This window comes from Tenacibaculum aquaeponti, assembly GCF_052084715.1.
GTDB lineage: Bacteria > Bacteroidota > Bacteroidia > Flavobacteriales > Flavobacteriaceae > Polaribacter.
Map to the genome: position 1 here is coordinate 2439631 of NZ_CP197288.1, position 57671 is coordinate 2497301.

At 28.9% G+C, this 57671-nt stretch carries 61 protein-coding genes (1 of these 61 running past the window's edge); 37 read left to right on the top strand and 24 right to left on the bottom strand.

Annotated elements, in window-relative coordinates; translation table 11 throughout:
• Nucleotides 1–741: 741 nt before the first annotated feature.
• From rpiB to ACSIGC_RS10930, 3 genes are all read left to right on the top strand, one after another.
• Nucleotides 742–1173 carry a ribose 5-phosphate isomerase B gene (rpiB, locus tag ACSIGC_RS10920; protein ID WP_442264855.1) on the top strand — a complete coding sequence of 144 codons (432 nt, stop codon included), beginning with the start codon at nt 742–744 and terminating at the stop codon, nt 1171–1173.
• A 14-nt stretch (nt 1174–1187) separates the two neighbouring features.
• Complete coding sequence (locus tag ACSIGC_RS10925) at nt 1188–1628, top strand: GNAT family N-acetyltransferase (protein WP_442264856.1); 441 nt, start codon at nt 1188–1190, stop codon at nt 1626–1628.
• Nucleotides 1629–1847: 219 nt separating this feature from the next.
• Nucleotides 1848–2216: a hypothetical protein gene (locus tag ACSIGC_RS10930; RefSeq protein WP_442264857.1), complete on the top strand. Its 369-nt coding sequence runs from the start codon at nt 1848–1850 to the stop codon at nt 2214–2216.
• Here ACSIGC_RS10930 and ACSIGC_RS10935 read toward each other — a convergent pair.
• Nucleotides 2213–2794, bottom strand: a complete 582-nt coding sequence (locus tag ACSIGC_RS10935; RefSeq protein WP_442264858.1) for a pseudouridine synthase — start codon at nt 2792–2794, stop codon at nt 2213–2215. The two genes, ACSIGC_RS10930 and ACSIGC_RS10935, sit on opposite strands and share 4 nt — an antisense overlap.
• Before the next feature lie 91 nt (nt 2795–2885).
• On the opposite strand from ACSIGC_RS10935, the gene recA reads away from it, so the two are divergent.
• Entirely contained in the window at nt 2886–3893 is a 1008-nt protein-coding gene (gene recA / locus ACSIGC_RS10940) for a recombinase RecA (protein ID WP_095074962.1), read from the top strand.
• 296 nt (nt 3894–4189) lie between these two features.
• A complete protein-coding gene (locus tag ACSIGC_RS10945) occupies nt 4190–4405 on the top strand; it encodes an amidohydrolase family protein (RefSeq protein ID WP_442264859.1) in 216 nt (71 codons plus the stop codon).
• Nucleotides 4406–4517: 112 nt separating this feature from the next.
• Here ACSIGC_RS10945 and ACSIGC_RS10950 read toward each other — a convergent pair whose 3' ends face one another.
• Nucleotides 4518–4853 carry a winged helix-turn-helix transcriptional regulator gene (locus tag ACSIGC_RS10950; protein WP_442264860.1) on the bottom strand — a complete coding sequence of 112 codons (336 nt, stop codon included), beginning with the start codon at nt 4851–4853 and terminating at the stop codon, nt 4518–4520.
• Nucleotides 4854–5009: 156 nt separating this feature from the next.
• On the opposite strand from ACSIGC_RS10950, the gene ACSIGC_RS10955 reads away from it, so the two are divergent.
• The 3 genes from ACSIGC_RS10955 (at nt 5010) to ACSIGC_RS10965 (ending at nt 6792) form a co-directional block, all read left to right on the top strand.
• Entirely contained in the window at nt 5010–5591 is a 582-nt protein-coding gene (locus ACSIGC_RS10955) for an NAD(P)H-dependent oxidoreductase (protein ID WP_442264861.1), read from the top strand.
• A 10-nt stretch (nt 5592–5601) separates the two neighbouring features.
• Nucleotides 5602–6120 (top strand): peroxiredoxin-like family protein, encoded by a 519-nt coding sequence (locus ACSIGC_RS10960; protein ID WP_442264862.1) that lies wholly within the window; start codon nt 5602–5604, stop codon nt 6118–6120.
• Nucleotides 6121–6249: 129 nt separating this feature from the next.
• A complete protein-coding gene (locus tag ACSIGC_RS10965) occupies nt 6250–6792 on the top strand; it encodes a GNAT family N-acetyltransferase (RefSeq protein ID WP_442264863.1) in 543 nt (180 codons plus the stop codon).
• On the opposite strand, the gene dut is transcribed toward ACSIGC_RS10965, so the two are convergent.
• A complete protein-coding gene (dut, locus tag ACSIGC_RS10970; protein WP_442264864.1) occupies nt 6789–7220 on the bottom strand; it encodes a dUTP diphosphatase in 432 nt (143 codons plus the stop codon). The two genes, ACSIGC_RS10965 and dut, sit on opposite strands and share 4 nt — an antisense overlap.
• A gap of 95 nt (nt 7221–7315) precedes the next feature.
• Between dut and ACSIGC_RS10975 the strand changes: the two genes are divergently transcribed.
• From ACSIGC_RS10975 to ACSIGC_RS10985, 3 genes are all read left to right on the top strand, one after another.
• Complete coding sequence (locus tag ACSIGC_RS10975; RefSeq protein WP_442264865.1) at nt 7316–8311, top strand: NAD(P)H-dependent glycerol-3-phosphate dehydrogenase; 996 nt, start codon at nt 7316–7318, stop codon at nt 8309–8311.
• Nucleotides 8312–8520: 209 nt separating this feature from the next.
• Nucleotides 8521–9180, top strand: a complete 660-nt coding sequence (locus ACSIGC_RS10980) for a hypothetical protein (RefSeq protein ID WP_442264866.1) — start codon at nt 8521–8523, stop codon at nt 9178–9180.
• A gap of 6 nt (nt 9181–9186) precedes the next feature.
• Nucleotides 9187–10458 (top strand): MFS transporter, encoded by a 1272-nt coding sequence (locus ACSIGC_RS10985; protein ID WP_442264867.1) that lies wholly within the window; start codon nt 9187–9189, stop codon nt 10456–10458.
• Here the strand turns inward: ACSIGC_RS10985 and ACSIGC_RS10990 are convergent.
• The 3 genes from ACSIGC_RS10990 to ACSIGC_RS11000 are packed head-to-tail and all read right to left on the bottom strand — an operon-like array spanning nt 10451 to nt 12368.
• Nucleotides 10451–10894, bottom strand: a complete 444-nt coding sequence (locus tag ACSIGC_RS10990) for a YHS domain-containing (seleno)protein (protein ID WP_442264868.1) — start codon at nt 10892–10894, stop codon at nt 10451–10453. The two genes, ACSIGC_RS10985 and ACSIGC_RS10990, sit on opposite strands and share 8 nt — an antisense overlap.
• A gap of 2 nt (nt 10895–10896) precedes the next feature.
• The gene (locus ACSIGC_RS10995; RefSeq protein ID WP_442264869.1) at nt 10897–11349 is read right to left on the bottom strand and encodes a YHS domain-containing (seleno)protein; all 453 of its coding nucleotides are present in this window, start codon (nt 11347–11349) and stop codon (nt 10897–10899) included.
• Between the two features lie 44 nt (nt 11350–11393).
• Nucleotides 11394–12368: a LuxE/PaaK family acyltransferase gene (locus ACSIGC_RS11000; RefSeq protein ID WP_442264870.1), complete on the bottom strand. Its 975-nt coding sequence runs from the start codon at nt 12366–12368 to the stop codon at nt 11394–11396.
• Nucleotides 12369–12468: 100 nt separating this feature from the next.
• Between ACSIGC_RS11000 and ACSIGC_RS11005 the strand changes: the two genes are divergently transcribed.
• Genes ACSIGC_RS11005 through ACSIGC_RS11045 form a run of 9 tightly spaced genes read left to right on the top strand, consistent with a single transcriptional unit; the run spans nt 12469 to nt 17996 of the window.
• Entirely contained in the window at nt 12469–13164 is a 696-nt protein-coding gene (locus ACSIGC_RS11005) for a DUF6970 domain-containing protein (protein WP_442264871.1), read from the top strand.
• Nucleotides 13165–13173: 9 nt separating this feature from the next.
• Nucleotides 13174–13599 carry a hypothetical protein gene (locus ACSIGC_RS11010; RefSeq protein ID WP_442264872.1) on the top strand — a complete coding sequence of 142 codons (426 nt, stop codon included), beginning with the start codon at nt 13174–13176 and terminating at the stop codon, nt 13597–13599.
• Nucleotides 13600–13601: 2 nt separating this feature from the next.
• Complete coding sequence (locus ACSIGC_RS11015; protein ID WP_442264873.1) at nt 13602–13994, top strand: hypothetical protein; 393 nt, start codon at nt 13602–13604, stop codon at nt 13992–13994.
• An 11-nt stretch (nt 13995–14005) separates the two neighbouring features.
• Entirely contained in the window at nt 14006–14416 is a 411-nt protein-coding gene (locus ACSIGC_RS11020) for a hypothetical protein (protein ID WP_442264874.1), read from the top strand.
• Between the two features lie 5 nt (nt 14417–14421).
• The gene (locus ACSIGC_RS11025) at nt 14422–15144 is read left to right on the top strand and encodes a hypothetical protein (RefSeq protein WP_442264875.1); all 723 of its coding nucleotides are present in this window, start codon (nt 14422–14424) and stop codon (nt 15142–15144) included.
• A gap of 31 nt (nt 15145–15175) precedes the next feature.
• Entirely contained in the window at nt 15176–15709 is a 534-nt protein-coding gene (locus tag ACSIGC_RS11030) for an RNA polymerase sigma factor (RefSeq protein ID WP_442267760.1), read from the top strand.
• The gene (locus ACSIGC_RS11035; RefSeq protein WP_442264876.1) at nt 15709–17076 is read left to right on the top strand and encodes a hypothetical protein; all 1368 of its coding nucleotides are present in this window, start codon (nt 15709–15711) and stop codon (nt 17074–17076) included. The genes ACSIGC_RS11030 and ACSIGC_RS11035 overlap by 1 nt, the downstream gene beginning before the upstream one ends.
• A 27-nt stretch (nt 17077–17103) precedes the next feature.
• The gene (locus ACSIGC_RS11040; protein ID WP_442264877.1) at nt 17104–17463 is read left to right on the top strand and encodes a DUF6970 domain-containing protein; all 360 of its coding nucleotides are present in this window, start codon (nt 17104–17106) and stop codon (nt 17461–17463) included.
• Between the two features lie 2 nt (nt 17464–17465).
• Nucleotides 17466–17996 (top strand): GNAT family N-acetyltransferase, encoded by a 531-nt coding sequence (locus ACSIGC_RS11045; RefSeq protein ID WP_442264878.1) that lies wholly within the window; start codon nt 17466–17468, stop codon nt 17994–17996.
• Nucleotides 17997–17999: 3 nt separating this feature from the next.
• On the opposite strand, the gene ACSIGC_RS11050 is transcribed toward ACSIGC_RS11045, so the two are convergent.
• Nucleotides 18000–19046 (bottom strand): isoaspartyl peptidase/L-asparaginase family protein, encoded by a 1047-nt coding sequence (locus ACSIGC_RS11050; RefSeq protein WP_442264879.1) that lies wholly within the window; start codon nt 19044–19046, stop codon nt 18000–18002.
• A gap of 108 nt (nt 19047–19154) precedes the next feature.
• On the opposite strand from ACSIGC_RS11050, the gene amaB reads away from it, so the two are divergent.
• Together amaB and pth are read left to right on the top strand one after the other, a co-directional pair.
• On the top strand, nt 19155–20696 hold the full coding sequence (amaB, locus tag ACSIGC_RS11055; protein WP_442264880.1) for an L-piperidine-6-carboxylate dehydrogenase: 1542 nt from the start codon (nt 19155–19157) through the stop codon (nt 20694–20696).
• A 717-nt stretch (nt 20697–21413) separates the two neighbouring features.
• On the top strand, nt 21414–22046 hold the full coding sequence (pth, locus tag ACSIGC_RS11060; protein WP_442264881.1) for an aminoacyl-tRNA hydrolase: 633 nt from the start codon (nt 21414–21416) through the stop codon (nt 22044–22046).
• Between the two features lie 75 nt (nt 22047–22121).
• Here pth and ACSIGC_RS11065 read toward each other — a convergent pair whose 3' ends face one another.
• The 5 genes from ACSIGC_RS11065 to ACSIGC_RS11085 all read right to left on the bottom strand — a co-directional run bounded on the left by ACSIGC_RS11065 (nt 22122) and on the right by ACSIGC_RS11085 (nt 25336).
• Nucleotides 22122–22655, bottom strand: a complete 534-nt coding sequence (locus ACSIGC_RS11065) for a hypothetical protein (RefSeq protein ID WP_442264882.1) — start codon at nt 22653–22655, stop codon at nt 22122–22124.
• A 61-nt stretch (nt 22656–22716) separates the two neighbouring features.
• Complete coding sequence (locus tag ACSIGC_RS11070; protein WP_442264883.1) at nt 22717–23169, bottom strand: 6-pyruvoyl trahydropterin synthase family protein; 453 nt, start codon at nt 23167–23169, stop codon at nt 22717–22719.
• A gap of 201 nt (nt 23170–23370) precedes the next feature.
• A complete protein-coding gene (locus ACSIGC_RS11075; protein WP_442264884.1) occupies nt 23371–23820 on the bottom strand; it encodes a GNAT family N-acetyltransferase in 450 nt (149 codons plus the stop codon).
• A gap of 13 nt (nt 23821–23833) precedes the next feature.
• Nucleotides 23834–24553: a suppressor of fused domain protein gene (locus ACSIGC_RS11080; protein ID WP_442264885.1), complete on the bottom strand. Its 720-nt coding sequence runs from the start codon at nt 24551–24553 to the stop codon at nt 23834–23836.
• Between the two features lie 15 nt (nt 24554–24568).
• Nucleotides 24569–25336 carry an enoyl-CoA hydratase/isomerase family protein gene (locus ACSIGC_RS11085; RefSeq protein ID WP_442264886.1) on the bottom strand — a complete coding sequence of 256 codons (768 nt, stop codon included), beginning with the start codon at nt 25334–25336 and terminating at the stop codon, nt 24569–24571.
• Nucleotides 25337–25394: 58 nt separating this feature from the next.
• On the opposite strand from ACSIGC_RS11085, the gene ACSIGC_RS11090 reads away from it, so the two are divergent.
• Nucleotides 25395–25844 (top strand): GNAT family N-acetyltransferase, encoded by a 450-nt coding sequence (locus ACSIGC_RS11090; protein WP_442264887.1) that lies wholly within the window; start codon nt 25395–25397, stop codon nt 25842–25844.
• Here ACSIGC_RS11090 and ACSIGC_RS11095 read toward each other — a convergent pair.
• Complete coding sequence (locus ACSIGC_RS11095; RefSeq protein ID WP_442264888.1) at nt 25839–27176, bottom strand: MATE family efflux transporter; 1338 nt, start codon at nt 27174–27176, stop codon at nt 25839–25841. The two genes, ACSIGC_RS11090 and ACSIGC_RS11095, sit on opposite strands and share 6 nt — an antisense overlap.
• 61 nt (nt 27177–27237) lie before the next feature.
• On the opposite strand from ACSIGC_RS11095, the gene ACSIGC_RS11100 reads away from it, so the two are divergent.
• Complete coding sequence (locus tag ACSIGC_RS11100; protein ID WP_442264889.1) at nt 27238–27633, top strand: hypothetical protein; 396 nt, start codon at nt 27238–27240, stop codon at nt 27631–27633.
• Between the two features lie 77 nt (nt 27634–27710).
• Here ACSIGC_RS11100 and ACSIGC_RS11105 read toward each other — a convergent pair whose 3' ends face one another.
• Nucleotides 27711–28094, bottom strand: coding sequence for a Fur family transcriptional regulator (locus tag ACSIGC_RS11105; protein WP_442264890.1), 384 nt, complete (start codon nt 28092–28094; stop codon nt 27711–27713).
• An 82-nt stretch (nt 28095–28176) separates the two neighbouring features.
• Here ACSIGC_RS11105 and ACSIGC_RS11110 point away from each other — a divergent pair, with 82 nt between their 5' ends.
• Nucleotides 28177–28578: a MerC domain-containing protein gene (locus tag ACSIGC_RS11110; RefSeq protein ID WP_442264891.1), complete on the top strand. Its 402-nt coding sequence runs from the start codon at nt 28177–28179 to the stop codon at nt 28576–28578.
• A gap of 12 nt (nt 28579–28590) precedes the next feature.
• On the top strand, nt 28591–29250 hold the full coding sequence (folE, locus tag ACSIGC_RS11115) for a GTP cyclohydrolase I FolE (protein ID WP_442264892.1): 660 nt from the start codon (nt 28591–28593) through the stop codon (nt 29248–29250).
• Between the two features lie 211 nt (nt 29251–29461).
• Here folE and ACSIGC_RS11120 read toward each other — a convergent pair whose 3' ends face one another.
• Entirely contained in the window at nt 29462–29863 is a 402-nt protein-coding gene (locus ACSIGC_RS11120; RefSeq protein WP_442264893.1) for a hypothetical protein, read from the bottom strand.
• 90 nt (nt 29864–29953) lie between these two features.
• Nucleotides 29954–32563, bottom strand: a complete 2610-nt coding sequence (mutS, locus tag ACSIGC_RS11125; RefSeq protein WP_442264894.1) for a DNA mismatch repair protein MutS — start codon at nt 32561–32563, stop codon at nt 29954–29956.
• 98 nt (nt 32564–32661) lie between these two features.
• On the opposite strand from mutS, the gene ACSIGC_RS11130 reads away from it, so the two are divergent.
• The 5 genes from ACSIGC_RS11130 (at nt 32662) to ACSIGC_RS11150 (ending at nt 39475) form a co-directional block, all read left to right on the top strand.
• Complete coding sequence (locus ACSIGC_RS11130) at nt 32662–34935, top strand: CocE/NonD family hydrolase (protein WP_442264895.1); 2274 nt, start codon at nt 32662–32664, stop codon at nt 34933–34935.
• 21 nt (nt 34936–34956) lie between these two features.
• On the top strand, nt 34957–35496 hold the full coding sequence (locus ACSIGC_RS11135) for an RNA methyltransferase (protein ID WP_442264896.1): 540 nt from the start codon (nt 34957–34959) through the stop codon (nt 35494–35496).
• 170 nt (nt 35497–35666) lie between these two features.
• Nucleotides 35667–36068 (top strand): hypothetical protein, encoded by a 402-nt coding sequence (locus tag ACSIGC_RS11140; RefSeq protein ID WP_442264897.1) that lies wholly within the window; start codon nt 35667–35669, stop codon nt 36066–36068.
• Nucleotides 36069–36948: 880 nt separating this feature from the next.
• Nucleotides 36949–38805 carry a tetratricopeptide repeat protein gene (locus ACSIGC_RS11145; protein ID WP_442264898.1) on the top strand — a complete coding sequence of 619 codons (1857 nt, stop codon included), beginning with the start codon at nt 36949–36951 and terminating at the stop codon, nt 38803–38805.
• Nucleotides 38798–39475, top strand: coding sequence for a hypothetical protein (locus ACSIGC_RS11150; protein ID WP_442264899.1), 678 nt, complete (start codon nt 38798–38800; stop codon nt 39473–39475). Before ACSIGC_RS11145 ends, ACSIGC_RS11150 begins: the two co-directional genes overlap by 8 nt.
• Before the next feature lie 801 nt (nt 39476–40276).
• Here ACSIGC_RS11150 and ACSIGC_RS11155 read toward each other — a convergent pair.
• The 3 genes from ACSIGC_RS11155 to ACSIGC_RS11165 form a co-directional block, all read right to left on the bottom strand.
• Nucleotides 40277–40609, bottom strand: coding sequence for a hypothetical protein (locus ACSIGC_RS11155; protein ID WP_442264900.1), 333 nt, complete (start codon nt 40607–40609; stop codon nt 40277–40279).
• A 346-nt stretch (nt 40610–40955) separates the two neighbouring features.
• The gene (locus ACSIGC_RS11160; RefSeq protein ID WP_442264901.1) at nt 40956–41642 is read right to left on the bottom strand and encodes a LytR/AlgR family response regulator transcription factor; all 687 of its coding nucleotides are present in this window, start codon (nt 41640–41642) and stop codon (nt 40956–40958) included.
• Complete coding sequence (locus tag ACSIGC_RS11165; RefSeq protein ID WP_442264902.1) at nt 41639–42319, bottom strand: sensor histidine kinase; 681 nt, start codon at nt 42317–42319, stop codon at nt 41639–41641. The genes ACSIGC_RS11160 and ACSIGC_RS11165 overlap by 4 nt, the downstream gene beginning before the upstream one ends.
• A gap of 475 nt (nt 42320–42794) precedes the next feature.
• Here ACSIGC_RS11165 and ACSIGC_RS11170 point away from each other — a divergent pair, with 475 nt between their 5' ends.
• Entirely contained in the window at nt 42795–43685 is an 891-nt protein-coding gene (locus ACSIGC_RS11170) for a thioredoxin family protein (RefSeq protein WP_442264903.1), read from the top strand.
• A gap of 6 nt (nt 43686–43691) precedes the next feature.
• Nucleotides 43692–44072 carry a DUF1573 domain-containing protein gene (locus ACSIGC_RS11175; protein ID WP_442264904.1) on the top strand — a complete coding sequence of 127 codons (381 nt, stop codon included), beginning with the start codon at nt 43692–43694 and terminating at the stop codon, nt 44070–44072.
• A gap of 26 nt (nt 44073–44098) precedes the next feature.
• Here ACSIGC_RS11175 and ACSIGC_RS11180 read toward each other — a convergent pair whose 3' ends face one another.
• The 5 genes from ACSIGC_RS11180 to ACSIGC_RS11200 form a co-directional block, all read right to left on the bottom strand.
• A complete protein-coding gene (locus ACSIGC_RS11180; RefSeq protein ID WP_442264905.1) occupies nt 44099–45868 on the bottom strand; it encodes a MutS-related protein in 1770 nt (589 codons plus the stop codon).
• 76 nt (nt 45869–45944) lie between these two features.
• Nucleotides 45945–46691 carry a succinate dehydrogenase/fumarate reductase iron-sulfur subunit gene (locus ACSIGC_RS11185; protein WP_442264906.1) on the bottom strand — a complete coding sequence of 249 codons (747 nt, stop codon included), beginning with the start codon at nt 46689–46691 and terminating at the stop codon, nt 45945–45947.
• Between the two features lie 10 nt (nt 46692–46701).
• Nucleotides 46702–48717 carry a fumarate reductase/succinate dehydrogenase flavoprotein subunit gene (locus ACSIGC_RS11190; RefSeq protein WP_442264907.1) on the bottom strand — a complete coding sequence of 672 codons (2016 nt, stop codon included), beginning with the start codon at nt 48715–48717 and terminating at the stop codon, nt 46702–46704.
• Between the two features lie 12 nt (nt 48718–48729).
• Nucleotides 48730–49392: a succinate dehydrogenase cytochrome b subunit gene (locus ACSIGC_RS11195; RefSeq protein ID WP_442264908.1), complete on the bottom strand. Its 663-nt coding sequence runs from the start codon at nt 49390–49392 to the stop codon at nt 48730–48732.
• 201 nt (nt 49393–49593) lie between these two features.
• On the bottom strand, nt 49594–50391 hold the full coding sequence (locus tag ACSIGC_RS11200) for an XRE family transcriptional regulator (RefSeq protein ID WP_442264909.1): 798 nt from the start codon (nt 50389–50391) through the stop codon (nt 49594–49596).
• A gap of 305 nt (nt 50392–50696) precedes the next feature.
• On the opposite strand from ACSIGC_RS11200, the gene ACSIGC_RS11205 reads away from it, so the two are divergent.
• The 4 genes from ACSIGC_RS11205 to ACSIGC_RS11220 form a co-directional block, all read left to right on the top strand.
• A complete protein-coding gene (locus ACSIGC_RS11205) occupies nt 50697–54470 on the top strand; it encodes a hypothetical protein (protein WP_442264910.1) in 3774 nt (1257 codons plus the stop codon).
• Between the two features lie 89 nt (nt 54471–54559).
• Nucleotides 54560–56800: an HNH endonuclease gene (locus tag ACSIGC_RS11210; protein ID WP_442264911.1), complete on the top strand. Its 2241-nt coding sequence runs from the start codon at nt 54560–54562 to the stop codon at nt 56798–56800.
• An 8-nt stretch (nt 56801–56808) separates the two neighbouring features.
• On the top strand, nt 56809–57228 hold the full coding sequence (locus tag ACSIGC_RS11215) for an SMI1/KNR4 family protein (RefSeq protein WP_442264912.1): 420 nt from the start codon (nt 56809–56811) through the stop codon (nt 57226–57228).
• Nucleotides 57229–57399: 171 nt separating this feature from the next.
• A protein-coding gene (locus ACSIGC_RS11220; protein ID WP_442264913.1) for an SMI1/KNR4 family protein crosses the window boundary here: on the top strand, nt 57400–57671 show its 5' portion. It continues 148 nt past the right edge of the window; the window shows 272 of its 420 coding nt (coding positions 1–272); it begins with the start codon at nt 57400–57402; its stop codon lies off the right edge, out of view.

Genomic DNA, 57671 nt, shown 5'->3' on the forward strand with positions numbered 1-57671 from the left:
ACATTTCTTAAATTTTCTCGTCTTTATATAAACTAACTACTACAAAGTGAAAAACTTACGTAAAATAATTATCTTCTTTCTTGTAATATTTATTACAGGCATTATTGTTGCAGCAGTAAGTATCAATACATCACTTAGTAAAAAAGACTCATCTAAAGTTATTTCTTCTAAAAAAGACATTCTTTACCTAATCAAAATGTCTTAACTCTTTTTCCTTATTAACAACTTATATTATTATTAATTGTTTTTATTTAAAATTTTAAAAAAAGAAAACTGATTATAATAGTCTGTTAATTTGTGGAATTGTTTTATGAATTTAAATTTGGTTTTGTCACTTATTAAATGAAGTTAACAATTTATGAGTATAAAAATAGATTGAAAATCAACTATAAAACATAGTTATTAACAATCATCTTAAACAGAAATACACTATTTATTATGAATAGTTAATTTCTTATTCACTGTAAATAAATTGTAAATTTTATGTTGATAAATTCAGATTAAAAAACTAAAAAAAAAAGTTGCATAATTCATGTAGACCGCTGTATTGTAAAAAAAACTCAGAAAGACAAAAAATCTTTTGATAAACTTCTTAGTAGTTCTTAACAATTTAGAAATATTGGTAAATCGTTTATTTTAAGTTGTTTATTACTCTTTTCAAAAAAAGCATTGTTAATTACTGTTGATAACCGTTAATAACACTATTTTTGTGACCAACAACACAATTAAAATCAAGAAATTATGACTATTGCTATTGGTAATGATCACGCAGGTACAGAATATAAGTTTGAAATCATCAAATTATTAGAAGAATTAGGTCATACTGTAGTTAATTTTGGAACAGATGATAATGGTAGTATGGATTATCCAGACACAATTCATCCAACAGCTAATGCAGTTGAAAATAATGAAGCCGATTTAGGTATTATTTTATGTGGAAGTGGTAATGGAGCACAAATGACTGCAAACAAACATCAAGGAATTAGAGCTGCCTTATGTTGGAATAATGAATTAGTTGCTTTATCAAGACAGCATAATAATGCGAATATATTAACAATTCCAGCTCGTTTTGTTTCATTACAACAAGCGTTGGGTTTTGTAAAAATTTTCCTTGATACAGAATTTGAAGGTGGTCGTCACCAAAATAGAGTATCTAAAATCGCTTGTAGTTAATAACTAGTTAATAAATGGAATTTTTAGTAAAATCTTTTAATGAGCTCTCTTTAAGGGAGCTTTATAATATATTACAATTTCGTTCGGAAGTATTTATTGTTGAACAAGATTGTGTGTATCAAGATATTGATGGTAAAGATGATAAAGCTTTACATGTTTTAGGTATGAAAAACGGGAATTTAGTAGCATATACTAGATTATTTAAACCAAATGATTACTATGAACATGCAAGTATAGGTAGAGTTATTGTTAAACAAGAAGAACGTAAATATGGTTATGGCCACGATTTAATGAAATTCTCTATAAACACTGTTATCAACAAATTTTCTACAGAAACTATAAAAATAGGAGCGCAAACTTATTTACAAAAGTTTTACGAATCCCATGGTTTTCAACAAGTTGGTGAAGGTTACATAGAAGATGGGATTCCTCATATTCATATGATTAGAAAATAGTTTATGTTAACAGGAATTTCTTTTCAATTTAAAGATAGAAGGATTGATAAATATTTAAAGGTTCATAATTATTCTAATTATACAATTTATTATAGTCCTGTAAAGTCTTGGTTGTTTAGTTTATCTCTACTTTTTTTAATATTATTACCTTTTTCTATTTTTTTAAATTATGATTTTTTTAAATTTATTGTATCAAATTTGATAGTATTAATACCTATAATGTCATACTTATTCTTAGGTTATTTACTTACAGCATACTATAGTAATTCATTTGTAATATTAGAAGACAAAATTATAATTATTAATAGAAATTTTCCTTTTACACGATTTGAAAAATATAATTTTAAAGATTTGAGAGATATAGAAATTAATAAAGGAAAAAGTTTTCCAATGAATTTAATTTCTTGGTTATTTTTAGATTTAGGAAGTAATTATATAAAATTAAAATTGCAAAATACAATCACTAGAAAGTTTTATTGCTCTAATTTAGATGTAGATTGTTACGATGAAAACTGGACAGAAAAAAACTTAGATGATTTTTATAATGATTTGAAGGGTAGAAATGTGAGAGTTAATATGAAAATTTAGTTAACAAGTTCCATTAAATCATCAACTTCCTTAACACCACCTGAAGGTAAATTATTTAACCATATATTTCCTATTCGAACACGAATCAAACGTAGTGTTGGAAAACCAACAGCTGAAGTCATTTTACGAACCTGACGATATTTTCCTTCTTGTAATATAATTGAAATCCAAGATGTTGGTCCGTGTCTATCGTCTCTAATTTTCATAGATCGTTCCGGAAAATTAGGAGTATCAATAACACTAACTTTACAAGGTTTTGTCAGATACTTTTCACCTTTAATACCAATTTTAACACCAGTTTTTAACAATTCAATTTCTTTGTTAGTAATTGCACCATCTACTTGTACATAGTATTCTTTCTCTACTTTACCGCGTGTCGTAATAAAATCACTTACTTTTCCATCTGTTGTTAACAATAATAAACCTTCAGATTTTACATCTAAACGTCCAATAGCCATTGTTCCTTCAGGAAAATCGTGTAATTCTCCTAACATTTTTTTCTGTCTCTTAGTTTGATTGTTGATAAACTGAGAAAGAAATCCGAAAGGTTTATGAATAATAAAATGACGATGTTCCATAATAAATAGTTAATCTGAAAAAGGAATCAAAATTACACTACTTTTTTCATAACTTAGCATATCTTATTTTATAATAATTTTTACCAATTTTATGGCAACAGATAAAGAAAAAGAAGCGAAATTAAAAGCGCTTCAACTCACTCTAGATAAATTAGATAAGTCTTACGGAAAAGGAACTGTAATGAAATTAGGAGATAAAGTAATCGACGATGTAGATGCGATTTCTTCTGGTTCTTTAGGTTTAGATTTAGCGTTAGGTGTAGGTGGATATCCTAGAGGAAGAATTATTGAAATATACGGACCAGAATCTTCTGGTAAAACAACCTTAACTATACATGCCATTGCTGAAGCTCAAAAAGCTGGTGGAATTGCAGCATTTATTGATGCAGAACATGCTTTCGATCGTTTTTATGCTGAAAGTTTAGGTGTAGATGTTGATAACTTAATTATATCTCAACCAGATCATGGTGAACAAGCACTAGAAATTGCGGATAACTTAATTCGTTCTGGAGCTATTGATATTGTTGTTGTCGATTCTGTAGCAGCTTTAACTCCAAAATCTGAGATTGAAGGTGAAATGGGTGATTCTAAAATGGGATTACATGCACGTTTAATGTCTCAAGCATTGCGTAAATTAACTGCTACTATTAGTAAAACAAACTGTACAGTAATATTTATTAACCAGTTACGTGAAAAGATTGGTGTAATGTTTGGTAATCCAGAAACTACAACAGGTGGTAACGCATTAAAATTCTATGCTTCTGTTCGTTTAGATATCCGTAGAAGAACACAAATTAAAGATGGAGATCGTGTTATTGGTAACAGTACTAAGGTAAAAATTGTTAAAAACAAAGTAGCACCACCTTTCCAAACTGCAGAATTTGATATTATGTATGGATTAGGAATTTCTAAAGTTGGTGAAATTTTAGATATCGGTGTAGAACTTGGTATTGTTAAAAAGAGTGGATCTTGGTTTAGTTACGGAGATACAAAATTAGGTCAGGGTAGAGATGCTGTAAAAGGTATTATTAAAGATAATCCTGAATTAATGGAAGAGCTTGAAAACAAAATTAAAGAAGCTATAGAAAATCAAGAATAAATAGATTTTCTAATAATATGTAAAAAAGCAATTGAATAACTCAATTGCTTTTTTTGTATCTTAAAAAGTCAATTGTCAATTTAGGACAAAAATACTGATTATCTTCAATATTACATTTGTGGTATGGAAACAAAAGAATTCTATAAACAACGTTTGCAACAAGTAGTTTCCTATTTAAGAACTCAATACAATCAGAAAATTTCTATTACAGAATTAGAATAATTATCGAGTTTTTCATACAGAAATTTACAAAACCAGAATTCTGGCAAGAAAATGCTGAATTAGTAGGAACAAAATTGGCGAATAATTTAGTTCCGATTAAATCTCTTACAGATGCTAATGTACGACTAACATTAAGTAGTGATTGGAATGTAAGTACATTAAATCCATTTGTAGGAATTCAAAATGCAGTAACACGTAATCCGCAAAATATTTCATTAAAAGAAGCTATAAAATCTTATACAATTAATCGTGCTTATGTTATGCGACAAGAAAATGAAGTTGGTTCTTAAGAGGTAGGGAAATTAGCAGATTTATTGTTGTAGATCAGAATATTTTTACGATTAGCAATGTACTTATTTTTAGTAAAATAAAGTTCAAGTTAAGTGCTTAAATCACTATTGCTTATTCATGTTGTTGTACGCTGGTTTTTCCATTTTCTATTATTCTACATTGTTCAAATTCCACTTCAGGATAAGCTTCATTTGCCCAATCACTTAACATTCTTAAAACGGGCAAAAGTCCAACAGCTTTTTCTGTTAATGAATATTCAACTCTTGGTGGAATTTCGGCAAAAGACTGTCTTAAAAGTAATCCATCGTTTTCTAATTCTTTCAGCTGATTAGTCAGCACCTTTTTTGAGATTGTAGGTATTAGAGTGTTCAGCATTCCAAATCGCATAGAACCATTTGATAGTAAATATAAAATAATCGGTTTCCATTTATTGCCAATTATGTTCATTGTATGTACAAGTGAACAAGCATTCGGGTTGTCTATATATTTTCTTGCCATTAGTTACTTTTTGGTTACCACTATTTGTTCAAATGAAAACTTAATAGTTTCATTTTTAAACTAATATTAGTTTCTTTGTGATACAAATGTAATTAAAAATTTAAAATGAAAAATATTTTTATAATCAACGGTCATCAGAAATACCCATTTTCTGAAGGAAAGTTAAACAAAACTTTAACTGAAAAAGCAGAAAGCTACTTTAAGAGCAATGGTTATAATATAAAGAAGACTACAATGGAAGATAATTATGATGTTAATGAAGAAATCGAAAAATTCAAATGGGCAGATGTGGTCTTTTTTCAAACACCATTGAACTGGATGGGCGTAAGTTGGTCGTTTAAAAAATACATTGATGAAGTTTTTTCGATGGGTATGATGGGCGAAATGTCCGATGGTGATGGAAGAAGTAAAGAAGCACCGAAGAAGAATTACGGATTAGGTGGAAAGTTAAACGGAAAGTATATGATGTCAGTAACTGCTAATGCACCTAAAGAGGCATTTAACAATCCAGAAGAAACATTTTTTAATGGAATAAGCGAAGATGAACTTTTAAAACCAATGCATCTTAATTTTAAATGGTTTGGTTTTGAATCATTACCAACATTTATGGCATATGATGTAATGAAAAACCCAGAAATCGAGAATGATTTTAATCGTTTTGAAAATCATTTAAAAGCAAACTTTTAAAGTATTCATTATGGATAGACCAACACCAAAACATATAGCACCAGATTTACAATTTCCATTATTAGATGGAAATCAATGGATTTTAGAAGAACAAAATCCAGAAAATTTTACTTTGGTTGTTTTTTATAGAGGATTGCATTGTCCACTATGCAAAAAGTACTTACAACAACTACAAGAGTTGTTGCCTGAATTTGAGCAAAGAGGCGTTAATGTCGTAGCTGTGAGTATGGATACAGAAAAGAGAGCAAGACTTTCTCGTCAAAAGTGGGAATTGTCTAATCTTACTTTGGGTTATGGTTTATCTGAAAAATTAGCCAGAGATTGGGCTTTGTATTTAAGTGCAGGAGTAAAAGATAGTGAACCAAGTGAGTTTAGTGAACCAGGATTATTTTTAATAGATAATAGTAATCAAATTTATTATTCAGCTATAAACAGTAGTCCTTGGGGAAGACCATATCTTCCTTCTTTTGTAAAAGCGGTAGATTATATTGTTCAGTCAGGTTATCCTGCAAGAGGTGAAATGCTTTAGTTTAGCTTGCGTACAACTGTTTTTAATGGAAATGAAATTTATAAAAAATAAACATTGAATAGATTTCTGTGAAATTCAAGAACAGTTGTAGTTAAACTACAGCTGTTTTTTTATTTTTAAAAGAAAAAAGTGATTACAGTAAGTAAGCAAATAAGTTTAATTCCAATAACTTCAAATGACACTTCAGTTTTGTTTGTTTTAATGAACGAAATATATTCTCAAGCATATCATTATTTCTGGGAAGACGCTGGTAATTGGTATATAAATAGCCAGTATTCTAAAGAAAATATAGAAAAAGAGTTAGCTGAAACAAATTCAGATTATTATTTTGTAGTTGTTGATGGAGAAAAAGTTGGTAATTTTAAAGTAAACTGGAATAGTGAATTAGAAAATTTTACTGAGAAAAGAAAAGCAGTAAAACTACATCGAATTTACTTACATACTAAAACACAAGGTAAAGGTGTTGGAAAGCAATTATTATTATGGTTGGAAAATGAAGCAAAGAAAAAACAATATGAAATGATTTGGTTAGATGCTATGGATGAAAAACCACAAGCTTTTGAGTTTTATAAAAAACTAGGTTACCAATACCATTCACATTGCTTTTTACCTTTTGATTTATTATTTGATAAATACAGAAAAATGAGTCAAGTGTATAAAATACTGAATTAAACTCCAGTACTTCCAAATCCACCATCACCTCTTTCAGTTTCATCTAATACAGAAACTTCTTGCCAGTTTACACGTTCGTGTTTAGCTATTACTAATTGTGCAATTCGCTCACCATCGTTTACGGTAAATTCATCATTAGAAAGATTTACTAAAATCACTCCAATTTCACCTCTATAATCTGCATCTACAGTACCAGGAGAATTCAAAACAGTAATTCCTTTTTTAGCAGCCAAACCACTTCTTGGTCTTACTTGTGCTTCAAAACCTTGAGGTAAAGCAATAAATAATCCTGTTTTAATAATAGCTCTTTCTAAAGGCTTTAAAACAACAGGTTCGTTTAAATTAGCTCTTAAGTCCATTCCTGCAGAACCTTCAGTTTCATAAGTAGGAATTTGATGCTTCGATTTGTTAATTATTTCAACGTTCATTTCACATTTTTTAGCGTTTCAAAGATAAATAATACTAACAATTACGCACTAGATTATAGTTTTATTAATTTAGCATCATAAAACAAACGATATAAATGAGCGAATTTGAAAAAATAGCCGTTATTGGTGGAGGAAGTTGGGCTACTGCAATTGTTAAAATGTTATCAGAAAATAAAACCAAAATAGGTTGGTATATGAGAAGCATTTATGCGATAGAACATATTAAAAGAAATAAGCATAATCCGAATTATTTAAGTTCTGCAGAATTACATCCAGAACAATTAGATTTAACAAATGATATTAATTCTTTAGTAGAAAACTATGATGTATTAATTTTTGCTATTCCTTCAGCTTTTTTAAATTCAGAATTAGAAAAATTAAATGTATCATTAGATAATAAAATCATTTTTTCTGCGATTAAAGGTATAGTTCCTGAAACAGGATTAATTGTAGGTGAACATTTTCATAAACACTATAATGTATCTTATGAAAATATAGGAGTAATTGCAGGACCTTGTCATGCAGAGGAAGTTGCTATGGAGCGTTTATCGTATTTAACAATTGCTTCTCAAGATGAAAAGAAAGCAGAGGAGCTTAGTAAATGTATTAAAGGAAGATATATAAAAACAAAAGTATCTGACGATATTTTTGGAACAGAATATTCTGCCATGTTGAAAAATATTTATGCAATTGCTGCAGGTATAGCACATGGATTAGGATATGGTGATAATTTTCAGTCGGTGTTAATGAGTAATGCTATTCGTGAAATGAAACGATACATTAAAAAAGTACACCGAATGAAACGAAATATTAATAACTCTGCCTATTTAGGAGATTTACTAGTAACAGGTTACTCTGTATTCAGTAGAAATAGAATGTTTGGAAACATGATTGGTAAAGGATATACAGTAAAATCTGCAATGTTAGAAATGAATATGGTAGCTGAAGGATATTATGCAACAAAAAGTGCCTATAAGATTAATGAAGAAAATGGTGCAAAAACGCCTATTATAGATGCTATTTACAGCATTTTATATGGAAAAAAAGAGGCGAAAGAAGTGTTTGAGAAACTAACAAATATGTTAGATTAATTTTTCAAATTAAAAGTATAAAAACCCTTCAAATAATACCTACAAAATGAAATCAAACATCATCTAACGCCTAAAATTTTTACGCCACAAAAGTAAATTAAAAAAAAATTTTAGAGGCATAAATAGGTTATTAAATATTTTAGAAAAAGTTAAATAAAAATTAACAAATTTTAATATTTTTACAACAACTAGTATATTTTTAAACAACGATGAAAACAATTCAAGAAGCTGTTGAAATTACTATAAGAAAAACTCCCTTTATAGAAGAAGCCCTAAACGAAAAGTTAATCAACGTTTCCTCATTAGCCAGGTTAATTTTACCTGAAGTAGCTCAACAATTAAAAAAAGAAGTAAAAGTTGGAGCTGTAATGATGGCAATAAACAGATTATCACCTGCTAATGAACTTCGTATTCGAAAGAATATTAAGAAATTAGCTTTAGATTTAGGAGATGTAATTGTGCGTTCGGATTTATGTGATTTTACCTTTAAAAATTCTCCCACATTATTTAAAAAAATAGCCACTATTTTAGGTAAGTCTGCAGAGAATAACGATTTATTTTTAACCATATCTCAAGGTATTTTTGAAACAAATATTGTAGCCAGTAAAAGTTTACAACCATTAATACAGGAAACTTTTTTAAAAGAGGTTTTAATTAATAACGTAGATAACTTAGCCTCTATTACTATAAAATTACCAAAAGAAAACTTAGAGCAATCAGGAATTTACTATTTCATTTTAAAACAATTTGCTTGGGCAAACATTGCTGTTCAAGAAGTAATTTCAACAACACATGAAATGACAATTGTTGTAAAAGAGAATGATGTAAATGAAACATTTTCAATCCTTATGGATTTAAAATTAAGCTAACACTTTATGCAAAAACAAGATCCCTACGCGTCCTTACGAATTAAAGAGTTTAATATTTTTTTATTGGTAAGGTTTTTACTTGTATTTGCTTGGTCTATGCAATTTATAATAATCGAGTGGCAAGTATATTCGATAACTAAAGATCCATGGAGTTTAGGTTTAATAGGAGCATTTGAATTCTTACCAGCTTTTTCTATGGCTTTATTTGCTGGTCATATTGTAGATCAGAAAGAGAAGAGGAATCTTTTTGCGTTATGTATTGGTTTATTTTCATTAATAAGTTTTGGACTATATTTTTTAACTAATCCAGATTTTATTTTTGGATGGAGTTCTAATACAGTTTTATATTCAATTTATGCATTAGTGTTTTTTGGAGGTTTATTACGATCTTTCTTTGGACCAACTATTTTTTCTTTAATAGCTTTAATTGTACCTAAGAAATTATATCCAAATGCAGCAACATGGAGTAGTTCTACTTGGCAAATGGCGAGTGTTTTAGGACCAGCTTTTGCAGGATATACTATATATCTAATTGGTGTAAATTTATCTTTATGTATTGTTTTTAGTTTAGTTTTACTTTCTTCTTTTTTAGTATTTCTTATAAAAAGAAAACCAATTATGAATCCTAAAAAAGGTGAACCTGTTTCTAAAAGTTTAAAAGAAGGTATTTCATTTGTTTTTAAAACTAAAGCTATATTAGGTGCTATAACTTTAGATATGATTTCTGTTCTTTTTGGAGGTGCAATAGCTTTATTACCAGTTTTTGCTCAAGACATTTTACAAGTAGGTTCCAAAGGATTTGGTTTTTTAAGAGCTGCACCTGCAGTAGGAGCTTTTCTAACGATGTTAACTACCGCGTATATACCAATTAGTAAAAATGCAGGAATGAAATTATTAGCTGCGATTTTTGGATTTGGTTTGTGTATTATAATTTTTGGTTTATCAACAAGTTTTTGGATATCACTTATTGCTTTATTTTTTAGTGGTGTTACTGATGGAGTTTCTATGGTTATTAGGCAAACTATTTTACAGTTAAAAACACCAGATCATATGAGAGGTAGAGTCGCTTCAGTAAACTCAATGTTTGTTGGCTCTTCAAATGAATTAGGAGCTTTAGAAAGTGGATTAACAGCCAAATTAATGGGAACAGTAACTGCTGTAGTTTTTGGAGGTACAATGACTTTATTAACTGTGATTAGTACAGGAATATTAAATCCAACCTTAAGAAGGCTGGATTTAACTAAAGATATGCAAGAACAAGAAGAAAAAACTAATTAGTAATTTTCGACCAGTTCTTATCTGCTTGTTCTTTTAATTTTTTTGGATCTTCTTTTAACCATAATTTTAAGGTATTGGTACCCCAAGAATTATAGAAAAGATATAATTTTCCGTCTCTTATTTCAAAAGTCTTAGGATTTATATCTACTTTTTCGCCATTAACACCAATTGCATAAGCACAATATCCACCATATTGAGGTACATATTTCTCAGGATTCTCTTTAAAAATTTTTAAGTTTTCTTCTGAAGAAAAACGATATGTAGCACCGTTATGATTTGTACTTAATTTCTTTTTTCCTTTAATGGCAGCAGTATTATTAAAATAAGCCACAACATCGTAACCTTTAGCTACAATTCCTTTTTTTGTATTAAAATGTTCTGTTTGACTAAAAACAGTTGTTGTTATAAATAGTAAAGCGAATAAAAAACGACCCATAATTATTTATCTGAATTTTTCATTTCTTCCCAATTTTTATCTCCTTTAGCTTGTAAAGCTTTTGTATCTCCTTCTTGCCAATCATTTAATTTATTAGCAAAAAATGAATTATAGAAAAGGTATAATTTACCATCTCTTATTTCATAAACTTCCGGATCTACACCCATTTTAATCTTTTTTTCAGCCACAGCATAGGCACAATATCCACCATATTGAGGAATATATTTATCTGGATTACTCGTAAATTCGTTTAAACTTTCTTTGTTAGAAAAGTAATAGGTTTTTCCATTAACATCTGTGGTAAATGTTTCGTTTCCTTTTACAGGTCCATCAGTTGAATAGTAAGAAACTACATCGTAACCACCAACAGCTAGTTTATCATCTGTTTTTGGTCCGCATTGATAAAATGTAATTGATGCGAAAATTGTAGATAGAAGAAAGATTGCTTTTTTCATTGGTAAACTATTTTAAATCAGTTTATAAATATATTATTTGTCTCTTAAAATACCATTAAATTACAACCACGAATGTCAGAATTATCGAAACGACCAATAATTTCAAAAGAATTATCATCGTAAATTTTTCCTAAATCTTGAGTTGCAATAAAAGAACAAGAATTATAATTAGCTAAATCAATAATGTTAATTCCACCTGTTTTTTTTGTTTTTGTGATAGTTAGTGGATCTTCTGTGTCTCTGGTAAGAATTTTCATCCAAGGAGGGCAATTAAAAATTCCATCTCCTGTAGAATATCCTTGACTTAAAAGCTCTGTCATACCATATTCTGAATGAATTTTATTAACGCCAAACCCACTTTTTAAAATATGGTGAAGTTCTGTTCTAATCAATTCTTTTCTTCTACCTTTCATACCACCAGTTTCCATAATAATGGTATTTTTTAAACTGAATTGATGTATTTCAACTAAATCTAAAAGAGCAAATGAAACACCAATTAAAAGCACTTTTTTATGTCCATTATCTAAAGAAGTTAGTTTATTAGCAAGTTCATTTAAGTTGTTTAAATAAAACCCACTATCCGCGTTTTTAGATCTTTTTATAAGGTCGTTAACCATATATATTAGAGATGAACCTTTTCTTTCTAAATAGTTTGGTAAAAGCGCTAAAACAACATAATCTTCTATGTTTCCATAAAAATGTTTAAAACCTTCTAAATAACTCTTTTCATATAAAGAAATATCAGAAACATAATGTTTGCTAGTAATACTTCCAGTGGTTCCAGAACTACTAAAAGTTTCTTGAATAGAAGCTGTTCCACTTACTACTTTATGTGATTTAAAAAATTGGATTGGTAAGAAAGGAATTTCATGTATTTCTTTTATATCACTAGGGTGAATGTATAATAAATCACAAAAAGATCGATATACACGATTATTTTCGAATTGATGTGCAAAAGTTTGTAATGCTTTTGCTTCAAATTCATCATTAGAATTAATATGTGTGAAACAATTTTCCATAATACAGACAAAAATACAAGTTACTCACGCAACCTTTGTAAAAAAAGCTAATCTATTAGATAAATAAAATAGTTAAAAAATTAAAGTTAATAGTTAAATTATGAGAAGGGTATTTTACAGTCTAATCATTAGTCTTTCATTTATATCTTGTTTAAAGGATGAAAATATTACAAATTTTAATGCTTTAAATCCTTTAGAAAATTTTGAATGGTTAAAAGAGAAAAAGGAAAATTTTGAAAGACTAATGAATTCTGTAAAAGTAGAAATACATCAATACAAGTACGAAGGTCATGATGTGTTTTTAATTAACGATTGTGTAGGTTGTACAGATGCGCTAACAAAAGTATATAATTGTGATGGTGAAGTAATTTGTGAGTTTGGCGGAATTACTGGATTAAATACTTGTCCAGATTTTCAAGACAAAGCTAAATTCTTAGGAGTTCTATGGAGAAATTATAATCAGTTAATTATTGATGAAGGAAGATATAATGCTACAAATACAGATAGTTATTCAATAACATTAGTTTCTATTCAAAATAATATTTTAACACTTGAAGTTACCTCTTCAGGTTGTAGTGGTGATAGTTGGGTTATGAATTTAATTGATTCTGATGAAATCTCTGAATCTTTTCCTCCACAAAGAAATTTAAAACTAGAACTGATAAACAATGAAGCTTGTACATCTGTTGTAACAAAAGAAGTAAAGTTTAATATTTCTCAATTACAAGTAACACGAATCAATCAAGTTATTTTAAACTTAAATGGTTGGAATTCACCAATAAATTATAATTATTAATAGGTTGTTATGAAGAATTATAAATTACTAAAAGTTATTTTTTTACTAGGTTTATTTTATTTAATGTCTTGTGATTCAAAAGAAAATGAGTGCGATGATTTAGCATTTAGGACATCGGAAGTTCCTCTTTCATTTGATTTTAAATTTAATCCACCAATTACAGATTTATCAATAATTGAAGTCTTTTGTCATGTCAATGATGAAATAAACGAATGTAAAAATAGATTAGAATTACATGAAGAACTTAATTCATTGTTTTTAGATCCTAATATTACAAAATACACATTGAAAACACCAGCAAAAACTTTTGATTTAGAATTTACATATAAAACTATAGAAGGAAAGTGTTTTACAACTGTTAAAATAGATAGTATCGTAGTAAATGGAACTATATTTTGTGAAGATTGTGATTCATCTACTAAAATTTTAAATTAATTATGAGAAGAATAGTAAACACTATTTTAAGCATTGTTGCTCTTTTTATACTATTTAATTGTAGTGATAAAGAAATAGAAAATAATATAAATTTAGTTTGTTCGGTTGAAAAACCAATAGAAGATTTAAGTTGGTTAAAGTCTAAAATAGAAATAATTAATAATTCTACAGAGCTCTCTAAATACAATTATATCGTTCAGATAAAACATAATAATGAAATGAAGTTTGTTTTAGCTAATTGTAATCCTGCGATAAACTCAGTATTTGAAGTAAAAAATTGTTCCGGAATAACAACTAATATTGTTGGCAGTAGAGTAGAAGATGTACCATTTGAAACTTTTGAACAAGGAACAATTATTTGGAAATCAAATCAAATCGAATGTCAATTTCAATAAAAAAGATAAAAATGTATAAAAGATTAGTAATTGTTTGTCTTGCAACTATTTTAAGTTTTTTTAGTTGTAGTAAAAGTGAAAATGATGTATTACAAGATTCATTGGTTGGAACTTGGAGTTTAGTAACTATTGAAGGAGGTTTAGCTCAAGCTGTAACGTATGATAAAGGAGAAATAGTATGGTTTGTTAATTTTGATAATAACACAATTACTATAAAAAACTCAGTAGAACATAACGTAGGAATTCAGCAAAATTTTAGTCTAAATCATACTGGAGTTTATGATTTTTCTATAACAACAGAAAATGACAATGAAGTTTTAGTTGTAGGTGAAAGAAAAGGAACCATAAAAAAAGAAGAAGGAAAATTAATCATAGATTATGGAGTAGCTTTCGATGATGTTCGATATACATTAATTAGATAAAAAACATGAAAAATTTAAAATTTATAGTAATACTGTTTTTAGTATTTATTTCTTGTAGTGAGAATGAAGAAATTGAAATAATAGAAAGTAATTTATTACTAGGAAATTGGTCTGAAGTAGTTTATGACAATGAAAAACTAATTTTTAAAAGAGTAAAAGAGTTACCACAAGAAGCTTACGGATTTTCGTTTAAAGAAGAATTTCCAGAGTTTTTAGAAAGAACTTCAGGTTTTTGCGGAACACCTCCACTTAGTTTTTTTGATATAAAGGGAAGCTGGCAAATTGAAGATGGACATATATTAAAGATTTATGATTTAAATATAACTAATCAATACAGACCAGATAATGGACTTTTATATAACTTTAAAATAGTTTCTTTAACTAAAGATGTTTTAATTTTAAAAAGAGAATTAACGGAACAAGAAAAAGATCAACAAGAACTAATGGATCTTTATAATGAGTTTTATGAAATGGCAAATAATAAAAGTTGTACAGATGAAAATAATTGGTCTTTTGTAGGATATGGATCTAAAGCTTGTGGAGGTTTTCAAGGGTATATAGCTTATTCAACATTAATAGATGTAACAGCCTTTTTACAAAAGGTAGAAAAGTATACACAATTAGAAGATGAGTATAATAGAAAATGGGGAATTTATTCAACTTGTGATTTGGTAGCTCAACCCCAAAAAGTAATTTGCTTAAACGGACAACCAACGTTAAAATATTAGATCAACAATTTAAATCAAACGGAGTATCAAAATAGAACAACTCATAGAAGAGTGTAAGCAAAATAACTTACAAGCTCAGTCTCAGATTTACCAAATCTTTGCTGCGAAACTCTTTGCGTTGAGTTTAAAATATTGTAGAAATTATCAAGATGCAGAAGATGTACTTCAAGATAGTTTTTTAAAAGCTTTCGATAAAATACATCAATACAAAAACAAAGGATCTTTTGAAGGATGGTTACGAAGAGTTGTAATTACTACTGCGCTTCAAAAATATAAAGACAAAACGCAATTATACATTGTAAAAGAAGAGATAGACGTTAAAGAAGAGGAGGTAAGTTTAGATGAAAGTAATATCGATATTGATGTGTTACTAAGCTTAATTCAAGAACTTCCAGATCGTTATCGTTTAGTTTTTAATCTCTATGTTTTAGATAATTTTTCACATAAAGAAATAGCAGATTTATTAAGTATTTCTGAAGGAACTTCTAAATCAAATTTATCTAGAGCAAAGAAAATTTTGAAGAGTAAGTTAGAAGCATATCAGTTAAAATTAGAAAAGGCATAATGATGGAAGATAAAAATATAGACAGATTATTTCAAGAAAAGTTAAAGGATTTAGAGGTAATGCCTAATCCTGAATTATGGCAGAATATTGAAGATAAACTTTCAAAGAAGAAAAAGAAGCGAATTATACCTTTTTGGTGGTTTTCTTCTGGAATAGCTGCAGTTTTATTAATCTCTTTATTAATTACAAATCCTTTTAAAAATGATGCTACCATTAATTCTTCTACACCAGTAAATGAAGATTTTCCTGTTGTTGAAACACAGCAAATAAAGGTTGACACAACAACTTCAAAATTTAAGGAAACAATATCAAAAGAAGAGGTTATAACGGAGCTAGTAGATAATAAATTGAATCAAAAGAAAACTGATAAAACAACAAAAAATACAATTGAAATAGCTAAAACAGAAACGAATAAAAGTTTCAAAGAGAAATTAAAAACTAAAACAAATTCATCTAAAAAAGAGATAAATAAAATCTTAAAAAAGAAGGAAGTACATAGTTTTAAAAACGATGTTTTAATAGCAGATAATCAATTAGAAAACACAAAAAATAAAGAAGATAAAATCACTAAGAAAACAAAAGAAAAAAAACAAGCATTGGTAGCTTTTGTCGATGAAAATCCAATTGAAAAAGAGAAAATAAAAACTTTCAAAAAATGGAGTGTCACACCAATTGTTGGTATTATTGGTTCTAGTTCGTTTTCAGAAGGTTCTTCAATTGATAAAAGTTTAAAATCTAATTCTATTTCAACAAATGGAACTTTAGCTTATGGAGTAAAAGTAGGTTATCAATTAAACAAAAAATGGTCTTTAAGATCAGGAGTACAGTTTCAAAAGAATGTCATAAATACAGAAAATGTTGGTTTATTTTCAAGCGCAACATCAGAAAATAATTTAGATGCTGTTAATTTTTCTATTAATGATGCTTTCACCTTTGTAAGTTTAGAACCTACAGAAGAAAGTATGTCTTTAGAACCCGATAATGCTAGTGGAAACTCAGCAGAACGAGCGAGTATAGCACAAACTTATAGTTATTTTGAAATACCTGTTGAAGTTCAATATTTATTTTATAAGAATAAGACATTTAAAACACAAATTGTAACAGGATTTAGCACATTATTTTTAACTGAAAATACTATAGCTTTAAATTCAAATATTTTAAACCAACCTATAGGAGAAGCAAATAATTTAAATACATTAAATTTCAGTGGAAACTTAGGAATTAACATTGATGTTCAATTATCAAAAAAATTGAACTTAAATTTTAATCCAATGTTAAAAGCGCAGTTAAATACATTTTCAGAAAACTCTAATGGATTTAGTCCTTTTATTTTCGGAATATATTCTGGAATAACATTTGATTTTTAAATTGTAAATTTGATAAAAATCAATTAAATGAAATTTCCAATAATTATTCTTTTGTTACTATTCGTTTCATGTGGAACATCAAAAAAAGAGAAAAAAAATAGTAATAAAAATCAAATAGAATCAATTAGTTGGATTAAAGAGTACATAGAAAAAACAAAAGAAAATCCTTTTCCAACTAAAGCTATAATTACGCAATATTTGTACAAAAATGAAATTGTTTTTTTAGTAGAAGGATGTTATCAATGTCCAGATTCACCTAAAGTTTTGTATAATAAAAAGAAAGAACAGTTGTGTGTGTTTGGAGGCATGTTGGCTCACACTAATAATTGCCCTGATTTTTTTAAAAACGCAACAGATAAAAAAATTATTTGGAAAAACTTCAATTAATAATGAATTTAAATGTTAGAGAAATAGAATTAAGAGATATAGATTTTCTTATTAATTACTGGTATAACTTAAGTAATGAACATTTGTTAAAGATGGGAGCAGATGCTACTAAACTTCCATTAAAAGATGATTTTTATTCTATGTTGGTAAATCAAATAAATTCTCCAATTAAAGAAAAAAAATCATATGCATTAATTTGGGAAGAAAATGGAGAGCAAATAGGTCACTCTAATGTAAACAATATTGTTTTTGGTAAAGAAGCGTTCATGCACTTACATGTTTGGAATACTAATCAAAGAAAAAAAGGTTTTGGAGCAGTTTTAGTTAAAAAATCACTTCCTTTTTATTTTGAAAAACTACAATTAAAATCTTTATACTGTCAACCATATGCATTAAATACTGCTCCAAATAAAACATTAGAAAAAACAGGTTTTAAATTTGTTAAGAAATATACTACTGTTCCAGGATCATTAAATTTTGAGCAAGAAGTTAATTTATGGGAAATGCAAAGAGAATGTTTTTTAAAGTTGTAATTTTTATTCTTTATAAATTTTAACTTCAGTTTCTCCTTTAGCGTTTATAGAAGCTCTGTACATTCCGGTTGTATTAAATTCAAAAACCATATTTCCATTTTTATCAACAGCAATAATTCCACCTGTACCACCTAATTTAGTAAGTTTGTTTTGAATAACTTCTCTTGCAGCTTCTTTAAGTGATAAACCTTTATAATCCATTAAAGCAGAAATATCATGAGCTACTTGAGCTCTAATAAAATATTCTCCCCAACCTGTAGAAGAAACACCACAAGTAGCATTATTAGCATAAGTCCCAGAACCAATTATTGGTGCATCACCAATTCTATTCCAACGTTTGTTAGTCATTCCACCAGTAGAGGTTCCAGCAGTAATATTTCCATTTTTATCTAAAGCAACACAACCCACAGTTCCAAATTTAGAGTCTTTAATAATAGGATCGTAAAAAGCAGTTTTAGCATCATGATCTAATTCAGCTTTCATTTTTTCTTTTACTCGTTGTAAAGATTTAAATCTACTTTCTGTATAAAAATAACTAGAATCTACAATCTCAATTCCTTGAGATTTAGCAAAAATAGAAGCTCCTTTACCAGAAAGCATTACATGTTCAGAGTTTTCCATGACTTTTCTAGCTAAAGAAATAGGATTTTTAATATCAGTAACACCTGCAATTGCTCCCGCATTTAAATCATTTCCTGTCATTATTGAGGCATCTAACTCATTAGTTTCTTCATGTGTAAAAACAGCTCCTTTTCCAGCATTAAATAGTGGAGAGTTTTCTAATACATGAATTGTTTGTTCTACAGCATCAATACTTGTTCCACCCTTATTAAGAATATTAAACCCAACTCTAACGGCTTCTTCTAATTTATCTTTATAAGCTTTTTCTTTTTCTGGAGTCATATTTTTCTTTAAAATAGTTCCTGCTCCACCATGTATTACAATAGCAAATTCATTAATTTTTTCATTTTTGGTTTCTTTCTTTTCTGGTGTAGTTTTACAACCAATTAAAAGAAATACTATAGATAAGCTAGTTAAAAAGGTTTTCATTTTAAGTTGTATTTTAAACAAAAAATATAGTTTTTGTTTAATTTTATTAATGGTGATTTATTTGTAAATTTGACCTTTCAATTTAAACAACTAAAACGTAACTACAAAATGGCAGATTTTGGTATACAAGAGGCATTACAAACTCTAGGGTTAAAAGAAATAAATGAAGGAACTTCTACAGGTTCTATTAACTTTTCAAATGGAGAAATTATTGAATCATATTCTCCAGTTGATGGTAAATTAATAGGAAAAGTAAAAGGAACAACTAAAGAAGACTACGAAAAAGTAATGAAAGCAGCTACAGATGCATTCAAAACTTTTAGAACAATGCCAGCTCCACAAAGAGGAGAAATAGTACGTCAATTTGGTGAGAAATTACGTGAAAAGAAAGAAGCTCTTGGTAAATTAGTTTCTTATGAAATGGGGAAATCTTACCAAGAAGGATTAGGAGAAGTGCAAGAAATGATTGATATCTGTGATTTTGCTGTTGGTTTATCACGTCAATTACATGGTTTAACAATGCACTCAGAAAGACCTGGACACAGAATGTACGAACAATATCATCCATTAGGAGTTGTAGGTATTATTTCTGCGTTTAACTTTCCAGTAGCTGTTTGGTCTTGGAACACAGCTTTAGCATGGATTTGTGGTGATGTTTGTGTTTGGAAACCATCAGAAAAAACTCCATTATGTGGTGTAGCTTGTCAGAATATTATAGCTGAAGTTTTACAAGAAAATAACTTACCAGAAGGTATTTCTTGTTTAGTAAATGGTGATTATGTAGTTGGAGAGTATATCTCTAAAGATACTAGAATTCCATTAGTTTCTGCTACTGGTTCTACACGAATGGGTAAAATTGTTGCTAGTGAGGTAGCTGGTCGTTTAGGTAAAAGTTTATTAGAATTAGGAGGTAATAATGCAATTATTGTTACTCCAGATGCTGATATTAAAATGACAGTTATAGGAGCTGTATTTGGAGCTGTAGGAACTGCAGGTCAACGTTGTACTTCTACACGTAGATTAATTATTCACGATTCTATTTACGATAAAGTAAAAAATGCAATTGTAGATGCTTATAAACAATTACGCATTGGAAATCCTTTAGATGAAAATAATCATGTAGGTCCATTAATTGATAAAGACGCAGTAGCAATGTATAATAAAGCTTTAGAAAAAGTAGTTGCTGAAGGTGGAAATATTATTGTAGAAGGTGGAGTTTTAGAAGGCGAAGGATATGAAAGTGGGTGTTATGTAAAACCTGCAATAGCAGAAGCTACAAATGATTATGAAATTGTTCAACATGAAACTTTTGCTCCAGTATTATATTTATTAAAGTACTCTGGTGATGTTGAAAACGCAATTAACATACAAAATGGTGTAGCACAAGGGTTATCTTCTGCTATAATGACAAATAATTTACGTGAAGCAGAACGTTTCTTATCTCATGCTGGATCTGATTGCGGAATTGCAAATGTAAACATAGGAACTTCTGGTGCTGAAATTGGTGGAGCTTTTGGTGGTGAAAAAGAAACAGGTGGAGGAAGAGAGTCTGGTTCAGATGCTTGGAAAATTTATATGAGACGTCAAACAAATACAATTAACTATACAACGGAATTACCTTTAGCTCAAGGTATTAAATTCGATTTATAGTAAAAAAACATATAATAATGTTAAAAAGCCGTCTCCAGGAGACGGCTTTGTGTGTCTAAATAACTATAGTCCCCCCGAACTATAAACCTTAAATTTTGTTATTCAGAAACTCATTTAATACTTTCTTTCCACTTAAATTTACTACTAAATTCATTTTTTAAAGTTTAAGTATCGACGAATGGTAATTTTATTGAGTTAATAAAAGTTTACTTATAGATTAATGAGTATAGCTATTATTTTAAATGTTTTTGAAGGATAAAAAGAGCTAGTCGCCAAGTTATGACGACTAGAAACTGTAAGTAATATTCAACTCCCTTTAAGTCAAATTATTAAGCGTGTCAAAAATAGAATTAAGTTTTTTTAAAAACACTTAAAATCGATGTCTGATATTAAATAACGTTTAAAAGGGAGAGAAATGAAGATAAATGGCAGCAAATTCATATCAAAAGGGTGTTTATAAATAAAAAAATCGACTTTATAAGCCGACTTTTTTATTTATAAACCATATAGCCCCCCCGAGCCATAATATCTATATATTATCTTTTTTATCAAATTATTTACTTACATAAATTTAGGAAAAAGAAAAGCTAGGTATTTTTAATTATCGATGAATGGAACTTAATATCGGTTGATATAGGTTTGACTATAGATAAATATTAAAAAATTCCTTATAAACGATGCTTCTTTTATAGATTTGCACTTTATAAATTAATGTTTATGATGAATTTTCTTTCCTTAGTCGGTAGAATTTTTGGACAAAGACAAGAATCTGAAGAAGATATTATGAAGAAATTTTTAATTGTAGGTTTAGGAAATGTTGGTGAAAAATACGATAATACTAGGCACAACATAGGATTTAAAGTTGTAGATGCTTTTGTAAAAGATAATGAAGCTTCTTTTTCTACTGAAAAATTAGGAGACGTAGCTAAATTAAAAGTAAAAGGGAAAACGGTTTTTGTATTAAAACCTAATACTTATATGAATTTAAGTGGAAAAGCTGTTTTGTATTGGATGAAAAAAGAAAATATTCAAATTGAAAATGTATTAATTATTACGGATGATTTGAATATAGATTTTGGAAAACTAAGAATAAAAAGTAGAGGAAGTGCGGGTGGACATAATGGTTTAAAAGATATTCAAGATAAATTAAACACAGGTTCTTATCCTAGATTTCGTTTTGGTGTAGGTTCTGAATATAGAAAAGGAAAACAAGTAGATTTTGTTTTAGGACAATGGAGCGATGAAGAAGAGAGCCAACTTATAGAGAGAATACCAACAAGTGTAAATGCGATTACATCGTTTATAAATGCTGGAATTTCTAATACTATGAATGAGTTTAACGGTAAGTAAAAATAGAAGAGTTTATAAATAAGAAAAGCAGACATTAATGTCTGCTTTTCTTATTTATATTTTTTTAATTAAATCTTACTTCCTCTCAAAAGTAATAGTAATTTCTTCTGTTGTTGTAATTTGATTGTCTGTAGTTTCAGATTCTTTTCTAATCACTAAAGTATTTGCACTAAAAGAAGTAATTTCAAAAATTCCATGAATAACTCCAGTATTAGTATCTGAAAAAGTAACTCTTTTATTTAAAACATCTAAAGTATATGTTCCAGAACTATTTTCTGTTTCAATAGAAGTTTCTTGTACAGGAGCAGAACCATTATTTAAAGTAGTAACAGCTACTTCTCTATATTCACCCGAATATGTGAATGTTCCGTTAGTAGAAAGTATTAAATCTACTTGAAAAGTATCTCCTTCATAAGATTCAGTAGAAATATCTACAACTTGACCAGAAGCAGTTGTAGAGGTTTTATTAGTTCCTCTTAATTTAGTTACTGCGTATGTTCCAGTAAAATTTTCAGAAGTTAACTCAAAAACAGGTGTATTATCATCACTACCACAACTAATTAATGTTGCAAAAGCAAAAAATAAAAAAAATGACTTTAATAATTTCATGGCTTATATCTTTTTTAATTTTTATTGAATAAATGTATTATATATGTAAAGTAAAAAAGAACTAAATATTGTCTGAGGCAAACCACTCAGCATAACTAGTATCTGTTTCTTGTAATTTAATAGAGTGAAGTTTTATGTTTTCTGGCAATCTATTTTTTATTTTTTGTGCAAAATCTATAACCATCATTTCACTTGTAGGTTGATAATCAACTAAAATAACATCGTGTCCTCTATCTTTTAATTCTTTAGCTAATTCAACATGTGGTGTGTTTTTATTAAAAACTGTGGCATGATCGAAAACATCAACAATTTCTTCTTTTACTATGACTTTTAAATCACCAAAATCTATAACCATTCCGTACTTTACATTACTGCTGTCATTAATAGGTTGTCCTATTACAGTAACAGATAATTTATAGCTGTGGCCATGTACATTTTTACATTTTCCATCATAACCATATAAAGCATGACCAGTTTCGAAGTTAAACTGTTTTGTTATTCTTATGTTGTTCACTATCTTTTAAACTTTTTGTTATTTCTAAATTTGTTAACAAAGTATACAACACCAACAGCTAAAGCTAATCCAAGAAATAAAATATTATCACCCATAATTGTAATTAAATTATATAGCAAAAATACAACTTTAATTTACTCGTATTATAAACGAAAAATTAAAAGTTGAAATGAGATTTAAACAGATAAGAAAGAGTTTATTTTAAATTTGTTTTTCAAAGCAAATACTTTCTTCTAAACCAGAATACTGTCCGTAATTTTCTATGATTTTATAATTGTTTTTCTTGTAAAGATGAACTGCTTCAACTTGCCTAATTCCAGTTTCTAAAATACATCGATTAAAAGAAAGTTCTTTTGCCCAAATTTCTAATGCTTTTAATATTTGAGAAGCCAAACCTTTACCTCTTGCTTTTTCAGAAGTAAACATTCTTTTAATTTCCATCGTAGTTGTATCGTACTGTTTAATGGCTCCACAAGCTAAAGGTTCGTTATCAACATAAATAAGAACAACATGTTTAATAAGATCGAGTTTGTTGTACTGATTATAAAAATCATGATCCTCACCATCTGTAACAGCTAAAAAAGCATCCAGTTGTTTTACTAAAGTTCTAAAATCTTTGTTTTCTGAATCGGTTCTAACAAGAGATATCATAATTCAATACGATTTAAAACAATCCAAATAACTTTTTACGTTTAGCAATATTAGGTCTTGTTAGGTTCAAAACATCAGAAATATTGTGCTTATCAAAACCATTAAAAAGAGATTCAACACCTTTGGTCATTTTAAGATCTAACTCTTCTTGATATAAAGGAATTAACGTGTAAAAGTCTATAGATTTATTTTCTAAAGTTAACGTGTGAAATTGTTCATTAAAAACAATAGAAGGTAATAAAACAACAGAACTTAGTTTAGTTTTAGTATCAAAAGGTTGAGCAGGATCTCCATTTGGCATAGTATGTCCGTAAGCTAACCATGTGTTGTATTCATGAGGAAAACGCGCTAAAAACTTTAACCATCGAATTGGCCAGTAATTGCTTTCATCTTTAAAATCTTCTTCAGAAATTTTCCAATTTTCGGGTAAACAAATACTTAATTCTGCATAATTGCAACCTTCAATACCTTCTGGAGTATTCATAGGTTTATCGCTCATTCCAGAAGTAACTAAAGTATGAAAAGGTTTTGCTGGAGTAGGTTTAACCCAATGCACATCAATATGAACTTGATCGGAAACAATTTCATGAAAAACCATATCGATTTTTCCTACGTGTTTTTCTATATGATCTGAAATAGCTTCCAGAGAAGATTCTTCAGAAGCTATTTCAAATTTATTTTTATTGTTTTCGTCGTATCTGTAAATTGGCGATCCTGATTTAGACTTTTCCATAGTTTTTGTTTCTTATTATTTTTTGAATTTAGCTAGTGCATTTTTAGTAAACTCAGAAAGTACTAATCTTCCAGTAATTTTTGCTCTTTCAACTAATAATTCATTCCAGTTTTCAGTTCCTTCCCAAAGTGTTTTTTTCATTTCAAATAAAGCATCAGGATTATAAGAAGCTAATTTTTCAGCTAACAAACTTACTTCTTTGTCTAATTCAGAAAGAGAATCAAAAACTTTAGCATATAATCCTTTGTCTTTCGCCCAATATGCATTTTTCCAGCTTGTAGCATCTAAAGTTAATTCTGCTAAACCACTTACTCCAATTTTTCGTTCTACTGCAGGAGCAATAACAAAAGGTCCGATACCAATAGTAAATTCAGAAAGTTTAATACTTGCTGCTTCAGTAGCTAACACATAATCACAGGCAGCTGCTAAACCAACACCTCCACCCACAACTTTTCCTTGAACTCTACCGATAACTAATTTCGAACAAGTACGAATTGCATTAATTACATTAGCAAATCCGGAAAAGAATTTTTTTCCATCATCTAAATTATCAATTGCAACTAATTCATCAAAAGAAGCACCAGCACAAAAAGCACGTTCTCCTTCAGATTTTAAAACAATAATATTTACAGCATCGTTATCTGATAATGTATTCAATTCTTTTGTTAAACGATCTAATAATTCACTAGGAAAAGAATTACTGGCAGGATGCCCAAATTCTATAGTTGCTATTTTATTCTCTATATGTGTGTATAAACTTCCGTTAAGTCTTGTTGTTGTCATTTATTTAGTTGTTTGTTCAAAAATAGTCTTAATTTTATTTTTTCTGAAAAAAAGAAGCATGAAAAGCATAAAAATGGTAATTATAGAAGGTATTCCTAAAGATATTATTTTAAAGGAACTTTTGCACTTATATCAAACAATTTTCGATGATGCAAAGCCTGATTTTTTTATTGATAGAATTACAAATAAAACAGATATAACAATTGTATTGACTTATTTTGAAAATTCACCAGTTGGATTTAAAATAGGATATCGATATAATGAAACTACTTTTTACAGTTGGGTTGGGGGAGTGTTACCTGATTTCAGAAGAAAAGGAATTGCACAAGAACTAGCTAAGAAACAAGAAGAATTAGTAAAAAAGAAAGGATATAAAAAGCTTCGAACAAAATCGATGAATCGTTTTAAACCAATGCTGATTTTAAATATTAAAAACGGATTTGATATTGTTCAAGTGTACACCAATACCAGCGGACAACAAAAGATTGTTTTCGAGAAAGATTTATAATTCGTCTTTAGCTAATCTTAAAAACTTACTTCTAAACTTAAGAATTAGTGGTAATCCACGAACAATAATCCAGGCGAAGAAAGCGATCCAAATAGCGTATAATTTATAGTCTAAATAATCGAAAAAAAGTAACGTTGGAATAAATACTAACCCTGTAGATAACAATAATAAATTTCGTAAATATTTCATTTCTCCCATACCTTTGAACATTCCGTCATAAATAAACGCTAAAGAACAGAAAGGTTGCATTAGTAGAATCACCCAAAATACTTCGTAGAAACTAGTTAAAACTTCGGTTTCTTGTGTAAATAATCTTCCGATAGGTTGATATAAAACGAAACCAATAACTGCTAAAGCTATTCCTAGTAAAAATCCATATAGAATTAATCGTTTTCCTAGTTCTACTAAAGTTTTATAAGCTTTTGCACCTAATAATTTTCCTGATAAAATATTTCCAGCAGAAGAATATCCGTCCATTATAAATGCGCCCATCAACCATAAGTTGAGTCCAATTGTATAGGCAGCTATATATTCGTTTCCGTAAGCTGTAGCATAAGAAGTCCCGAAATATAACGCTAAATTTAAAGCTATAGTTCTAACAAACAGATTAAGAACCATAGAAATAAATCTCGGAATTTCTTGATTAAATGGTAGTTTAAAACGTAAAGAAATTGAAGTCTTTTTATATAATAATACCAAAGCAATTACAGCCATTACAATTTGTGCAATAACACTAGCATAAGCAGCACCTTCTATATGCATGGCAGGAATATATCCTTCAATTCCGTAAACAAAAGCTAAGTCTAAAACAATGTTTACAACAGTTCCTATAATTGCAATAACCATAGGATAAAACGTGTTTTGTAAACCTCTAAAAGTTCCGTAAACAGCTATTGTAAATAAAGTAAAAGGAAAACCAAAAGCTCTGATTTTATAATAATCAACAGAATACTCTAAAACTTGTCCGGATGCATTATAAAACTGAAAAATTTCCTTTGCAAATGGGTAACTTAATCCTAAAATTAGTAAACTAACACCAACAATTATTACTGTAGCTTGTGCAGGTAAGTTTTTAATTTCATCGATACGCTGAGCACCAACATATTGAGAAACAATAGACGAAATTCCGCTACGTGTTTGTCCGAATACCCAAATTAGCATAGATAAAAAAGCACCAACAATTCCAATAGCAGCAATACTTTCGGTAGCATTTTCTTTAATGTTTCCAACAATGGCTAAATCTGTTGTAGATAGTAAAGGTTCTGCAACACCGGTAATTAGAGCAGGAATAGCTAATTTATTAATGTATTTAAAACTAATATCATGTTGCATAATAGTCAACAAAAATAGTTATTATTGAATCTTGAAAATGAAATTTTAATAAATTGTTTCTATGTTAGAATTTATAGGAAGCATTATAGAGATATTTGGTTCTATAGCTTTAGATATACAAGAATTTCTTTTCAGAAGAAAGAGAGAGAAAAGAAGAGCATACGAAAAAGCTAATAATTTACCACCAAGGAAAATGAGATCACCTTATGAAAGAGTTGGTATTTTATTAGGTGTATTTATGGGAGTTATTATTGTACTGAAAATTATATCTTTTTTCTCTGGAAATAGTTTGAATGAAAGCGTGACTAAAAATAAAGTTGTTGAAATAAAAGCGCTCTTAGAAAAGGAAAAAGAAGTTTTTGGTAAATATCCTGAAAAGTTAAATATAATTAAAAGAAACAATCCGCTTCGTAATGATTTACTTGTCGATGCTTGGGGAACTACTTTTACTTATTAAGTTGTAAATAATAAATACACGATAACTTCAGCAGGAAATGATAGAAAAATAGATACTAAAGATGATTTAGTTTTTAATTAGGTATTACAATTATTACAAACTCCTGTTAAAAAAACAGCTGCTTTATTTATATTATAATTTGGTATGTTCGGAACGGTAACATCTATAGATAAACATGTTACTTTTTTACAATTTGTACATTCAAAATGAGGATGGACATCGTTATGATGATCTGATGTACAACTACTTTTACATTTTGCATACCACTTTAGTCCGTTTTTTCCAATAAAAGAATGTACTATTCCTTCATCTTCTAATCGATCTAAAGCACGATATACAGTTGTTTTATTCATTTCTTTTTTTAGTCGCTCTACTAAATCAACAGCAGAAATTGCTGAAAATTCATTACTAAATAAATCTAGTAAAGTTTTTACTGCTTTTGTTTTTCTAATAATCCCCATAAAAATAAAAATTAAAGCAACTTTGTTGCGATAGATAAATTATCTGTATTTTTGACCTCAAATAACAAAATTAAAAAAATAGATGTTATTAACTCAAAAATCAGACACAATAGGGGTTTTATCTAGTGGTTTATGTTTAGTTCATTGCGTTTTTACTCCTTTTTTATTTGTAATTCAAACGCATGGATCGTGTTGTGAAGGGAGTGAAGTTCCTTTTTGGTGGAAGAGCATCGATTATATTTTCTTAGTGATTTCTTTTTTTGCAATTTATAAATCAGCAAAACAAACATCAAAAAATTGGATTAAATATGCATTTTATTCATTTTGGATTGTTTTAAGCTTTATCATTTTAAATGAGAAATTCATTCTAATTAAAATACCTGAAGAAACCATTTATATAGCTTCTTTGAGTTTGGTAATACTGCATCTATATAATAGTAAATATTGTAGATGTTCTAATGAGAAATGCTGTTCAGTGAGTTAAAATCTTATATTTATGGAAAAACACGAATTAATAGGAGATAATCATATATTAACGAGTATTGAGACTCCAATGATTGTTAATGCATTTGATAAGTCCGATGATGAAAAAATAGCTAACATTCAGGTTCATTTTAAAAAGATTATGGAAGAGTTAGGTTTAGATTTAACAGATGATAGTTTATCTGGTACTCCATATCGTTTTGCAAAAATGTATGTGAAAGAGTTATTTTATGGATTAAATCCAGCGAACAAACCAAAGATTTCTACTTTCGAAAATAAGTACGGATATCAAAAGATGTTAGTTGAGCAAAATATTACAATAGACTCTTCTTGCGAACACCATTTTTTACCAATTATAGGTCATGCTCATGTAGGATATATTCCTAAAGATAAGGTAGTAGGTTTGTCTAAAATAAATCGTTTGGTAGACTATTATTCGCATCGTCCGCAAGTACAAGAGCGATTATGTATTCAAATTTTAAAAGATCTTCAAGAAACATTAGGAACTGAAGATGTAATTGTGATAGTAAATGCAAAACATTTGTGTGTTTCTTCAAGAGGAATTAAAGATAAAGAAAGCTTTACGACTACTGTAGAATACGGAGGTTGTTATAACGAAGCAAGTATTCGAAATGAATTTTTTAAGATTTGTGATTTTAAGAATGCAGAGTAAATAACGTCAACCTGAATTTATTTTAGGTTCTCATAAATATTTGTAATCAAGCTTTTTCCTCAAAAACCTTCTTTGGTAATGACAGTATTATTAACCTGTTGCACCCATTTTAAAAAATTAGCTTCTGTAACAAACCAATTTTCATCTACTAACTCGTTGTTTGAATAACTAAAAATCCATATTGATGTAGAATTTTCAAAAGTTACTTTTTCTATAGTATCTGTTTTATGAGAAGTTGCAGTTTTTTGTTTTCAATAGAGTAAGAGATATCTGTTATTTTATTAGTGAACTTTTTAGAAGTTTTGAATAGGTTTAGGAAGAAGAAAAATTCTTTAAAAGCATTTTTATCATCATTTAAATTTCTATTATGAATTTGCCAATACCAACCTCCAGCTTCACCAAAATGTTTTGGTAAATGACCGAGTAACCAAACATTAAAAAAGGAAAAATTGTTAAACTCCTCGCTATACCAATCACTATCATCTGCGGCACAACTATAACCGTTAATAAAAGCATCAAGAGAATTAAAAGAATAATGATTACCTAAATACAAGGCTTTTCTTTTTTCAAGATGATCTAATATTTGGTATATGTTTAGTTTTTTGATTGACATGATAATGAGATGCTGAAATAAATTCAGCATGACGTTAATATAGAGTTTATTAGTGATTGATAATTGATCAAAGATAATTGAATATTGAACCTATTTTTTTACCAACATTCGCTTAATTTCGTTCAATTTCATTAAAGCTTCAATAGGTGTTAACGTATCTATATCTGTAGCTAAAATTTCTTCTCTTAAATCTTCTAACAAAGGATCATCTAATTGGAAGAAACTCATTTGCATGTCGTTGTTTTGAACATCTTTTAACGTGTCTTCCACATTTTTGTTAGTATGACTTTCTTCTAACTGTTTTAAAATCTTATTCGCTTTTCTAATCACCACATTTGGCATTCCAGCTAATTTTGCAACGTGAATTCCGAAACTATGATTACTTCCACCAGCAACGAGTTTACGCAGAAATATAATGCTGTCTTCTAATTCTTTAACTGAAACATTAAAGTTTTTAATTCGCTTAAACGTGGTTGTCATTTCATTTAATTCATGATAATGCGTAGCAAACAACGTTTTCGCTTTTGAAGGATGTTCATGTAAATATTCGGTAATTGCCCAAGCAATAGAAATTCCATCGTAAGTAGAAGTACCTCTTCCAATTTCATCTAATAAAACTAAACTACGTTCTGAGATGTTATTTAAGATCGAAGCGGTTTCATTCATTTCTACCATAAATGTAGATTCTCCCATAGAAATGTTATCGCTAGCACCAACACGAGTAAATATTTTATCTACAATTCCAATTTTTGCTTCAGTTGCAGGAACATAACTTCCCATTTGTGCTAATAAAACGATTAATGCAGTTTGACGTAAAATCGCAGATTTACCCGACATATTCGGACCAGTAATCATTATGATTTGTTGGTTTTCACGATTTAAAACCACATCGTTAGCCACATATTCTTCACCAATTGGTAATTGTTTTTCAATTACAGGATGACGACCATTTTTTATTTCTAGTATTGTAGAGTTATCAACAATAGGACGGACATAATCGTTTTCTTTTGCCAAATTTGCAAAAGACAGTAAACAGTCGAGTTGTGCAATTAATTGCGCGTTGCTTTGTACATCTTGAACATCTTTTACGATGTATTGAATCAATTCAATAAATAAATCAGCTTCTAACGACTGAATTTTATCTTCTGCACCTAAAATCTTAGCTTCGTATTCTTTAAGTTCTTCAGTAATATAACGTTCGGCATTTACTAAAGTTTGTTTACGAATCCAATCTTCAGGAACTTTATCTTTATGTGTATTTCGAACTTCAATATAATATCCGAAAACATTGTTGAAAGCTATTTTTAAACTCGGAATTCCTGTGCGTTCAGTTTCACGAGCCAACATATTGTCTAAATACTCTTTTCCAGAATTTGCAATACTTCTTAATTCATCTAATTCTTCAGAAACTCCATTAGAAATTGCATTTCCTTTATTAATGTTTACTGGAGCATCTTCAAATAAAGTTGTGCTTATTTTTTCAATTAAATCGTTGCAATCTTTCAGTAAAGAACCAATCATTTTTACTGTAGCATTTTTAGTGCTCTCAGCAGCAGATTTTATCGGATGAATCGCTTTTAATGAGTTCTTTAATAAAACAACTTCTCTTGGAGAAACTTTACCTGTAGCAACTTTAGAAATTAAACGTTCTAAATCGGAAATCTGTTTTAATTGGTAGGTAACTGTATCAAAAAATGATTCGTTATCAATTAAAAACTGAACCTGTTCTTGTCGTTGCTGAATCGGTTTTAAATCTTTCAACGGTAAAGCCAACCAACGTTTTAATAAACGACCTCCCATAGGAGAAATAGTTTTGTCGATAATGTCTAATAAACAAACCGAGTTTACAGAATTACCGCCGTATAATTCTAAATTTTTAACCGTAAAACGATCCATCCAAACATATAAATCTTCAGCAATTCGTCCTATAGATTGAATATGTTCTATTTTATTCAGTTGTGTTTCCGATAAATAATACATTACTGCACCAGCAGCAATTATACCATCCGTAATTTCTTCAACACCAAAACCTTTTAAATTTTGAACTTTAAAATGATTGATTAATGTATCGTAACCATAATCTTTTTGAAAAACCCAATCTTCTAAATAAAAGGTGTGAAAATCGTTAGTAAACGCTTCTAAAAAACGTTGTTTATTTTGTTTTTGCACCAAGATTTCACTTGGAGAAAAGTTTTGTAATAATTTATCGATGTAAGCTTCATCTCCATGAGCTACTAAAAATTCACCTGTGGAAACATCTAAAAAAGAAACTCCTAATCGTTTTTTTCCGAAGTGAATTGCAGCTAAGAAATTATTGGTTTTCGATTGTAATACCTCATCATTTAAAGAAACCCCAGGAGTTACCAATTCTGTTACACCACGTTTTACAATCTTTTTGGTCATTTTCGGATCTTCTAGCTGATCGCAAATCGCAACACGAAGTCCAGATTTTACTAACTTAGGTAAATAGGTATTTAATGAATGATGTGGAAAACCAGCCAAGGCCGTTTCACTTTCACTTCCATTTCCACGTTTGGTTAATACAATACCTAAAACTTCCGAAGCTTTAATAGCATCTTCACCAAAGGTTTCGTAGAAATCACCTACGCGAAATAATAACATGGCATCCGGATATTTAGCTTTAATTCCGTTGTACTGTTGCATTAATGGCGTTACCTTTTTTGCCTTTGTTTTTGCCAAGTTTATCTATTTTAAGTTAGTTTTGCGAAGATAGAAAATTGTTCAATTTGTTTGCGATCATAAGAAGAACTTATTCAAACACCTATTAAAAACATTTTATGATTACTAGAAAAAAACTTTTATTACTTTTTATTACTGTTTTGTATGCTTCTACAGTATTATCTCAAAAAGTATACTTTCCTAAAAAGATCTCAACAGATTTAGGTTTGCTTGATAAAGAAATGAAAAAAGTTTCTCAATTTGTGCTGAGTAAAAACAAGCCTGACTCTACAACTTCATATTATTTTTCACTTTTTCATGTACAGTTTTTAGATAATAAATTTGATAAAGCACAAGAAACGATTGATAATTATATAGAAGCTCACTCAATAAATAGATTAAAAGAAGGAGCTTTTTTCTTATATAATACTTATGCTAAAGCTAAAGAGTTGTCGAGTAAAGGCAATATTAATTTTAATAAAGCATATACTGATGTTTTTTTAGAATCTTACAAAGATTTAAAAGATGTATTAAAACCAGAAGTAACTAGAAGTATAAATGACGAGAAATCGTTATCAGAATTTAAAGAAGATGTTGTAAAACTTTTAAAAGAGTATGAAGATAAAGATAGTTTATCTATAGAAGAGGCAACAAAATTATGTACCACTTACAATACATATAAAGTTCAAAAAGAAATTGGAGGACAAGCAAATAAGTTGTTAGAAAAAGCTGATGAGGAATTTTTCAATATCACAAAAGATGTAGTTATTAAAACCAAAAATGGAGGTGAAGTAACTGCTTTAATCATAACCAAAAAAGACACAAAACAAAAACTCCCTGCTATTTTTATATATAATATTTATGCAGGTTCTTACGATTACGAGGTTGCAAAAAGAGCTGCTGTTAATGGTTATGTTGGAGTAGTAGTAAATACTAGAGGAAAGCGATTGAGTAAGAATGAAATTAATCCTTTTGAGTTCGATGGAGCAGATGCATATCATATAATAGATTGGATTAGTAAGCAAAAATGGTGTAATGGATCTATTGGAATGATGGGAGGAAGTTATTTAGGTTTTAGCCAGTGGTCTGCTACAAAAAAAACACACCCAGCATTAAAAACTATTATACCACAGGTTGCTGTTGGTATTGGTGTAGATTACCCAATGCATAATAATGTTTTTATGAGTTATATGTTGCAATGGATTAAATACGTTGATAGTAATAAGTTTACTAACGATGCTTTATTTAGAGATTATAAAAAATGGGATAAAGTAAATAGTACTTATTATGAAAAAGGTTTAGCATTTAATACATTAGATAGTTTATTAAATGGTAAAAAGAATCCTATTTTTCAAAGATGGTTAAGTCACCCAAGTTATGATTCGTATTGGCAAAACATGATTCCATATAAAAACGAATTTAAAAATATTAATATTCCAGTATTAACAACAACAGGATATTACGATGCAGATCAAGTAGGAGCATTAGATTATTTTAATAAGCATTATAAATATAACACCAATGCAAATCATTATTTAGTTATTGGACCTTATTCTCATGGTGGAGGACAACATTATCCTACTAAAAAATTAATGAAATATACATTAGATGAAACAGCATTAATTAGTATTCATGAATTGGCTTACCAATGGTTTGATTTTATTTTAAAAGGAAAAGAAAAACCAGCATTACTTAAAGATAAAATTAATTATCAAGTAATGGGAGCAAATGAATGGAGACATGCAAAATCTTTTGATGAAATTAATGCGAATCCATTAAAGTTATATTTAACAAACGTTACCAATGGAGATGCTTATAAAATGACGACCAACAAGCCAAAGCACAACGGACATATATCTTATGAAGTAGATTTAAGCACTAGAGAAAAAACAGATAAACATGGTGTATTTTCTTATAATATTGTGAATTCTGAAGTTACTCCTGAAAATGCGCTAAGTTTTATTTCAGAACCTTTTGAAAAAGAGGTAACTCTTACAGGACTTTTTAATGGAGAAATGACAATAATATCAAATAAAAAAGACGTAGACCTTGCTATGACTTTTTATGAAATTCAGCCAGACGGTTCTTATTTTTTATTGTCAGATACACATGTTTTTAGAGTAAGTTATGCAAGAAACAACGAAAAAAGACAACTATTAGAACCATATAAACCTTATGCTTTTCCTGTGAAAAGAACATTTATGACTTCAAAAAAAATAAAGAAAGGAAGTAAACTTTTTGTAGTTATAGGAGTTAATAAATCTAAAAGTTGGGAAATTAATTATGGAACAGGTAAACCAGTTAGTGAAGAAACTATTAAAGATGCTGGAGAACCAGTACTTTTACAAATTTTAAATAAAAGTTACATAACTATAGGTAGCGATTCAAAATAAATAATAAATAAAAACCAACTTTTGAGAAAATTAAGAAATAGCGAGTTAGGAAGAATTTCTGTAGAAGAGTTTAAAACAGCTACTAAAACTCCAATTATTGTTGTGTTAGATAATATTAGAAGCTTTAATAATATTGGATCTGTATTTAGAACCTCAGATGCTTTTCTTATTGAAAAAATATATTTATGTGGAATTACTGCAACACCACCAAGTAAAGAAATTCATAAAACAGCTTTAGGTTCTACAGAATCTGTAGTTTGGGAGTATGTTGAAGATACATTAACATTAGTAGAAAAACTAAAATCTGAAAATATAAAAGTATTGTCAATTGAACAGGCAGAAAACAGTACAATGTTGAATGAATTTACACCAGAAATCAATCAGAAATATGCGGTTGTTTTCGGAAATGAAGTAAAAGGAGTACAACAAGAAGTAGTTTCTGCTTCAGATAAATGTATAGAAATTCCGCAGTTAGGAACCAAACACTCATTAAATATATCGGTAAGTTGTGGTGTAGTTTTGTGGGATTTGTTTAGTAAAATAAAAAAGCAAGAATTTTAAAGTTTATTAATCATATTCTTAATGTTTGGTTTAGTTAGTTTCAAGTTTTTTTTTCTTCTAAAACTTTATGGCTAAATAAGTTAATTAAATAGTGTTGTTTTTTTTAAAAAAAAGGTAGGGTTCAATAGCGTTAATCTGTTTAAGAACACACAGAATAAAAAATTTAATAAATGAAAATCAAAACACTTTTAATCGCTTTAGTTTCAATATCAACATTCATTTCTTGTTCAAAAAATAAAGAAGTAGAGATGTTAGAAGGACAGAAAGACCCAAAAATATCTGTTAATTATACTGTAGAAGTATCGGGTACGTTAAGTAACAACCCAAAAGTAGAATATAGTGATGCAACTGGTAAAATACAAACAGAAACCATAACAGGAAATTGGAATAAATCGTTTGTTGTTGATGCTGCTAAGTATGACTTAGTTTTTAAAGCAAGTGGTACAGTAAGTTCTTCTGGAAACGTTACGGTAAAAGTAAAAGCAAAGAAAAAAGGAAGCTTAAACGAGTATAGTGTAACAAGTCAAAGAAACAATAATTTTAATTTCAATATTAATAAAACTATAGAATAATTTTTTCTATTAATGAAATTTGGTGACCGAGCAGAGCAGAAGTCACGCTAAATATTAGTTGTTTATAACCGTTACTTTTTTGTAACGGTTTTTTTTATGATTTTAATTTTTTTGTTTTTCCCTTCGAGAGCCTCAAGGAACGATAATGAGATACTGAAACAAGTTCAGTATGACGATTTGAATCACACAGAATTGAAGTTGTTTAAATAGTTTAATGTCAGTTCGAGTGAAATTCTGAAAGAATTTTATATCGAGAACTATGTTTTCGTGCTCAAAATCGCCTTTCTCGATACAATTTTCAGAATCTCACAAAATTATAGTTTGAATAATTCGGTAGCTGAGCACAGTCGAAGCTAAGAAACTGATAAGTGTATATAAAGTTTGACTTTATATGTCATTTGATAATGACAGAAAAAAATGACAGTTTTATCATTTTTTATATTTATAAAAATTAACTTTTGTAAGTGTTTTTTTGTCAAATAATTATGATTTTAAACTTTACAAGAGTTTAAAAATGATAAATAAACGTTAAAAAAGGCATAATTATTGTTATATATAAGCAAGGTCGATTGTTAGTGTATAAAAAATTGCGACTTTTGCGTATCTACAAGAAAAAAGCTAAATTTAAAACGCTAACAAACATTATTAATAATTTTTAAAAAATACAGTGTATGAAAACTTTTACTCACAATTTACAAGCAATAGATATTAAATTTCCAGGAGGAGATGATGGAGTTTCTGGAGATGGTGGTGGTGGTGATGGAGGAAATGATGGAGGAAATAAATAAGTTATTACCAAATCAAAAACATTTAAAACTCTCAACTCTTCCTTTTAGTTGAGGGTTTTTGTTTATATTTAGAATATGATATTATTTGTTTTATGAGGTTTTTATTTCTTTTTTTTATAATCTCTAGTGTATATAGTCAAAATACGAATAGGAAAATAGTCAACCAAGACAGCTTAAAAAAAAGTATTATAAATGAAGGAAGATTTTCGTATTACAACAAAGATATTTCTGGTGTAATAAATTCATATAAATTAATTAATAATTTATATGAAAAGACTAATGATTCTTTATTATTAGCTAAATTCTTTCAATACAAAGCGATGAGATATGAGTTGGAATATATAAATGATAGTACTTATTATTATTATAATCAATCTAAAAACGTATCGAAATATTTAAAAGATTCAATAGAAGTTGGCAGGCGTCTATTAAGTATTGCAAATTTACAAAGAGAAGCACGTGATTATTTAGGTAGTGAAATAACTTCTGTAGAAGCGTTACAATATTTAGAACCTTTGAATTCATATAAATATATTGTTAATATTTATAATAATTTAGGTTTAGTTTCACTTGAATTAGGTCAAGAAAAAAAAGCGGTTGAATATTACAGTAAAGCTTTAGATGTTAATTCTTTAATATCATCTAACAAAAGAAGAAAAGATAGATCGTATTTACATATACTAAATAATTTAGGTTTATTATATCAAGAAACTAAGGCTCATAAAAAAGCAACTAAATATTTTGAAAAAGGTTTAAGTTTTGATAGTATCAAGGAAAAATTCCCAGCTCATTATAGTTTGTTATTAGAAAATTTGACTTACAGTCAATCAGAATTGGGTAAAAATAAGTTTACATTAGAAAAATATTTAGAAGTACTTAAAATTAAGGTTATAGAGAAAAACTTACATGGTGTAAGTACAACTCATTTGAACTTAGCAGAATATTATAAAGATATTAAGAATTACAGTAAAGCAAAATTTCATGCCAAAGAAGGTTTAAAATTTGCTACACAAACACATAATAATGAACGTTGGTTAGAAGCCTTAAAAACACTTTCTGAGTTAAGTACTGGTGATGAGTCTAAAAAATATCTAGAAGAGTATATTACATTAAATGATAGTTTGTTTAATGAAGAACGTAAACTAAAAAATCAGTTTGCAAAAATTCGTTATGAGACTGATAAAAAAGAGAAAGAGAATACATTTTTAAAAGCAGAAAACGAGCAACGTATTATTGAGGTAGAGAAACAACGACAACAAAAAATTATAGGTTGGCTGGTGGCTACACTTAGTATTTTAATTTTAGCGTCTAGTGTTTCTTTCTTTTCTTTCCGTAGAAAAAAGTTATTGTTTCAAGCACAACTACAAAAAATAGAAGCTCGAGAAAAAGAACGACGACAAATTGCAAAATCTTTACACGATGAAGTGGCTGGAGATTTACGTTTGTTACATTTAAAATTAGCACAAACAAGTTTATTAGCAGAAGCAGAAAAACTAGAGTTAGTAAAAGATAATGTGCGTAATTTATCGCACCAATTAAGCAGTGTAAGTTTTGAGAAAGTAAACTTTACCGATCAGATTATTAATTTGATAAGTGATTATTTTGCTCCGAACTTTATTATTAGAGCACACAACTTAAAAAAGATTAATTGGGAAGAGATAGATAATTCTATTAAAAGAGTGTTGTATTTAAGTATTCGAGAGAGTATTCAGAATTGTGAAAAATACGCACAAGCCTCGAGAATGGATATCAGTTTTAAAGTCCATAAAAAATCAGTATTTTTGGCAATACAAGACAATGGTATTGGTTTCGATACAACAACTTCTAAAAAAGGAATTGGATTACAAAACATGCAAGAACGTGTAGAAGAATTACAAGGTAAGCTTACAATTTCTAGTGAAGTTCACAAAGGAACCAGTATAGAAATTCAAGTTCCGCTAAATGCCTGAAACAATTAAAATATTAATTGCTGATGATCATCAGCTAATTATAGAAGGAATACTTTCATATCTTAAAGGGATTGATAATTTAGAAATAGAAACTACAAATTCGTGCGACGATGCCTATGCTAAGATTAAAGTAGCCTTAGTAGATGAACCTTTTCAAATATTATTTACAGATTTAAGTTTCGATAATACAGATGAAACGTGTAAAATAGATGGAGGTGAGAGTTTAATAAAAACTATTAATAGAGAAGAAATTCCAATTAAAGTTGGTGTAATTACAGGACATTCTGAAACGAATAGAATTTTTAATGTTATTCAGAATTTAAAACCATCTGCATACTTATTAAAAGGAAAGTGTAATACGAACGAATTAAATTTTGCTATTCAGAAAATGTTAGCCGATGAGGTGTATTATACACATGAAATTCATCAGAAACTTTTAAAAAGAGCACTAATAGAAATTCAAATGGATGATGTTGCAGTTCAAATTTTAAAAGAACTTCCGAATCATCCAAAAATTAGTAATCTAGAAGGAATTATCACTAAAGATGATGGTAGTTTTTTAAAGATTCGTTCTATTGAAAATAAATTAGCCAAATTAAGAACAGATTTACAAGCCAATAATAATACCGATTTAGTTTTGAAAGCTAAGGAGTTAGGTATTTTAGATTAACCCACTGCGGAAATCCACATTTTTGGCTACATATATCCCTTTTCAGGATCTTTATCTCTTAATTACTTTTGAATCGAATTAATCAAATAATTCACAAATTTTGGGAAGAATTCCTGGAAAAGATTAGAAAAGAAGAATAGGCCCTTTAAGCAAAAGCTTAAAGGGTTTTTTGTGTTTAAAACTAGGTAAATATAAGTGTACATAAATCCACATTTTAGATTGCGGAAATCCCCTTTAAAAAATTGTGACCTTGCTATATCTTTGTAGTGTGATCATCATCGATGTAACAAAGAGGGTGAAAACATTTAGGGGATTATATGAGAGGTTGATCACAAGTCAACCTCTTTTTTTTTGTTCGAAAAATAGCACTGCGGAAAACCACATTTTTAACTACATATATCCCTTTTTTTAAGAATAGATACTTAAGTACTTTTGGATAGAATTCAATAGAAAATTCACCATTTAGGGAAGAATTCAAGGAAAAGATTAGAAAGAAAAATAAATTACCTTTTAAGTTTACTTAAAAGGTTTTTTTTGGTTAAAAAACAGTGTTGCATAAATCCACATTTTAGATTGCGGAAATCCCCATTTATAAATTGTGACCTTATCATATCTTTGTAGTGTGATCATCATCGATGTGATAAAGAGGATGAAAACATTTTAGGGGATTATATGAGAGGTTGGTCACTAAAAGTCAACCTCTTTTTTAAACAGAACTTACTACTTATTCTATATAAAAAAAGAGACTAGTTTCATTATCAAACTAGTCTCTTTTTATTTCGGGGTATTCGTGTTTTCTAATTATTTCTTTAAAATTGTTAAAGGCATTTTATAAGTTTTACCGATAACATTAGCTTCAGTTGTAATTACTTTATAGTTTAATTTATTTTTCACGTAAGCATCAACATTAGTGTTATCAGAATTAACGGTTAAAACGATAACTTCACCTTTGTTGTTAATAGTAAACTCAATAGAAGTATTGATATCTCTTTTGTAATCGAAATCAGCTTTTCCTAGAAGTTTAATAATTTCAGTTCTTAATTCTGCTTTTACAGTTTTTACAGGTTTGTCTGTATTAGCAAATGCAGAAAAGTTAATTAATGTTACTACGATTAATGTTACTAGCTTTTTCATTGTTCTGGTTTTTTTCGGGTTTTAAATAATTTTTTTTATTAAATTTTGATACTCCAAAAGTAGTTCAGCCTTCTTTATTTTTGACTATCAAAAATGTTAATAAAACGTCTATTTTAGGGTGTTTTTTGTTAAAGTTCTCTGAAAATTAACATTTAAAAAACATTGAATAATATTCAATTAAAAGTTGTTTTTGTTGAATATTATTTACTTATAACATTTGAAAAGGCTGTTTAAATATTGAATATTTAATTTTAAAAAACGAAAAATTTAAAAAACACTGTTAATTTAAGGTGATTTTCGGTTAAAAAACGGACGTCAGATTTGTGCGTGAAGTTTAAAATTTGTGTCAAATTTCAGTATTAAATTTCATCATGAAATTTGATTTAAAAGTTCTTCCTATCGGGATACTAATTTTGTTTATTCCAATTTCATTTCCAGATATTTTATTGATATGATTTACATTAATAATATATGACTTATGAACTTGAATAAAGTGATCAGGAAGTTTAGTTGGCCAATTCTTTAAAGAATCGATAAAAACGTATTTTTTTTCGCGAGTTACAAAGGTTAAATAGTTTCTATCAGATTCAATATAGAGAATATCACGAAGTAAAACTTTGTGTAAGGTTTTATCAATATTTAAAAATATACTATCGTTAGGTTCAGTTTCAATTTGCTTCATTCGTTGTTCTATTTTACGAATGGATTTTAAAAAACGATCGAATGAGAAAGGTTTTACTAAGTAATCAACAATAGTTTCTAGGTCAAAACTATCTAAAGCATAATCAGGGTAAGCTGTGGTTATTATAACATAAGGAGGATTAATCAATGTTTTCATAAAGTCAATCCCCATAATGTCAGGCAAGTTTATGTCTAAGAAAACAAAGTCGACTGTACTAGTGAGTAAAAAATTATGAGCTTCTTTTGCTGTTTGAAAACTAGCTAATAACTCTATGTTTAATGTCTTATTTAAAAAACTCTTTAAAATTTTTTGAGCAGGCAATTCATCTTCAATAATAATACATGTAATCATACCAAATCTAATTTTAAAGAAACAAGATAAGTTTTTGATTTATTTATTTTCAAACTATAATGGTTTTCATAAAGTAATTTTAAACGTTTCTCCATGTTCTTTATACCAATACGTTGATTCAACTTATCTTCAGAAACTATATATTCATTTTCACAAGTACAAATTAAAACTCCATTATTTACATTAATGGTTATATGAATGTCGCTATTAGTAGTACTATGTTTAAAAGCATTTTCTATCAAAGTGATTAATAATAACGGAGCAATATTATGTTGTAATGAATTTATAGATTTTTTATAGTGTATTTTTTTTATTCCTTCTGTTCTAATCTTTTGAAAGGCAATGTAATTATCGATATAATTTAATTCTTTTTCTAAAGGAATAAAATCAGCATTACTTTCATATAAAACGTGTTTAAGGTTTTCGGATAATTTTAAAATTAAATCAGGAGTTTCTTCAGGTTTTTCTATGGCGTAAGAATATACTGTGTTTAAGTTATTAAATAACACATGTGGATTAATCTGAGATTTCAAAAACTTTAATTCCATAATAGTTTTTTCTTCTTGAGCTTTACGAATTTCTTCTTCTGTGTTTAAATACTTAAACAAAAGCCAAATAAATGAGAAAAAGATAAGAGGAACAATGGTTTGCCATAAATAATCACTTAAACATTTCATTATTGTGCAACCACAAGAAGTAAATACGTTACAGTAAAATTGAGTTGCAAAAAAAGATATCAAAACAAAAAGTACTGCGTATAATAAATACCATTTTCTTTTTACAAAAAAAGGGAGGAGGAAGAAATTATTGCTATAAACTAAGATTAGCAATATAAATACATATTGTAAAAACGGATTTTCAGACCAATAATATTGTGAAAAAACAAATAGAGAAATAAAACAAAATAGCGTCCAAAATAATAAATGAACAATTGTTTCGGTGATATGCTTTTTAATAACTTCCATAATAATATATGAAAATACATATTAATAGTATAATTTCTATTACAAGAGTATAAAATGCATAAATGAAGGTACGAAACACAAAATTAATTTAAAAACACCAGTTTGTACTTGTTTTAATGTAGAACGTTTATTTCATTTTTTATCACTTTAAAAAGCATGTATGTTTGTGAAAAACAATATGTTAATTATGAATAAACAAATATTTATTTTAATAAGTTTCTTTTTCTTTAATATTGGCTTTGCTCAAAAAACAAAAGGGCTAGTTACAAACGAAAAAGGAAAATCTATGTTATTAGGAAAAGTAAATAGAGCTTCTTTTAATCACGAAGATTTTAATTGGTTTTCTAAAAATTATAGGGCGTATTTATTTAATGATAAAATTACTAAACTGCTTAAAAAAGAACTTAAACCTTATAAAATAAAAGTATTTTTTGGTTCTTGGTGCGGAGATAGTAAACGAAATGTACCTATTTTTTTAAAGATTTTAGATGAGTCGAATTTTCCTAAAGAAAACATAGAGTTTATAGCTTTAGATAGAAAAGATGAAGCATATAAACAATCACCAAACAGAGAAGAGAAAGGGTTAAATATTCATCGTGTACCTACTTTTATTTTTTATAAAAACGGGAAAGAAATTAATAGAATTGTAGAGCATCCAAAAGAAACCTATGAACGTGATTTATTAAAAATAGTTCAAGGAAAAAAGTATACATCGAAATACAGTGCTGTTGAATTGATAAACACTTTATTAAATACTCAAAAAGACAGTTTAAAAACTCAGGAGAAGCAACTCATTAGTTATTTACCTGAAATAGCTGAGGGTGTTAAAGAATTGAATACTTATGGTTTTGTAAAACTTAGAGCAAATGAATTAGAAAAAGCAAGATATGCTTTTGAATTAAATGCAAAAGTTTATCCAAATCATTATATCACTCATTATAGTTTAGGAAAGTTTTATCATCAGGAAAAGAACTACAAAAAAGCCTTAGAATCACTTTACAGATCTCTGAGTTTATATTCTAAAAATGAAAAAGCAAAAGAGTTAATAAAAGAAATAGAACATCACATTTTAAAATAATAAATTATGAAAACAAAAATCACATTAGTATTCGTGTTTTTATTCGGAATGCTATTACACAGTCAAGAATTTAAGTTTGAGAAAGAATTAATTAATTATGGAAAAGTAGCTCAGGGTTCTGATGGACTACGAGTTTTTGAGTTCACCAATATAGGTGACGCTCCATTAATTATAAAACATATTAAATCTACTTGTGGATGTACAGTTCCACAGAAGCCAGAAAAACCAATTATGCCAGGAGAGAAAGGGAAAATAGCAATCTCATACGATACGAAAAGACCTGGAAATTTCTCTAAAGCAATAACAGTTTTTTCTAACGCAAAGGAAGAAAGAAAAATGCTAAAAATAAAAGGGTTTATAGCTACATCAGAAAAAGCTATACAATAATATCACTTTTATTTAAAGATGGAGATTTAAATAATTTCCATCTTTTTTAGTAAAAAACTAGCATTCATATTTTCACAGATTCCTTTTTTAAAAGTGTAGTCGAAGAAAAGTTCATTATTAACGATTTCTGCATCAAAATAATAGTTCTTTACTTCTTTTAGTTCGTTTTGTATTTCACATAAACTTAAATCGTGGGTTGCAATAATTCCGGTAGCTTTAGAACCAACTAATTTTTCAACAAACTTTTTAGAGCCGATAGCTTTATCTGTACTATTTGTTCCTTTTAAAATTTCATCTAAAATGATAAAATAAGAAGTAGTTTCGATTTGATCTACAATAAATTTCAATCGAGTTAATTCTGAGAAAAAATAAGAACTATCATCAGTTAAAGAATCACTTGTACGCATACTTGTAATTAATTTTATAGGAGAATATTTACAAGAAGAAGCACAAACAGGTAAACCAATATTTGCCATAACAATATTTAAAGATACGGTGCGTAAAAAAGTACTTTTTCCAGCCATATTTGCACCAGTAATAATAAAAAATTGCTCTCTGTTGATTAAAATATCATTATCTATTCTTTTTTCTTTTTTTAATAAAGGATGTCCTAAATTTTTCGTGTTTAGTATAGTCGCATTATTACTTAATACCGGATAAGTATATTCTGGATGATTGAAAGCAAAGTTTCCTAAGCTATTATAAGCATCGAAAAAAGTAACAGCTTCGAACCAGTTTTCTACCGTGTTTTTATAATTCGCAATCCACTTTTCAATTCGTAAAGTGTTTTTTATATCAAGTAAAAAGAATCCGTTCCCTAAAATAGCAACAAGAATGTTATTTCTATTATCAAGTGCATCTAAAGCACTAGTAAAAGCTGAAAAAATTAGTGAAGCTTTTTTTGTTTCAGATTGAATGTTTAATTGTTTTTCTTTTAACAAAGTACTTGTAAATGATTCGTTTTCTATTTTATTCAGTAAAAACGAATATTGACGAAATGTGTCTTTTATCTGATCTGAATTTTGAGATACAGTATTTATTTTCTTTAAATAACGACCAGTAATTCCCAATCCCAAAGACATCCAGATGAGTACTAATGTAGAACTTATATAGTTTAAATACACTGCAATAAACAAGCTTACAGATAGTGTTGAAAAGACTATAGAAATCCATTCCATTTGAGAAGGAATAAAAGAGGTATAGCTCTTAAGCCATTGAATAATATTTTTTGCAGAAGTTTCTACTTTAATTAAACTCGAAATAGCTTGATAGTTTTGACGCCATTTTGGTTTAGATGCTAGTTCTTTTATAGCCTGCTGACGTGTATCTATATGAGTTATATTATTTGCTTTTAAAATGTCAGCTAGTTTTAGCGTACTTTCTTTAATATTTGTTCTATTTATAAATTGAAAGAATGAACCTACGCCAAATAAATCTATATCTAAACTATAATAGTGTTTTGGATCTTGAAACTCTATACCAGTTTTTTTATCATGAAATGCCCTAGATAAGATATCTAATTCTTCTTTATTAATGTTTAATAAAGCATTTGTTAAATCTTTTTTTCTCTTAAGTTTAATGTGTTTTAACAATAAAAAAATAAATACTATTATTCCAATAATAGTTATTAGAATAATAGTTCTCCACTTATTAAAAGAAGTATATATACCAAAACAAGTTATTAAAAACACTAATAATCTTAACATACTTAAATTAGTTGCAGATTTGTTCAATATACTAATAAGTTGTTGGTGTTTTTCTACTTGTTTTTGATAGAAATTTTTAGGAGTATCCATACACAATTATTATAATAATAAAGAAACAAAAAACCCAAGACTATAGTCTTGGGTTTTTTATATAGATAATATTATTTTATCCTTTTAAACTTGCTTTTAAGAATTCAGTGTTCATACGAGCAATGTTTTCTAAAGAAATTCCTTTCGGGCATTCTACTTCACAAGCTCCTGTGTTAGTACAGTTACCAAATCCTTCTTCATCCATTTGTTTCACCATGTTTAATACACGATCTGTAGCTTCTACTTGTCCTTGCGGTAATAAGGCGAACTGAGAAACTTTAGCAGAAACATATAACATTGCAGATGAGTTCTTACAAGTAGCAACACAAGCTCCACAACCAATACAAGTAGCTGCATCGAAAGCTTTATCTGCATTTTCCTTATTTACAGGAATAGCATTTGCATCTTGAGTATTACCAGAAGTATTTACAGAAATAAACCCACCAGCATGTTGAACTCTATCAAAAGCAGATCTGTCAACAACTAAATCTTTAATTACTGGGAATGCTTTAGCTCTAAATGGTTCGATATAAATTGTATCACCATCTTTGAATTTTCGCATGTGTAATTGACAAGTTGTTACACCTCTATCTGGTCCGTGAGCTTCACCATTAATATATAAAGAACACATTCCACAAATTCCTTCACGACAATCATGATCAAAAGCTACAGGCTCATCACCAGTTTCGATTAATTGTGTGTTTAAAACATCTAACATTTCAAGGAAAGACATATCTGGCGACACATCGCTGATACTATAATCAACCATTTTTCCTTTATCGCTAGCGCCTTTCTGACGCCAAATTTTTAACGTTAACTTCATAATTCTTTCCTTATTTGTATGAACGTTGTTTTAATTCAATATCGTTAAACTCTAACTCTTCTTTGTGTAAAACAGCATCTTTAGGTTCACCTTTGTATTCCCAGGCAGCTACATAAGCAAATTCTTTATCATTTCGTAAAGCTTCACCTTTTTGAGGGCCGTCTAATTCAACAGATTCTTCACGGAAGTGACCTCCACAAGATTCTGTTCTGTTTAAAGCATCTTTAGCAAATAACTCTCCTAATTCTAAGAAGTCAGCTACTCTTCCAGCTTTTGCTAATTCTTCATTAAATTCATTTGCTCCACCAGGAACTCTAACATCACTGTAAAATTCAGCTCTTAAAGCAGAAATTTCTTCGATAGCTTCTTTTAAACCTTGTTCGTTACGAGACATTCCCACTTTGTTCCACATTATTTTTCCTAAACGTTTGTGGAAATAATCAACAGATTTTGTTCCGTTATTGTTAACAAATTTGTCAATTGTAGCACGAACACTCTTTTCTGCCTCATCGAATTCAGGAGTTTCCGTAGAAATTGGTCCTGTACGAATATCATCAGCTAAATAATCACCAATTGTGTATGGTAATACGAAATAACCATCAGCTAAACCTTGCATTAATGCAGAAGCTCCTAAACGGTTGGCTCCGTGATCAGAGAAGTTAGCCTCTCCAATAGCATATAATCCAGGAACAGTTGTCATTAAGTTATAATCAACCCAAATTCCACCCATTGTATAGTGAACCGCAGGGTAAATCATCATTGGAGTTTCATATGGATTCTCATCAACGATTTTCTCATACATTTGGAATAAGTTTCCGTACTTATTCTTTACAACTTCCTGTCCTAATTTTTTAACTAAAGCAGCATCGTTTACATTTAAACCTTTAATTGTCGCTTGCTCTTTTCCGTAACGTTCAATTGCTGAAGCGAAATCTAAATAAACAGCTTCACCAGTTGCGTTAACTCCAAAACCAGCATCACAACGCTCTTTAGCAGCACGAGATGCAACATCACGCGGAACTAAGTTACCAAATGCAGGGTAACGACGCTCTAAGTAATAATCTCTATTTTCTTCAGCGATTTGTGTAGGTTTTAAACTTCCTTCACGAATTGCTTTTACATCTTCCATTTTCTTTGGAACCCAAATACGACCATCATTACGCAATGACTCTGACATTAACGTTAATTTAGATTGATGATCTCCTGATACAGGAATACAAGTTGGGTGAATTTGTGTGTAACAAGGATTTGCAAAGTAAGCTCCTTTTTTATGAGCTTTCCAAGCAGCTGTTACGTTACTTCCCATTGCATTCGTAGATAAGAAGAATACGTTACCGTAACCTCCAGTTCCCAATACAACAGCGTGAGCAGAATGACGCTCAATTTCTCCAGTAACTAAGTTACGAGCAATAATACCACGAGCTTTTCCATCAACAATTACAACGTCTAACATTTCGTGACGGTTGTACATTTTGATTTTCCCACGACCGATTTGACGGTTCATAGCAGAATATGCTCCTAATAATAATTGTTGTCCTGTTTGTCCTTTTGCGTAGAAAGTTCTTGATACAAGTACACCTCCAAAAGAACGGTTATCTAATAATCCACCATAATCACGAGCAAAAGGTACACCTTGAGCCACACATTGGTCGATAATATTTGCAGATACCTCAGCTAAACGATAAACGTTTGCTTCACGAGAACGGTAGTCTCCACCTTTTACAGTATCGTAAAATAATCTGTAGGTAGAATCACCATCTCCTTGATAGTTTTTTGCTGCGTTAATTCCTCCTTGTGCAGCAATAGAGTGTGCACGACGTGGAGAATCTTGAAAACAAAATGCTTTTACGTTATATCCTAACTCAGCTAAAGTTGCAGCAGCAGAACCTCCTGCTAAACCTGTTCCAACCACAATCACGTCTATTAAACGTTTGTTCGCTGGGTTAACTAAGTTGATTTTATTTTTATGATTAGTCCATTTATCAGCAATAGGACCTTTTGGTGTTTTAGAATCTAAAGTTGCCATACTTAAATTGTATTAGTGGTGATTGAAATGGTGAACTAAAGCAATGATGATAAACCCTAATGGTATACCAATTGCATAAACTTTACTAAACGTCTTCAATCCTTTAGTATATTTATTATTTGCTCCTACTGATTGAAAAGCAGAGTTAAAACCATGTAATAAGTGTAATGCTAAAAACACAAAAGAAAGCACATATACACCTACTCTGATAGGATTTTCAAACATGTGAACTACATGAGTATAAAAATCTTTACCAACTTGGCTTTTTCCATCTATATATTTTTCAACCATTTCAGGAACCCAAAAATCATTTAAATGGAATATTACAAAACCTAATATTGCTAAACCACTCCAAATCATGTTTCTACTCATCCAAGTAGAGTTTGCAGCACCATTGTTTTTAGCATATTTTACTGTACGAGCACTTTTGTTTTTAATTTCTAGCACAAATCCCATTACAAAATGGAAAATAACACCAAACATTAAAACAGGTTGCAATAAATATTGCACAGCCCAGAAATTACCCATAAAATATGAAGCTTCATTAAAAGCATTAGGGCTAAAAACCGATAAAATGTTGATCACAAAGTGTTGTAGTAAAAAAACCATTAGAAAGAGTGCCGAAAGTGCCATGGCAAACTTTCTTCCTATAGAAGATTTTAATAATCCGCTCATTATTTTTAATTGTTGAATGAAATAATTACTAGCAAAGTTAAGACCTAAGTAGTATTTGTACAAGGATTAAATATTCTTTTGTTTTATATTTAGAATGGGTTTAAATAGAAGGTGTGTGAATTTAATGAAATTACAGTTTTTGGTTTTTTGCACTCAAACTACAAAGTAGATAATTGAAAAAAATAAAGAAAATGCTCCTTTTTATTTTTTTTTGTTCATTTCTTCTTGTAATAATACAATTTGAGTTTCTAGGTCATGAAGACGATCATAAACATCTACTGGCTCAGGCATTTGTTTTGATGCATACATAGTAACATACCAAACTTCCATAACCTCGCCAGCGTTTATGGTGTAAGTTGGATAGTTTCCTTTTTTATTGTCACTTTTTAAAATGAGTTTCCCTCTCTCTTTAATTCTATTTATTACTCGTTTTAAAACAATTCCATCGTTTTTACTAACAATAACATACACTCTACCGTCTTTAATGTCTTGTAAATCTTCAACATATTGACCAAAAACTAAGTCGCCATCAAAAAAAGTATGAACCATTGAGTTTCCTTGAACTTCAAAGCAACGGAAAGAACCATGGCGTAGGTGTGGCATATTAAAAGAAGGTAGGTTTTGAATATATTCAGAATCACCATAACCATTTAAGTATCCAGCACGCGCTTGTGTGGGAACAAAAATAATATTTTCATCTCCAGAAGAATTAGTGGCTACAACTTTTGGAGTTCCGCTATAATTATTATTTGGAACATCGTCATATAACATAATATCGCTTTTACCAAACAAATAATCAGGGTTAATATTAAATTCATTGATAATAGATGTTAATACATCGTAACCAGGTTTGGTTTTTTTACGACTACCATCTGGTTGTGGGCGACCATTTACAATACTATCAACAGTTGTTCCTGTTACACCAATTCTCTTAGAAAACGACAAATTATTTAATTTGTGAAAATCCCTTATCTCTGCTATTTTTTTTGAAATGTCCATTTTTTATTTTATAACATATGATTAAAAACAAAAACATTTGTTTTTAATGTAAAATGTTTGTATTTTTGTGCTGTGTTTAAATGCAAATATAATAAAACTTAAACATATGTGATAAAATTGCTAATTCTTTAGAGGTGTTAATTTGCTATAATTCATTTTTTTAATACTTCTGTTTTTAAATTTCACACAACCTATTTTACTGATTTAAACTTTATAGACTTGTTGTTTTGCTGTTAAATAAGCAGAAACAAAAAGGTAACATGTGCTTTTTGAAAGTTTAAAAATTATTTAAAAAATATATTTATATGGAAAAAAAACCGATTACATCAAGCTTATTTAAGTTTGTAACATTGCGTTCGCCTCAGTTGGCAGATGAAAGAAAAAAAGAATTGTTATTTGTATCATATCCTGAAGAAAAAGAAACAGAAAGTTTAGCACATAGATCGGTTTCAGGGTTAAGTTTAGTACAAGAAAAAGAAAGGGCAGAAGCTTTAGCTAATGCATATACTATTGAGAATTTCCAAGCAATTGAAAATAGACAGCAACTAAGGAAAAATTACGGGAAACTATATGATTTTTCAAGTTGGTTAATGCGTAATAAAAACTATTTTACAGCTAAAAGTATTGCTGAAAATTTAGATGTAATTCTTTATAATGGAAATTCAAGCCCAGAAGAAATTTTAACTATAGAAAATGCATTGCTTTTAAAAGAGGAGGACGAGGTTTTATTATGGAACAATTTATTTTATCAAACGATTCATAAAGTTTCAACTCCAGTTCGTGAAGGTTTAATTCAAATGTTGATTGCTAATCATTTTTTAAAGGGTTATAATGAGTTTGTTGAGGGTTATGCGCAATCGAATATAATTGATGGTACAACTGTAAGAGAAACAGAATTTTTAGTAAATGAATCTACTGAAATTACTATAGAGTTTACAGAAGAACAAAAAAAAGAATTTGTTTTAAGAGCTAATGCAAGTGTAATTATACCTAAAGAAGTTTTATTTGCTCCAAAAAGTGAGATTGATTTAACGAGTAAAAATGGATTAACATCTATTCAATCAGATTTTTTAGATAAAACAGTTCTTGTAGAGCAAGCAAAATCTAGGTTAAAAGTTTATAATACAGCTTTATTAGAAGTACAAAGGGCAGAAATTGTATATAATAAAGAAGAGCAAAAGAAATATCAAGATGCTGTTGCTGCTTATGAACAAAAAATAGCAGAGGTTAATAATCAGCCAATAATAGATACTATAATAGATCCTGTAACTAATGAAGAATCAGTTGTAAAAATAATTAGAGATGTAAGTAATATATCTATAGATTATATTAAATCTGAAGAGATTATTAGGTTGGCAGATGGTGTTACCCCAACGGTTTTTCAATCTAAAATTTTAGAGCAACTTTCATCTGTTACTCAAGATTTAATTAACTCATTAGAGTTTTTAATTTACGATACATTTGCTGAGGTTAAAACAGCATTACAGGCTAAAATAAAAAGAGAAAAAGAAATTATTCTAACTAATACGCCTCAAGTTACTACTAATATTAACATTGGTGGAGAAACTGTTACTCAAAATGTTAGTAATAGAGAGTTGAAAATGAGTTATATAGGGTATGTTGATAGTGGTGTAAACGACCTTTTATCTTCTATAAAACTTTCTTTTTTTCTAAATAATACTAGTAATGTTACTGTTTTAGATGCGCAATATGCAATTACAAATAGTGATACTGGCGATATTGTTTATGATGGAAGATCTTTTAAGAACTTGTCAAGTACTACAAGTACTAAATTAGATGTAGAGTTGTTTTCAGAAAAGATAGGACTTAGAGCAGCAACATATAAAATGTATGGTGAACTTGCGTTAAGCGATGGTAGAATTATCGTTTTTGAAAATGATAGACATATTACAATTACTAGAGATGAAAACGGTTATTTAACTTCTAAAGGAATAGAAGGGCAATTTTCATTTAAAGGAGATTCTGATGTAAGTAATCCTGATAGCGGTAATCCTAGTAATGAAACTATTTATGGGGTTACCCAATTAGGTATTGCAGATTTTAGACGTGTAGAGCAGGAGGTTTGTTGTTATGTTCCAGGAGAAGTTTCTCATATAGAAAATGTTATGGCGCGTGAATATAAAGAGCGAACTACCCGTAACTTAACTTCTTCGGAAAGCATTACTGAAGAAAGTTATGAAAGAGAAGCAGAGGTATTAACGGATACTACTTCTACAGAGCGTAATGAATTACAGAGTGAAGCTTCTTCTATTGTAAATAAAGATAATGCTACAAATTTTGGTGCTAATGCGAGTGTGACTGGCGATATTTTTGGAGGAAAATTTTCTGCAGGAACTAGTTTTAATTCATCGTCAAGTAATTCATCATCTGATTCTAATTTACAAGCACAAACATATGCACAGGAAGTTACAGAACGTGCTTTAGAACGTGTTGTAGAAAAAGTAAGTAAAAAACGTACAAGTAGAATTTTAAAAGAGTACGAAGAAAATATTACCCATGGTTATGATAATAGAAAAGGAGATGAGCATGTAACAGGAGTGTACCGCTGGGTAGATGTTATTTATAAGAACAAGTTGGTAAATTATGGTAAGCGTTTAATGTATGAATTTACAATACCAGAGCCTGCTAAATATTATATTAGTTCTTATATAAAAAGAGAAAAGAATACAGATAAAATAAGTAATAAATTAATTGTACCTAAAAAACCAATTCATCCAATAGAACTTAAAATAGAAGGAGTTATTAATAATGGTTTATTTGGTGCTTCGATTTTAACAGAGGATAATTATCAACGTATAGCTGCAGAATATAATGCAGAGGTTAATCCTGTACCTCAGTTAAGTTTAAGAGCGACAAAAGGTTTTGGGTCAAATTTTAATAAAGGAGGTATAGAAGTAGGGTTCTTAACTAGTGAAACAGGGGAAATTGATATTCCTGAAGGTTATGAAGTTAATGAATCTTATGCAAGTGTTGATTATCATTTTCATAAAGATGAACGCGAATACCCAGGTTTCTCTATTCATGTAGGGGGTAAAAGTTTTGGTAAGTTTTTTTCAGCATCACATCCAAATTTAAATTCATCAGATTTTGATGGGATTGCTTTTAAAAAAGATGATATTGTTTTCACAGATTTAGGAGGTGTTCAGAATAAATTAGGGGTTGCTTTTGAATCTTATGATACAGGGACTATTGCTATTTCTATTTCTGCAGTTTGTACAAGAACTGATGAATATTATCAAAAATGGCAAAATGAAACCTTTAATGCAATTATGGAGGCTTACTATGATCGTGTACAAGAGTATAATGATTTCCAACAAAGCCAAGAAGTTGCTCCTGAAGAAAAAGAAAGACAACGAGAATTTAGCTCACAATTAAATCGTAGCATTGAAAAACAAGAGTTAAAACGAATTGCTATTGATTTAATCACGGCTCCTTTTAAAGATAAGTTTACGGTAAGCCAAAGTCATTATGGAGCTGATAGTAAAACTGTTATAAAATCTGAAAAACTTAATAATCATGCTTCTGTGGTAAGATTCTTTGAGCAAGCTTTCGATTGGGAAATTATGGCATATACTTTTTATCCTTATTTCTATAAAAATCAGGATGATTGGGATGCTAATTTTGATTTCTTAGATGGTAATGATCCTATATTTAAAGCATTTTTACAGAGTGGTATGGCAAGAACAGTTGTGCCAGTTAAACAAGGTTTTGAGTATGCCGTGAACTGGTTTATGAATACTGGTGAATTGTGGGGTGGACAAGGAATGATAACTGATACAGAAGATGATCTGTATGTTTCTGTTGCAGAAGAAATGCTAGAACCTTCAGGGGTAGTTGAAGGAGAATCATGGCAAACTCGTGTACCTACAGCTTTAACTATTTTACAAGCAGATTCTGTTGTGTTAAAAGAAGGGGGGTTACCTTGTAATTCAGATTGTAAAGAACATAGTTTGTTTGATTCAAGTACTTATAAACTTGGAGATGGAAACTCAACTTCAGAGCCTTCTCCAGAAGGCGTAGATTTTGATATCGTTGGTGAAACTAATGATATAAGATAAAAACATTAAATTTTATTGTTATAGAATCAATACGGCCCTAAGTTTTTAGGGTCGTATTAAGCTTCAATATTTATTAAAAAGTAAAATACATGAGTAACAAATTTAAGTTTGCTGATAAATTTGATTTTACGCCTCCATTTGATTTTAAGACGCTTGAAGAACAAGAATTTGATGTTTTTAAAGAAAAAAGAATTTTAAATCAAAAATTAGTAAAAACCGGAATAATTTGGGTTGATGATGAAGTTGACTTTAAAAAAAAATTCGGTTTACTAAAAAACGACCCGAACAAATTTAGGGTTTTTATAGAGCTTAAAAAAGGAATAAAAAAGCAACAAGGACAATATGAAAAATTAAATGACTCCGGAATATTATTTAATGATTTTAGAAAGATTCACGGAGTTACATTAGGAGAAAACCTAGTAAAAGCTATAGAAAATGAAAATAAAAAGAAGAATACAGAGGTTATTATAAATGATCTGTTTAATTGGTTAAATGTTCGAAAACCTAGAGAAGAAGAAACGTATAATTTACTATACAAGTATATTCAAGATTTTGCGATAAATTATCCTTCTGAAATCTTTAAACCAGAAAAAGTTTATGAAGAGTTTTTTAAGTTGATGCAAGATTGTATCTCTTTAGGGGTAATTGGAATAAATGATATTGCTAAATATTTATCTGAAGAGGTTTTTAATGCGTTAGCTACGGAGATTAAAAAACTAAAACTAGAAGAAGTTAAATGGAATCCAGAAAGCAAAGACAAAGAAGGAAAATCTAATTATAATCCAATTTTCAAAGATTTTTCTAATGTTGAAGCAGGGATCACGGCGATTTTTGATCAATTAAGCTCTTTCAGTATCCAATCTACACAATATGACGAAGTAAATAGTATTATTGTTAGATTCGGAAATATAGCGAAACAAATTTTAGTGGTATTTAAAGATATTATTCTTGAGCCTCTAAAAGCTCTAAATGAATACATAAAAAAGAACAATGCTTTTATAGTAGGGTTCATTAACGGTTGTATCGATGTTCTTGCTGGTATTTTTGAAGGCTTCGGTTTTATAATTGGGTTATTTAACTATCGTAACTTAAAAGAATTTGTAAATGCTATTCAGCAGCTTGTTAAAAATTTTGATTGGTCAATTGTTAAAGGGTTTATCATAGGTGAGCTTCAAAAGTTATTTGCTTTCTGGGGTGAAGAAAACCAATACAAACAAGCGTATGAATTGGGGAAGTTTTTTCCAAAATTAATAGAAATAGCTATTAATATTGTATTAGGTTCTAAAACAGTAATTCTATCCGTAAAAAAAATAAATGAAACTCGTAAGGCACTATTTAAGCGTTTCAAAGAAGTAAGAAATATGTTGCTTTTTAAGATTGATAATAAAATCTTAAAAGAACTAAAAAAAGAAGGAATTTCTGTAAACGTAAGTTTCGATACAAACTTTCCTTTAAGTTCTGCTACACCTGGTATAGGTATACCTAAATTAGAAATTAAAAATAAAGAGTTTGAAGTTGTTTATAAAGGAATATCTATTAAAAAGTTTAACAATGAAAAAGAGCTTAATAGGTATTTGAAGAAAATGAAAAAGGATATTGATTTTGAAGCCGAAAGATTTAATGCTATTTTTAAAGATTTCTTAGGAGCAATGAAATGGAGAGTAAGAAGGACACCTGGAGGGAGTAAAATAGAATTAATTGATGAAGATAAAGATATTGTTCTTTTTAGAACTGAAAATGAAATAGGTATTGAAAAGTATATTAAATATTCTAAATTGACACCTGATGAGAAACAGGATTTATTAGAGAAAATGTATGCCAAGGTTAAAGGAAATGTTGGTAAATCCTATAAAAAAGAAGAGTCTGTTAAAAAATTAAGAGAACTAGGTTATGATTTAGATATTCCTATTTCAAAGTTCGAATTAGGTAAGAGTAATGGTGTTACGCCTGATTTTTCTGTAATGGGAGAAAGTATGTTTTCGTTAGAGGGTAAGTTAGGTAATGGCGACTATTATAAAATTAAAGGTTATAGTTTAGAAGATATTAATAGTGCTTTTGACAAAATTAAAAAAGTTAAAGGTATTGTCAAGGTTAATATTACGAGTGATAGAACTCCTGATTTTTCTAACTGTTGGATAGAACTAGGTATTGAGCCATCCTTAGGAACTCTTATAAATAGTAAATTGAAATTAACTTGGCATCATATGGATGACTTAGATTCTGATTTGAAAAGCTCTTTACAATTAGTTATTAGAGAGGTTCATGAGCAAACCACCCAACATATGGGCAGTCATAAACAACTAAAAGAGATTTTAAATTTGGTAAAATAACTGATATTATGAATAATATAAAATTCGAAGCAGAAGGAAATGATTTAACTAGAGAGGAATTAATTGAATTAGAAAATTTGTATTCCGTGAAGCTACCTGAGAGTTATAAAAACTTTATGCTAAAAAGTAACGGTATGAATCCGTTAGGAGAATATTTTTTTAAACCAGAAATATGGGAGGAGGAATTATATTTTGAGTATTTGTTACCAATCAAATATGGGAAATATAATGTTGAAAGAGCTAATATTGGAGGTTTAGATGATTTCCCTAATGGTCATTTATCTATTGGACATGTTCAGGGAGGAACAATATCTTTGTCTGTGAAAAAAGACGATTATGGTAGTATTCATGTTTATTATTCAGATGGAGAAATGCATAAGTTGGCGGATTCTTTTACGGAATTTTTGGAAGGGTTAAAAGAATTGTAAGTAACATATATTAATTGTAAAGCTGCCCTACAAGTTTTTGTGGGGTAGTTTTTTGTGTAAAAATATTTTTTAAGTTGGATAAAGTTTGTTTAGAGAGTGTTGTAAAAAAAGAAAAGTGCCTTTTAAAGTAACAAACAAATAGAGGAGCTTCTGAAATTAATTGATTAATAAATGATGAAATTTAAAAAAAGAGAAGAAAAATTGATTTCTGAATCGGAGATTTTGAATTTAGAGTTGGAATATGGTATCTCATTACCGGAAGATTACAAAGAAAAAATATTAGAGATGAATGGTTTTTCATCTACGGTTGACTTATACTTTAAGCCGGAAGAATGGGATGACGAGATAGAGTTTTTTTATGTTTTTTCAATTAAATACGGTTCAAGTACTTTTGAAAAATATAACACAAAAGATGGTTTAAATGATTATCCAGAAGGGAAAAT

Bases quoted from the DNA above. Each gene is read 5' to 3' on its own strand.
- ACSIGC_RS11090 (WP_442264887.1), top strand. From the start codon at position 25,395: ATGAAAAGCATAAAAATGGTAATTATAGAAGGTATTCCTAAAGATATT.
- ACSIGC_RS11165 (WP_442264902.1), bottom strand. From the start codon at position 42,319: ATGAAATGTTTAAGTGATTATTTATGGCAAACCATTGTTCCTCTTATC.
- ACSIGC_RS11175 (WP_442264904.1), top strand. From the start codon at position 43,692: ATGAAAACAAAAATCACATTAGTATTCGTGTTTTTATTCGGAATGCTA.
- ACSIGC_RS10955 (WP_442264861.1), top strand. From the start codon at position 5,010: ATGAAAAATATTTTTATAATCAACGGTCATCAGAAATACCCATTTTCT.
- ACSIGC_RS11200 (WP_442264909.1), bottom strand. From the start codon at position 50,391: ATGGACATTTCAAAAAAAATAGCAGAGATAAGGGATTTTCACAAATTA.
- ACSIGC_RS11160 (WP_442264901.1), bottom strand. From the start codon at position 41,642: ATGATTACATGTATTATTATTGAAGATGAATTGCCTGCTCAAAAAATT.
- ACSIGC_RS11140 (WP_442264897.1), top strand. From the start codon at position 35,667: ATGAAAATCAAAACACTTTTAATCGCTTTAGTTTCAATATCAACATTC.
- ACSIGC_RS11100 (WP_442264889.1), top strand. From the start codon at position 27,238: ATGTTAGAATTTATAGGAAGCATTATAGAGATATTTGGTTCTATAGCT.
- ACSIGC_RS10930 (WP_442264857.1), top strand. From the start codon at position 1,848: ATGTCATACTTATTCTTAGGTTATTTACTTACAGCATACTATAGTAAT.
- ACSIGC_RS11015 (WP_442264873.1), top strand. From the start codon at position 13,602: ATGAGAAGAATAGTAAACACTATTTTAAGCATTGTTGCTCTTTTTATA.
- ACSIGC_RS10935 (WP_442264858.1), bottom strand. From the start codon at position 2,794: ATGGAACATCGTCATTTTATTATTCATAAACCTTTCGGATTTCTTTCT.
- pth (WP_442264881.1), top strand. From the start codon at position 21,414: ATGATGAATTTTCTTTCCTTAGTCGGTAGAATTTTTGGACAAAGACAA.
- ACSIGC_RS10925 (WP_442264856.1), top strand. From the start codon at position 1,188: ATGGAATTTTTAGTAAAATCTTTTAATGAGCTCTCTTTAAGGGAGCTT.
- ACSIGC_RS10950 (WP_442264860.1), bottom strand. From the start codon at position 4,853: ATGAACATAATTGGCAATAAATGGAAACCGATTATTTTATATTTACTA.
- ACSIGC_RS10975 (WP_442264865.1), top strand. From the start codon at position 7,316: ATGAGCGAATTTGAAAAAATAGCCGTTATTGGTGGAGGAAGTTGGGCT.
- ACSIGC_RS11000 (WP_442264870.1), bottom strand. From the start codon at position 12,368: ATGGAAAATTGTTTCACACATATTAATTCTAATGATGAATTTGAAGCA.
- ACSIGC_RS11205 (WP_442264910.1), top strand. From the start codon at position 50,697: ATGGAAAAAAAACCGATTACATCAAGCTTATTTAAGTTTGTAACATTG.
- ACSIGC_RS11075 (WP_442264884.1), bottom strand. From the start codon at position 23,820: ATGATATCTCTTGTTAGAACCGATTCAGAAAACAAAGATTTTAGAACT.
- ACSIGC_RS11040 (WP_442264877.1), top strand. From the start codon at position 17,104: ATGAAATTTCCAATAATTATTCTTTTGTTACTATTCGTTTCATGTGGA.
- ACSIGC_RS11020 (WP_442264874.1), top strand. From the start codon at position 14,006: ATGTATAAAAGATTAGTAATTGTTTGTCTTGCAACTATTTTAAGTTTT.
- ACSIGC_RS11170 (WP_442264903.1), top strand. From the start codon at position 42,795: ATGAATAAACAAATATTTATTTTAATAAGTTTCTTTTTCTTTAATATT.
- recA (WP_095074962.1), top strand. From the start codon at position 2,886: ATGGCAACAGATAAAGAAAAAGAAGCGAAATTAAAAGCGCTTCAACTC.
- ACSIGC_RS11035 (WP_442264876.1), top strand. From the start codon at position 15,709: ATGATGGAAGATAAAAATATAGACAGATTATTTCAAGAAAAGTTAAAG.
- dut (WP_442264864.1), bottom strand. From the start codon at position 7,220: ATGAACGTTGAAATAATTAACAAATCGAAGCATCAAATTCCTACTTAT.
- ACSIGC_RS11080 (WP_442264885.1), bottom strand. From the start codon at position 24,553: ATGGAAAAGTCTAAATCAGGATCGCCAATTTACAGATACGACGAAAAC.
- ACSIGC_RS10990 (WP_442264868.1), bottom strand. From the start codon at position 10,894: ATGGGTCGTTTTTTATTCGCTTTACTATTTATAACAACAACTGTTTTT.
- ACSIGC_RS11155 (WP_442264900.1), bottom strand. From the start codon at position 40,609: ATGAAAAAGCTAGTAACATTAATCGTAGTAACATTAATTAACTTTTCT.
- ACSIGC_RS11210 (WP_442264911.1), top strand. From the start codon at position 54,560: ATGAGTAACAAATTTAAGTTTGCTGATAAATTTGATTTTACGCCTCCA.
- ACSIGC_RS11065 (WP_442264882.1), bottom strand. From the start codon at position 22,655: ATGAAATTATTAAAGTCATTTTTTTTATTTTTTGCTTTTGCAACATTA.
- rpiB (WP_442264855.1), top strand. From the start codon at position 742: ATGACTATTGCTATTGGTAATGATCACGCAGGTACAGAATATAAGTTT.
- ACSIGC_RS11185 (WP_442264906.1), bottom strand. From the start codon at position 46,691: ATGAAGTTAACGTTAAAAATTTGGCGTCAGAAAGGCGCTAGCGATAAA.
- ACSIGC_RS11180 (WP_442264905.1), bottom strand. From the start codon at position 45,868: ATGGATACTCCTAAAAATTTCTATCAAAAACAAGTAGAAAAACACCAA.
- ACSIGC_RS10995 (WP_442264869.1), bottom strand. From the start codon at position 11,349: ATGAAAAAAGCAATCTTTCTTCTATCTACAATTTTCGCATCAATTACA.
- ACSIGC_RS11130 (WP_442264895.1), top strand. From the start codon at position 32,662: ATGATTACTAGAAAAAAACTTTTATTACTTTTTATTACTGTTTTGTAT.
- ACSIGC_RS11005 (WP_442264871.1), top strand. From the start codon at position 12,469: ATGAGAAGGGTATTTTACAGTCTAATCATTAGTCTTTCATTTATATCT.
- ACSIGC_RS11010 (WP_442264872.1), top strand. From the start codon at position 13,174: ATGAAGAATTATAAATTACTAAAAGTTATTTTTTTACTAGGTTTATTT.
- ACSIGC_RS10980 (WP_442264866.1), top strand. From the start codon at position 8,521: ATGAAAACAATTCAAGAAGCTGTTGAAATTACTATAAGAAAAACTCCC.
- ACSIGC_RS11085 (WP_442264886.1), bottom strand. From the start codon at position 25,336: ATGACAACAACAAGACTTAACGGAAGTTTATACACACATATAGAGAAT.
- ACSIGC_RS10960 (WP_442264862.1), top strand. From the start codon at position 5,602: ATGGATAGACCAACACCAAAACATATAGCACCAGATTTACAATTTCCA.
- ACSIGC_RS11095 (WP_442264888.1), bottom strand. From the start codon at position 27,176: ATGCAACATGATATTAGTTTTAAATACATTAATAAATTAGCTATTCCT.
- ACSIGC_RS11045 (WP_442264878.1), top strand. From the start codon at position 17,466: ATGAATTTAAATGTTAGAGAAATAGAATTAAGAGATATAGATTTTCTT.
- ACSIGC_RS11190 (WP_442264907.1), bottom strand. From the start codon at position 48,717: ATGGCAACTTTAGATTCTAAAACACCAAAAGGTCCTATTGCTGATAAA.
- ACSIGC_RS11025 (WP_442264875.1), top strand. From the start codon at position 14,422: ATGAAAAATTTAAAATTTATAGTAATACTGTTTTTAGTATTTATTTCT.
- ACSIGC_RS11215 (WP_442264912.1), top strand. From the start codon at position 56,809: ATGAATAATATAAAATTCGAAGCAGAAGGAAATGATTTAACTAGAGAG.
- ACSIGC_RS11145 (WP_442264898.1), top strand. From the start codon at position 36,949: ATGAGGTTTTTATTTCTTTTTTTTATAATCTCTAGTGTATATAGTCAA.
- folE (WP_442264892.1), top strand. From the start codon at position 28,591: ATGGAAAAACACGAATTAATAGGAGATAATCATATATTAACGAGTATT.
- ACSIGC_RS11050 (WP_442264879.1), bottom strand. From the start codon at position 19,046: ATGAAAACCTTTTTAACTAGCTTATCTATAGTATTTCTTTTAATTGGT.
- ACSIGC_RS11195 (WP_442264908.1), bottom strand. From the start codon at position 49,392: ATGAGCGGATTATTAAAATCTTCTATAGGAAGAAAGTTTGCCATGGCA.
- ACSIGC_RS11120 (WP_442264893.1), bottom strand. From the start codon at position 29,863: ATGTCAATCAAAAAACTAAACATATACCAAATATTAGATCATCTTGAA.
- ACSIGC_RS11110 (WP_442264891.1), top strand. From the start codon at position 28,177: ATGTTATTAACTCAAAAATCAGACACAATAGGGGTTTTATCTAGTGGT.
- ACSIGC_RS11105 (WP_442264890.1), bottom strand. From the start codon at position 28,094: ATGGGGATTATTAGAAAAACAAAAGCAGTAAAAACTTTACTAGATTTA.
- amaB (WP_442264880.1), top strand. From the start codon at position 19,155: ATGGCAGATTTTGGTATACAAGAGGCATTACAAACTCTAGGGTTAAAA.
- ACSIGC_RS11150 (WP_442264899.1), top strand. From the start codon at position 38,798: ATGCCTGAAACAATTAAAATATTAATTGCTGATGATCATCAGCTAATT.
- ACSIGC_RS10985 (WP_442264867.1), top strand. From the start codon at position 9,187: ATGCAAAAACAAGATCCCTACGCGTCCTTACGAATTAAAGAGTTTAAT.